The organism is Mesorhizobium sp. B2-4-13 (genome assembly GCF_006658535.1).
GTDB classification, from domain to species: domain Bacteria; phylum Pseudomonadota; class Alphaproteobacteria; order Rhizobiales; family Rhizobiaceae; genus Mesorhizobium; species Mesorhizobium australicum.
In genome coordinates, this window is sequence record NZ_VFVB01000005.1 from 280,132 (window position 1) to 334,682 (window position 54,551).

60 protein-coding genes (2 of these 60 only partly in view) are annotated in these 54,551 nt (G+C 64.0%); 12 read left to right on the forward strand and 48 right to left on the reverse strand.

Going from position 1 to position 54,551, the window contains the following annotated elements:
• The 5 genes from FJ936_RS16510 to tesB all read right to left on the reverse strand — a co-directional run.
• Positions 1-1,017: the 5' end (the start) of a DNA translocase FtsK gene (locus tag FJ936_RS16510; protein WP_140791394.1), read on the reverse strand. 1,644 nt of this gene lie to the left of the window's left edge; only the first 1,017 of its 2,661 coding nucleotides appear in the window; the start codon lies at positions 1,015-1,017; its stop codon lies off the left edge, out of view.
• A gap of 208 nt (positions 1,018-1,225) precedes the next feature.
• Positions 1,226-1,504 carry a hypothetical protein gene (locus tag FJ936_RS16515; protein WP_015315051.1) on the reverse strand — a complete coding sequence of 93 codons (279 nt, stop codon included), beginning with the start codon at positions 1,502-1,504 and terminating at the stop codon, positions 1,226-1,228.
• A 327-nt stretch (positions 1,505-1,831) separates the two neighbouring features.
• Positions 1,832-3,187 (reverse strand): ammonium transporter, encoded by a 1,356-nt coding sequence (locus FJ936_RS16520; RefSeq protein WP_015315050.1) that lies wholly within the window; start codon positions 3,185-3,187, stop codon positions 1,832-1,834.
• 31 nt (positions 3,188-3,218) lie between these two features.
• Positions 3,219-3,557 carry a P-II family nitrogen regulator gene (locus tag FJ936_RS16525; protein WP_015315049.1) on the reverse strand — a complete coding sequence of 113 codons (339 nt, stop codon included), beginning with the start codon at positions 3,555-3,557 and terminating at the stop codon, positions 3,219-3,221.
• A gap of 298 nt (positions 3,558-3,855) precedes the next feature.
• Positions 3,856-4,716, reverse strand: coding sequence for an acyl-CoA thioesterase II (gene tesB, locus FJ936_RS16530; RefSeq protein WP_140791392.1), 861 nt, complete (start codon positions 4,714-4,716; stop codon positions 3,856-3,858).
• A 98-nt stretch (positions 4,717-4,814) separates the two neighbouring features.
• Between tesB and FJ936_RS16535 the strand changes: the two genes are divergently transcribed.
• Positions 4,815-6,074 carry a ubiquinone biosynthesis hydroxylase gene (locus tag FJ936_RS16535; RefSeq protein ID WP_140618363.1) on the forward strand — a complete coding sequence of 420 codons (1,260 nt, stop codon included), beginning with the start codon at positions 4,815-4,817 and terminating at the stop codon, positions 6,072-6,074.
• 117 nt (positions 6,075-6,191) lie between these two features.
• On the opposite strand, the gene FJ936_RS16540 is transcribed toward FJ936_RS16535, so the two are convergent.
• The 3 genes from FJ936_RS16540 to FJ936_RS16550 all read right to left on the reverse strand — a co-directional run bounded on the left by FJ936_RS16540 (position 6,192) and on the right by FJ936_RS16550 (position 7,445).
• A complete protein-coding gene (locus FJ936_RS16540; protein WP_140791390.1) occupies positions 6,192-6,722 on the reverse strand; it encodes a hypothetical protein in 531 nt (176 codons plus the stop codon).
• 142 nt (positions 6,723-6,864) lie between these two features.
• Positions 6,865-7,221 (reverse strand): YciI family protein, encoded by a 357-nt coding sequence (locus tag FJ936_RS16545; RefSeq protein WP_015315045.1) that lies wholly within the window; start codon positions 7,219-7,221, stop codon positions 6,865-6,867.
• Positions 7,218-7,445, reverse strand: coding sequence for a hypothetical protein (locus FJ936_RS16550; protein WP_140791388.1), 228 nt, complete (start codon positions 7,443-7,445; stop codon positions 7,218-7,220). Before FJ936_RS16550 ends, FJ936_RS16545 begins: the two co-directional genes overlap by 4 nt.
• Before the next feature lie 213 nt (positions 7,446-7,658).
• On the opposite strand from FJ936_RS16550, the gene FJ936_RS16555 reads away from it, so the two are divergent.
• Positions 7,659-8,084, forward strand: a complete 426-nt coding sequence (locus tag FJ936_RS16555; RefSeq protein WP_023771884.1) for an OsmC family protein — start codon at positions 7,659-7,661, stop codon at positions 8,082-8,084.
• A 157-nt stretch (positions 8,085-8,241) separates the two neighbouring features.
• On the opposite strand, the gene FJ936_RS16560 is transcribed toward FJ936_RS16555, so the two are convergent.
• From FJ936_RS16560 to FJ936_RS16590, 7 genes are all read right to left on the reverse strand, one after another.
• Positions 8,242-8,871, reverse strand: coding sequence for a DUF480 domain-containing protein (locus FJ936_RS16560; protein WP_140791384.1), 630 nt, complete (start codon positions 8,869-8,871; stop codon positions 8,242-8,244).
• Between the two features lie 135 nt (positions 8,872-9,006).
• Positions 9,007-9,786 carry a succinate dehydrogenase iron-sulfur subunit gene (locus FJ936_RS16565; RefSeq protein WP_140712285.1) on the reverse strand — a complete coding sequence of 260 codons (780 nt, stop codon included), beginning with the start codon at positions 9,784-9,786 and terminating at the stop codon, positions 9,007-9,009.
• Entirely contained in the window at positions 9,786-10,220 is a 435-nt protein-coding gene (locus tag FJ936_RS16570; RefSeq protein ID WP_140791382.1) for a DUF3052 domain-containing protein, read from the reverse strand. The genes FJ936_RS16565 and FJ936_RS16570 overlap by 1 nt, the downstream gene beginning before the upstream one ends.
• A gap of 2 nt (positions 10,221-10,222) precedes the next feature.
• A complete protein-coding gene (gene sdhA, locus FJ936_RS16575; RefSeq protein WP_140791380.1) occupies positions 10,223-12,058 on the reverse strand; it encodes a succinate dehydrogenase flavoprotein subunit in 1,836 nt (611 codons plus the stop codon).
• Positions 12,059-12,062: 4 nt separating this feature from the next.
• Positions 12,063-12,458 (reverse strand): succinate dehydrogenase, hydrophobic membrane anchor protein, encoded by a 396-nt coding sequence (gene sdhD, locus FJ936_RS16580; RefSeq protein ID WP_023771889.1) that lies wholly within the window; start codon positions 12,456-12,458, stop codon positions 12,063-12,065.
• Positions 12,458-12,874, reverse strand: a complete 417-nt coding sequence (gene sdhC, locus FJ936_RS16585; RefSeq protein ID WP_140712279.1) for a succinate dehydrogenase, cytochrome b556 subunit — start codon at positions 12,872-12,874, stop codon at positions 12,458-12,460. Before sdhC ends, sdhD begins: the two co-directional genes overlap by 1 nt.
• A 256-nt stretch (positions 12,875-13,130) precedes the next feature.
• Entirely contained in the window at positions 13,131-13,556 is a 426-nt protein-coding gene (locus tag FJ936_RS16590; RefSeq protein ID WP_181763144.1) for a hypothetical protein, read from the reverse strand.
• A gap of 241 nt (positions 13,557-13,797) precedes the next feature.
• On the opposite strand from FJ936_RS16590, the gene FJ936_RS16595 reads away from it, so the two are divergent.
• Positions 13,798-14,190 (forward strand): hypothetical protein, encoded by a 393-nt coding sequence (locus FJ936_RS16595; RefSeq protein WP_140793898.1) that lies wholly within the window; start codon positions 13,798-13,800, stop codon positions 14,188-14,190.
• On the opposite strand, the gene FJ936_RS16600 is transcribed toward FJ936_RS16595, so the two are convergent.
• Positions 14,174-15,391 (reverse strand): GGDEF domain-containing protein, encoded by a 1,218-nt coding sequence (locus tag FJ936_RS16600; RefSeq protein ID WP_140793896.1) that lies wholly within the window; start codon positions 15,389-15,391, stop codon positions 14,174-14,176. The genes FJ936_RS16595 and FJ936_RS16600 overlap by 17 nt on opposite strands.
• A gap of 75 nt (positions 15,392-15,466) precedes the next feature.
• Positions 15,467-16,663: a GGDEF domain-containing protein gene (locus tag FJ936_RS16605; protein ID WP_141906774.1), complete on the reverse strand. Its 1,197-nt coding sequence runs from the start codon at positions 16,661-16,663 to the stop codon at positions 15,467-15,469.
• 149 nt (positions 16,664-16,812) lie between these two features.
• Here FJ936_RS16605 and FJ936_RS16610 point away from each other — a divergent pair, with 149 nt between their 5' ends.
• Positions 16,813-17,130, forward strand: coding sequence for a hypothetical protein (locus FJ936_RS16610; RefSeq protein WP_140793892.1), 318 nt, complete (start codon positions 16,813-16,815; stop codon positions 17,128-17,130).
• A 39-nt stretch (positions 17,131-17,169) separates the two neighbouring features.
• Here FJ936_RS16610 and leuC read toward each other — a convergent pair whose 3' ends face one another.
• From leuC to rplS, 7 genes are all read right to left on the reverse strand, one after another.
• The gene (leuC, locus tag FJ936_RS16615) at positions 17,170-18,579 is read right to left on the reverse strand and encodes a 3-isopropylmalate dehydratase large subunit (RefSeq protein ID WP_140793890.1); all 1,410 of its coding nucleotides are present in this window, start codon (positions 18,577-18,579) and stop codon (positions 17,170-17,172) included.
• Between the two features lie 512 nt (positions 18,580-19,091).
• Positions 19,092-19,727: a class I SAM-dependent methyltransferase gene (locus FJ936_RS16625; RefSeq protein WP_140793888.1), complete on the reverse strand. Its 636-nt coding sequence runs from the start codon at positions 19,725-19,727 to the stop codon at positions 19,092-19,094.
• A gap of 53 nt (positions 19,728-19,780) precedes the next feature.
• A complete protein-coding gene (locus FJ936_RS16630; RefSeq protein ID WP_140793886.1) occupies positions 19,781-20,590 on the reverse strand; it encodes an amino acid ABC transporter permease in 810 nt (269 codons plus the stop codon).
• Positions 20,591-20,677: 87 nt separating this feature from the next.
• Positions 20,678-21,475, reverse strand: a complete 798-nt coding sequence (locus FJ936_RS16635; protein ID WP_140719745.1) for a transporter substrate-binding domain-containing protein — start codon at positions 21,473-21,475, stop codon at positions 20,678-20,680.
• A gap of 170 nt (positions 21,476-21,645) precedes the next feature.
• Positions 21,646-22,146, reverse strand: coding sequence for a MarR family winged helix-turn-helix transcriptional regulator (locus FJ936_RS16640; RefSeq protein WP_140793884.1), 501 nt, complete (start codon positions 22,144-22,146; stop codon positions 21,646-21,648).
• On the reverse strand, positions 22,143-22,556 hold the full coding sequence (locus tag FJ936_RS16645; protein WP_140660458.1) for an organic hydroperoxide resistance protein: 414 nt from the start codon (positions 22,554-22,556) through the stop codon (positions 22,143-22,145). Before FJ936_RS16645 ends, FJ936_RS16640 begins: the two co-directional genes overlap by 4 nt.
• 157 nt (positions 22,557-22,713) lie before the next feature.
• Complete coding sequence (gene rplS, locus FJ936_RS16650) at positions 22,714-23,265, reverse strand: 50S ribosomal protein L19 (protein WP_013892267.1); 552 nt, start codon at positions 23,263-23,265, stop codon at positions 22,714-22,716.
• 338 nt (positions 23,266-23,603) lie between these two features.
• Here rplS and FJ936_RS16660 point away from each other — a divergent pair, with 338 nt between their 5' ends.
• Positions 23,604-24,356: a sulfite exporter TauE/SafE family protein gene (locus tag FJ936_RS16660; protein ID WP_140793882.1), complete on the forward strand. Its 753-nt coding sequence runs from the start codon at positions 23,604-23,606 to the stop codon at positions 24,354-24,356.
• Here the strand turns inward: FJ936_RS16660 and trmD are convergent.
• Together trmD and rimM are read right to left on the reverse strand one after the other, a co-directional pair.
• Entirely contained in the window at positions 24,338-25,036 is a 699-nt protein-coding gene (gene trmD, locus FJ936_RS16665) for a tRNA (guanosine(37)-N1)-methyltransferase TrmD (RefSeq protein WP_140793879.1), read from the reverse strand. The genes FJ936_RS16660 and trmD overlap by 19 nt on opposite strands.
• Positions 25,033-25,632 carry a ribosome maturation factor RimM gene (rimM, locus tag FJ936_RS16670; RefSeq protein WP_140793877.1) on the reverse strand — a complete coding sequence of 200 codons (600 nt, stop codon included), beginning with the start codon at positions 25,630-25,632 and terminating at the stop codon, positions 25,033-25,035. Before rimM ends, trmD begins: the two co-directional genes overlap by 4 nt.
• A 115-nt stretch (positions 25,633-25,747) precedes the next feature.
• Between rimM and FJ936_RS16675 the strand changes: the two genes are divergently transcribed.
• Entirely contained in the window at positions 25,748-26,686 is a 939-nt protein-coding gene (locus FJ936_RS16675; protein ID WP_141906775.1) for a tyrosine recombinase XerC, read from the forward strand.
• Positions 26,687-27,014: 328 nt separating this feature from the next.
• Positions 27,015-28,082, forward strand: coding sequence for a TraB/GumN family protein (locus FJ936_RS16680; protein ID WP_140791687.1), 1,068 nt, complete (start codon positions 27,015-27,017; stop codon positions 28,080-28,082).
• A 673-nt stretch (positions 28,083-28,755) separates the two neighbouring features.
• Here FJ936_RS16680 and lpdA read toward each other — a convergent pair.
• The 10 genes from lpdA to mdh form a co-directional block, all read right to left on the reverse strand.
• A complete protein-coding gene (gene lpdA / locus FJ936_RS16690) occupies positions 28,756-30,162 on the reverse strand; it encodes a dihydrolipoyl dehydrogenase (protein WP_140822831.1) in 1,407 nt (468 codons plus the stop codon).
• A 24-nt stretch (positions 30,163-30,186) separates the two neighbouring features.
• Positions 30,187-30,942: an SDR family oxidoreductase gene (locus FJ936_RS16695; protein ID WP_140791683.1), complete on the reverse strand. Its 756-nt coding sequence runs from the start codon at positions 30,940-30,942 to the stop codon at positions 30,187-30,189.
• Positions 30,939-31,448, reverse strand: coding sequence for a hypothetical protein (locus FJ936_RS16700; protein ID WP_141906776.1), 510 nt, complete (start codon positions 31,446-31,448; stop codon positions 30,939-30,941). Before FJ936_RS16700 ends, FJ936_RS16695 begins: the two co-directional genes overlap by 4 nt.
• Positions 31,449-31,484: 36 nt before the next feature.
• The gene (odhB, locus tag FJ936_RS16705) at positions 31,485-32,762 is read right to left on the reverse strand and encodes a 2-oxoglutarate dehydrogenase complex dihydrolipoyllysine-residue succinyltransferase (RefSeq protein WP_141906777.1); all 1,278 of its coding nucleotides are present in this window, start codon (positions 32,760-32,762) and stop codon (positions 31,485-31,487) included.
• 32 nt (positions 32,763-32,794) lie between these two features.
• Complete coding sequence (locus FJ936_RS16710; protein ID WP_140618313.1) at positions 32,795-35,779, reverse strand: 2-oxoglutarate dehydrogenase E1 component; 2,985 nt, start codon at positions 35,777-35,779, stop codon at positions 32,795-32,797.
• A 144-nt stretch (positions 35,780-35,923) separates the two neighbouring features.
• Positions 35,924-36,826, reverse strand: a complete 903-nt coding sequence (gene sucD / locus FJ936_RS16715) for a succinate--CoA ligase subunit alpha (protein ID WP_023784122.1) — start codon at positions 36,824-36,826, stop codon at positions 35,924-35,926.
• Positions 36,827-36,837: 11 nt separating this feature from the next.
• A complete protein-coding gene (locus FJ936_RS16720; RefSeq protein ID WP_141906778.1) occupies positions 36,838-37,335 on the reverse strand; it encodes a DUF1579 family protein in 498 nt (165 codons plus the stop codon).
• Between the two features lie 3 nt (positions 37,336-37,338).
• Positions 37,339-37,710, reverse strand: a complete 372-nt coding sequence (locus FJ936_RS16725) for a cupin domain-containing protein (RefSeq protein WP_015315011.1) — start codon at positions 37,708-37,710, stop codon at positions 37,339-37,341.
• A gap of 4 nt (positions 37,711-37,714) precedes the next feature.
• Positions 37,715-38,908, reverse strand: coding sequence for an ADP-forming succinate--CoA ligase subunit beta (gene sucC, locus FJ936_RS16730; RefSeq protein ID WP_141906779.1), 1,194 nt, complete (start codon positions 38,906-38,908; stop codon positions 37,715-37,717).
• Between the two features lie 46 nt (positions 38,909-38,954).
• Complete coding sequence (gene mdh, locus FJ936_RS16735; RefSeq protein WP_015315009.1) at positions 38,955-39,923, reverse strand: malate dehydrogenase; 969 nt, start codon at positions 39,921-39,923, stop codon at positions 38,955-38,957.
• Positions 39,924-40,136: 213 nt separating this feature from the next.
• Between mdh and FJ936_RS16740 the strand changes: the two genes are divergently transcribed.
• Positions 40,137-40,565: a GNAT family N-acetyltransferase gene (locus tag FJ936_RS16740; RefSeq protein ID WP_141906780.1), complete on the forward strand. Its 429-nt coding sequence runs from the start codon at positions 40,137-40,139 to the stop codon at positions 40,563-40,565.
• 72 nt (positions 40,566-40,637) lie between these two features.
• On the opposite strand, the gene FJ936_RS16745 is transcribed toward FJ936_RS16740, so the two are convergent.
• From FJ936_RS16745 to FJ936_RS16790, 9 genes are all read right to left on the reverse strand, one after another.
• The gene (locus tag FJ936_RS16745; protein WP_141906781.1) at positions 40,638-41,177 is read right to left on the reverse strand and encodes an NADPH-dependent FMN reductase; all 540 of its coding nucleotides are present in this window, start codon (positions 41,175-41,177) and stop codon (positions 40,638-40,640) included.
• A gap of 36 nt (positions 41,178-41,213) precedes the next feature.
• Positions 41,214-41,834 (reverse strand): pyridoxamine 5'-phosphate oxidase family protein, encoded by a 621-nt coding sequence (locus tag FJ936_RS16750; protein WP_140791675.1) that lies wholly within the window; start codon positions 41,832-41,834, stop codon positions 41,214-41,216.
• A gap of 19 nt (positions 41,835-41,853) precedes the next feature.
• Positions 41,854-42,528 carry a septation protein A gene (locus FJ936_RS16755; RefSeq protein ID WP_015315005.1) on the reverse strand — a complete coding sequence of 225 codons (675 nt, stop codon included), beginning with the start codon at positions 42,526-42,528 and terminating at the stop codon, positions 41,854-41,856.
• 58 nt (positions 42,529-42,586) lie between these two features.
• The gene (gene ftsY, locus FJ936_RS16760; RefSeq protein WP_141906782.1) at positions 42,587-44,476 is read right to left on the reverse strand and encodes a signal recognition particle-docking protein FtsY; all 1,890 of its coding nucleotides are present in this window, start codon (positions 44,474-44,476) and stop codon (positions 42,587-42,589) included.
• Positions 44,477-44,488: 12 nt separating this feature from the next.
• A complete protein-coding gene (gene mtaB, locus FJ936_RS16765) occupies positions 44,489-45,814 on the reverse strand; it encodes a tRNA (N(6)-L-threonylcarbamoyladenosine(37)-C(2))-methylthiotransferase MtaB (protein WP_141906783.1) in 1,326 nt (441 codons plus the stop codon).
• Entirely contained in the window at positions 45,814-46,698 is an 885-nt protein-coding gene (gene dapF / locus FJ936_RS16770; protein ID WP_140618301.1) for a diaminopimelate epimerase, read from the reverse strand. Before dapF ends, mtaB begins: the two co-directional genes overlap by 1 nt.
• A 93-nt stretch (positions 46,699-46,791) precedes the next feature.
• The gene (locus FJ936_RS16775; RefSeq protein WP_015315001.1) at positions 46,792-46,953 is read right to left on the reverse strand and encodes a DUF1328 family protein; all 162 of its coding nucleotides are present in this window, start codon (positions 46,951-46,953) and stop codon (positions 46,792-46,794) included.
• Positions 46,954-47,166: 213 nt separating this feature from the next.
• The gene (locus tag FJ936_RS16785; RefSeq protein WP_140618299.1) at positions 47,167-47,733 is read right to left on the reverse strand and encodes a hypothetical protein; all 567 of its coding nucleotides are present in this window, start codon (positions 47,731-47,733) and stop codon (positions 47,167-47,169) included.
• Between the two features lie 80 nt (positions 47,734-47,813).
• On the reverse strand, positions 47,814-48,824 hold the full coding sequence (locus FJ936_RS16790) for an MBL fold metallo-hydrolase (protein ID WP_140791671.1): 1,011 nt from the start codon (positions 48,822-48,824) through the stop codon (positions 47,814-47,816).
• A 217-nt stretch (positions 48,825-49,041) separates the two neighbouring features.
• Here FJ936_RS16790 and FJ936_RS16795 point away from each other — a divergent pair, with 217 nt between their 5' ends.
• The 3 genes from FJ936_RS16795 to zapE all read left to right on the forward strand — a co-directional run bounded on the left by FJ936_RS16795 (position 49,042) and on the right by zapE (position 51,482).
• Positions 49,042-49,485 (forward strand): hypothetical protein, encoded by a 444-nt coding sequence (locus tag FJ936_RS16795; protein WP_015314998.1) that lies wholly within the window; start codon positions 49,042-49,044, stop codon positions 49,483-49,485.
• 138 nt (positions 49,486-49,623) lie between these two features.
• On the forward strand, positions 49,624-50,163 hold the full coding sequence (locus FJ936_RS16800; RefSeq protein WP_015314997.1) for a protease inhibitor Inh/omp19 family protein: 540 nt from the start codon (positions 49,624-49,626) through the stop codon (positions 50,161-50,163).
• 92 nt (positions 50,164-50,255) lie between these two features.
• Positions 50,256-51,482 (forward strand): cell division protein ZapE, encoded by a 1,227-nt coding sequence (gene zapE, locus FJ936_RS16805; protein WP_140791669.1) that lies wholly within the window; start codon positions 50,256-50,258, stop codon positions 51,480-51,482.
• Between the two features lie 40 nt (positions 51,483-51,522).
• Here zapE and FJ936_RS16810 read toward each other — a convergent pair whose 3' ends face one another.
• Together FJ936_RS16810 and FJ936_RS16815 are read right to left on the reverse strand one after the other, a co-directional pair.
• Positions 51,523-51,732 (reverse strand): 4-oxalocrotonate tautomerase family protein, encoded by a 210-nt coding sequence (locus FJ936_RS16810; protein WP_140618294.1) that lies wholly within the window; start codon positions 51,730-51,732, stop codon positions 51,523-51,525.
• Between the two features lie 162 nt (positions 51,733-51,894).
• Positions 51,895-52,815 carry an SMP-30/gluconolactonase/LRE family protein gene (locus tag FJ936_RS16815; RefSeq protein ID WP_015314994.1) on the reverse strand — a complete coding sequence of 307 codons (921 nt, stop codon included), beginning with the start codon at positions 52,813-52,815 and terminating at the stop codon, positions 51,895-51,897.
• A gap of 282 nt (positions 52,816-53,097) precedes the next feature.
• Between FJ936_RS16815 and FJ936_RS16820 the strand changes: the two genes are divergently transcribed.
• Entirely contained in the window at positions 53,098-53,265 is a 168-nt protein-coding gene (locus tag FJ936_RS16820) for a hypothetical protein (RefSeq protein ID WP_015314993.1), read from the forward strand.
• 83 nt (positions 53,266-53,348) lie between these two features.
• Here FJ936_RS16820 and FJ936_RS16825 read toward each other — a convergent pair whose 3' ends face one another.
• Positions 53,349-54,551 carry the 3' end of an error-prone DNA polymerase gene (locus tag FJ936_RS16825; RefSeq protein WP_140791667.1) on the reverse strand. Its footprint extends 2,133 nt past the window's final position, so only the last 1,203 of its 3,336 coding nucleotides appear in the window; its start codon lies beyond the right edge, outside the window — the gene reads right to left on this strand; its stop codon occupies positions 53,349-53,351.

Consider the following 54,551-nt stretch of genomic DNA (forward strand, 5'->3'; position numbering starts at 1 on the left):
GACCTTGGCCGTGGGAGCACGCCGCTGCGCGACGGGCTCGTCATCGAAATCCATATCCGCGTCGTCGCGGCCGAAGACATCGTCGTCGTCCGGGTCGACGGAGACGCTGCGGTCGTTGACCATGGCGGCGAAGAATTCCGGTTCGACACGGGCGCGGCCGTCATGGCTCATGCGCTGCTCGGCGTACTCGGCCGACTCGACGCGTTCGGCGGCGCGGCGCCAGGCGCTGGCGCGCGGCTCCATCTCCGGTTCGAACTCGTCGCGCTCCTGCCTGCGGCGCACCGCGCGGCGATGCATCCACGCGCGGAAAGAAAGCCACCAATGGGTGATTGCGCCGAGCGCCAGTATGCCCTCGTCGCCCTCGTCCTCGTCATTGTCGAACAGAAGCTCGTCCTCGCGCGGGTCCGCGGCGGCCGGTTCTTCCATCACGGCGAAGCCGTTCTTGCGCCCGAGCAGCGCCGCGCCATGGGCGAACAGCCAGAGCGCGGGCGCAGCCAGCACTATGGCGAGCACGCTGGCCACCAGCCCGGTTGGATAGCCGCCGATGAGGACACCGGGGATCTTTAGCACCATGTCGCCGAAGACGCCGCCGAGGCCGGTGGGCAGCGGCCAGGTCTTGGGCGGAACGATGCAGCCGGCGATGGCGGCGGCGAGCAGCGCGAAACCGAACCAGAACAGCCCGCGCCTGGGCAGCCGGTCGACGCCGCGCGCCGAAAACAGGAGGTATCCCCAGATCACTGCCGGAACCAGCGCGGCGACCGCGGCAAGGCCGAAGAACTGCATGGCGAGGTCGGAGAACACCGCGCCGGCATAGCCCATGGCGTTGGTGACGATGTTGGCGGTGGCATGCGAGAAGCTTGGATCGGCGACGTTCCAGGTCGCGAGGCTGGCGACGGCGAAGGCCGTGAACGCGAACAGGCCGGTGCCGACCAGACGGCCGACCTGGCGCCGCGCGAATGCCTGGATGCCGTGCCCCGTATCGGTCAGCGCGAGCGGTGCTGAAGCCCCTGAACGCATGCTCTTCCCCGTCAGTGATTGCCTGGCCGCAGCGCATGACGCACTCCGGCAGATTCGGATGCCAGACTAGGCGTGGGAAGGTTAAGGGCGCATTAACTATAAGACCGTGGGGGCCGTCCTTTTGGCACCGACATCTACCAGTGACCGCACCATAAGAAAAATGGCGGGCGCCCTGGCCCGCCATCCATTCGTTGGGCTGGGCAGCGTGCTACTTGCTGGCGCCGCCGAGCATCTTCACATTGGCGCAGAACTCGGCGTGCGGCTTGCTCATCGCAGCGTCCTGGCATTCCTTCATCATGGCGTCCTGCTTCTCCTTCGGCATGGCCATGAAAGCTGCCTTGAATTCCTCCATTGGCTTCATGGTCTTCATGCTGGAATCGGTGAAGAACGGCGCCATGTTGTCCGGCTCGTCCAGTGCGCCGGCAAATGCAAAGCCGCTGACCATGGAAAGTGCGAGTGCCCCGAGGCAGATATTCTTGAGGTTCATGAGAAAATTCCTTCCCTGTTTCAAAATCACGAGCGTCAGAACGACGATCGCCTCCTGAGTTCGGCGACAGAGCGGTCGATGTTTCCTCGAAAAGCTTCTTCACGCGAACGTGATTGCGTGGACTCGGACGAAGCGAGAACGAATTTGCAAAAAAAAGAGGCCCGGAGCGATCCGGGCCTCAAGGCGTGACCTCCTTGCGGGAGCATCACGACGGGATGCTTTCAAAGCAATTCCAGCAGAAGGGATTCGCGGTTTTCCCTCCGGAATTGCGCGGCAAACATGGGGCCGGCGGGAGGAGGGTTCCGCCGGCCCGTTGGCAAGGATGCCTTACGGCACCACTTCGCCATGCTGGGAGATGTCGAGGCCTTCGACTTCTTCCTGGGTCGTCGGACGCAGGCCGACCAGCGCCTTGACGACGTAAAGGATGACGAAGGTGGCAACCGCCGTCCAGACAATGGTGACGGCGACACCGTAGATCTGCTTGCCGAGAGAAGCGCCCGACGAGAGGCTGTTGATCGCCGGGTCGGCAAGCACGCCGGTCAGCAGGGCGCCGACCACGCCGCCGACGCCATGCACGCCGAAGGCATCGAGCGAGTCGTCATAGCCGAACATGTGCTTCACCTTGACCGCCGAGAGGTAGCAGACGACGCCGGCGACGATCCCGACGATGAAGGCGCCGGTCGGGTTGACGAAACCGGAAGCCGGCGTCACCGCGACGAGGCCCGCGACGGCGCCCGAGATGATGCCGAGCACGGAAGGCTTCTTGGCGATGATCCATTCGGCGAACATCCAGGCCAGTGCCGCGGCGGCGGTGGCAACCTGGGTGTTGAGCATGGCGGCACCGGCAAGGCCGTCGGCCGCCAGTTCCGAACCGGCGTTGAAGCCGAACCAGCCGACCCACAGCAGCGATGCGCCGATGACCGAATAGACGAGGTTGTGCGGCGCCATGTTGGTGGTGCCATAGCCTTCGCGCTTGCCGAGAACCAGTGCACAGACGAGGCCCGCGACACCGGCATTGATGTGAACGACCGTGCCGCCGGCGAAGTCGAGCACGCCAGCCGTACCGAGGAAGCCGCCACCCCAGACCCAATGCGCGATCGGCACATAGACGATCAGCAGCCACAGTGCCATGAAGATCAGCAGTGCCGAGAACTTGAAGCGTTCGGCGAAGGCGCCGGCAATCAGCGCCGGCGTGATGATGGCGAAGGTCATCTGAAACATCGAGAAGACGAATTCAGGGATGTTGGCCACACCCGGCAGCCACAGGCTGGCGGTGGTGATGCCGTGGTGGAAGAATTTCGAGGTGCCTCCGAGATAGGCATTCATGCCGCCGCCGTCGGAAAAGGCCAGCGAATAGCCGAACATGAACCATAGCACCGTCACCAGGCAGGTGATGGCGAAGCTCTGCATGACGGTGGCGAGCACGTTCTTCTTGCGCACCATGCCGCCGTAGAACAGCGCCAGGCCCGGGATGGTCATCATCAGCACCAGCGCCGTGGAGGTCAGCATCCAGGCGGTGTTGCCGGTATCGAGCACCGGGGTGGGTGCGGCGGCAGGTGCCGCGGCAGCGGCAGCGGGTGCGGCTTCCTGCGCGAAGGCGGCGACGCTGCCCAGCGCTGCGAGAGCGAGCGTGCCCAGAAGGGCCGCCCGTCCCGTCGTCTTCAAGGTGGAAGGAATATTCATTGAACTCTCCATTGGAATACGTGTTCGCCGCTCAGAGCGCGTCGCTGTCTGTTTCGCCGGTGCGGATGCGCACCGCCTGGTCGATGCCGAAAACGAAGATCTTGCCGTCGCCGATCTGGCCGGTCTTGGCCGCGGCGGTGATGGCTTCGACGGCCTTGTCGACCATGTCGGCCGCGACCGCGACCTCGATCTTGATCTTCGGCAGGAAAGAGACCGCGTATTCCGCCCCCCGATAGATTTCCGTATGCCCCTTCTGACGCCCGTAGCCTTTGACTTCGGTGACGGTCAGGCCCTGGATGCCGACGGCGGTAAGCGCTTCGCGTACCTCGTCCAGCTTGAACGGCTTGATGATTGCCATCACGATTTTCATAGGTTCACCCTTTGCTGTTGCGGTGCCCCGCGTTTGCACGACTTCACCGATCCCAAAGAGCCGGAGAGTGCCCCCAAGGATTCAAGCTCCGTGCCAAGTGCCGAAGCAGGGCGTTAACCTATTGGAAACAAAGGGAATGGAGCGCCCGCCGCCAATTGCTGTATGCATGTGCGGCACGCCGCATGCTCAAAATTTAAGCAATTTTGTGAAATTGCCTAATTTGCCGGCTTTGAGCATGATCAGGAAAAATGGAATCGGCTTTCGCAAAGAATCTTGCTCAAACAAGACTCGCGAATGCTCAACGCTTGAGCCGGATCAACCCTTCCTGTGCCATCGAGGCGATCAGCGTGCCGTCACGGGCATAGAGCGTGCCGCGGCTGAAACCGCGCGATCCCGAACTCGAGGGGCTGTCCTGCGCATAAAGCAGCCAGCCGTCGAGCGAATGCGGCCGATGGAACCACATCGAATGGTCGAGGCTGGCGGCCTGGATGTCGGGATCGAACAGGCCGCGCCCATGGGCGAAGGTCGAGGTGTCGAGCAGCGTCATATCGGAGAGGTAGGCGAGCAGCACCGACTGCAGCCCGCGGTCGTCGGGAACCGGCCCGGCAAGGCGGATCCAGACGTTCTGCCGGGGCGGCAGCTTGTCGCGGCTTTCATAGTGCTGGAGGTTGACCGGCCGCAACTCCAGCGGCCGCTCGCGCGCCCAGAAACGGCGAACCGCCTCCGGTACCCGGTCGGCCGTTTCGAGCAGCTGGCGCTGCGTCTTCAGCCCTTCCGGCGGCGGCACGTCGTCAGGTAGCGCGAACTGGTGCTCGAGCCCCTTCTCGTCGACCTGGAACGAGGCTTCCAGCGAAAAGATCGCCTGTCCGTGCTGGATTGCCAGCACCCTCCGCGTGGTGAAGGAACCGCCGTCGCGGATGCGATCGACCTCGTAGATGATCGGCACCTTGATGTCGCCCGGGCGCATGAAATAGCCATGCAGCGAATGCACGAAACGTTCGGGCTCCACCGTTCGCTGCGCCGCCACCAGCGCCTGCGCGATGGTCTGGCCGCCGAACACGCGCTGCCACTCCACCTGGGGGCTGCGACCACGATACAGATTGTGTTCCAGCTTCTCGAGGTCGAGAATGCGCAGAAGCTCGTCGATCGCCGCCGTCATGTTTTGTGACCTCGCCGCAAAATTGCTATGGCGGTTTCCGACAGGAAGAACGAGCCGTCAAGGGCGCAAGCCCCGTAGGCGCGCAAGGAGCCAAGACAATGGAACGCAAGGCGGACGCCAAGGCCAGATCCGGGATCGATGTTCTCGTCGCGGGTGCCGGCTATGTCGGCCTGGCCGCCGCGGTCTCGCTGAAACAGGCTCGCCCGGGCCTCGCCGTGGCGCTGGTCGACGCGGCGCCCGCCGGTTCCTGGCAAAGGGATGGCCGCGCTTCCGCCATCGCCGCGGCGGCCTGCCGCATGCTCGACCAGCTCGGCGTCTGGGCCGAGATCGCGCCGAAGGCGCAGGCGATCACTGAGATGATCATCACCGATTCACGCAGCGCCGATCCGGTGCGCCCGGTCTTCCTGACCTTCGGCGGCGAGGTGGCGCCGGGTGAGCCTTTCGCGCATATGGTCGCCAACAGGGCGTTGAACGGCGCCTTGCGGGCCAAAGCCGAACAGCTCGGCATCGACATCATCGAAGGCGTGGCGGTGCAAGGTTTTGAGACCAATGGAGCCGGCATGTCAGTGCATCTGGCGGACGGCGCCACGTTGGCGGCGCGGTTGCTGGTTGCCGCCGATGGTGTCAATTCGAAACTGCGCGACATGGCCGGCATCAAGACGGTCAAGTGGGAATACGGTCAGTCCGGCATCGTCTGCACCGTGGCCCATGAACGCCCGCACAACGGCCGCGCCGAAGAGCATTTCCTGCCCGCCGGCCCGTTCGCCACGCTGCCGCTGATACCCGACGAGGACGGCACCAACCGCTCTTCGATCGTCTGGGTCGAACGGGCGGAAGATGCGAAAACGCTCGTCGAAGGCGACGATCTCGTCTTCGAACACGAACTTGAACAACGTTTTGGGCTGAAACTTGGAGAAATCCGCGTCGCCGACAAGCCGCGCGCCTGGCCGCTTGGTCTCACCATCGCGCGCGCCTTCGTGGCACCGCGCATCGCGCTTGCCGGCGATGCCGCCCACGGCATCCATCCGATCGCCGGCCAGGGGCTCAATCTCGGCTTCAAGGATGTGGCCGCCCTTGCCGAGGTGATCGTCGAGGCCGACCGGCTCGGCCAGGACATCGGCGCGCTCGACGTGCTGGAACGCTATCAGCAATGGCGCCGTTTCGACACGGTGCAGATGGGCATCACGACCGATGTGCTGAACCGGCTGTTTTCCAACGACATCACCCCGCTGCGCACCGTCCGCGACATCGGCCTCGGTCTCGTCGAGCGTATGCCGCGGCTGAAGGAGTTCTTCATCCGCCAGGCATCGGGACTATCCGCGGGCACGCCGCGCCTGCTGAAGGGCGAGGCGATCTGATCGTCTCGCTGACTTGACGTCGCGGCCTGTGGGCTGCGCCGCGTCGCTTCGCTCCTTGCTCCGCCATGGGATGAGGATGCAGCGGGAGTTTCGCGCCAGTCGCCGAGGCCGGCGATCTCAGTTCACTTCAAAACCAAGCTTCTGGCGCAGCCGCAGCATGCGCTGGTCGGGTATCTTCAGGCTCTGCTCTCCGCCCTGAGCCACCCGGTTCAGCATTTGCAAGAGATCGTCCCGTTCGTTCGGGTCGAGGCGTTCGCGCAGGAAGGGCGCCAGCTTGTCGATGACGATGGTGGTGTCGTCTATCTGCGTCGCGGCCCACTTGGCATAGACAACCGCCTCGTCGGTCTTCTTCGGCCCGGCTGCGATCTGCGAAATCACCTCGCGAATGATGGCCTCGCGCCGCGGCAGAACAGGGCCATCTTCCGAAACGATCGCGGTGATCAGCGTCGCTGCCGCCACTACCGGATCATCGATCGCCGTCAGCGGCGAAAGTGCGGCCTGCTTGCGCAGCTTCTTGCGCCGGATGTTGCCTTGAACGCGCCCGACGACTTCGGCGACCTCGCGCGCGGCGTCGTTCATCGCCTTCATCCGGTACCACCACAATGCCGCCGCTCCGAGCACGCCAAGGACAGCAATCAGGAAAGGCATGTCCAAATCCCCCAAAGTCTTGGGCGACGATAGGAGAACTCGTGGCTTGCTTCAACACGCAAGAATTGAGCCCCGGCAAGGGCAGGACCTTCGCTCAACCGAACGCCCAGGTTTATAAGGGAGCGCAACGCATGACAGGGAATTATGACCCCGGCACGTTGTAGATCGCGCGCACTTCGATCGTACCGATTTCGGCCAGCGGAATCTCGCCGGCGATGTCCAGCGCCTCGTCGAGATCCTTCGCTTCGATCATGACGAAACCGAGCAACTGCTCCTTCGTTTCCGCGAACGGGCCGTCGGTGATCAGCTGCTTGCCCTTGCGCCGCCGTACGGTCTTCGACGTCTTCACCGATTGCAGTGCCTGCGCGATGATCAGCTTGCCTTGTTGATCCAATGACCTGTCATAGGCCAGCGAGTCGGCATCGAGCTTGGCGGCACCCTCGGCGGTCATGGCATGGAGCTCTTTTTCCTCACCATAGACCAGGCAGACATATTTCATTTCGAGCTCCCTTCTTTTGAAAAACCATAGGCTGCGGCGACAGCCATGTCAGCCTTGCCCGCGGCCGTTGACGCATGGTCGAGAAGGCATGCCGCGACCGTGATGATGGCAAGCGCCGCCAGCAGCCTGCCAAGGCCGGACGCCGGCGGGTCCAGCCAGAAGTCCTCCTGTCGCCCAGGCCCGCGGCCTGGCCTCTTCCACAGCGCGAAAAACAGATTGTCCATGTCAACCTCCATCGGGCCACAAATCCCGTGGCCTCCCGCAGGACGGCCGGCCCGGATGGAAGCCGACATTTTTGCGTGGGTATTTTTTTCGGCGGAAAAGGCCGTCATCGTGCCGTGGTCCAAACAGCGCAGTGGTCTTCGGCGACGTCCGCGCTATAGTTGGCCGGACGCTGGCTCACCCAGGACAAGTTCACGACAACCCAGGAGGACTTCATGGACCGCACCGCAAACGCCGTCTGGAAAGGTAATTTGAAAGAGGGCAAGGGCACGCTCGACACGCAGAGCGGGACCCTGAAGGGTACGCCCTATTCGTTCAAGGCGCGCTTCGAGGACGAAAGCGGCAAATCCGGCACCAATCCGGAAGAACTGATCGCGGCCGCCCATGCCGGCTGCTACGCCATGCAGCTGTCGCATTTCCTCGCCGAAAACGGCACGCCGGCGCAAGAACTCGACGCCAAGGCCGTGGTCACGCTGGTTCCCGGCACCGGCATCACCGGCAGCGCCATCACCCTGGTCGGCAAGGTGCCCGGCATCGATGCGGCGAAGTTCAAGGAATTGGCCGAGAAGGCCAAGGCCGAATGCCCGGTCTCTCAGGCGCTCGGCGCGATCAAGGTTTCGCTCGACGCCAGGCTTGGCTGAAGGGCTTGGCCTGAAGTGACAAACGCCGGCTCCAGGGCCGGCGTTTCTGCATCGGAGATTGGCGAAAGCGGTCGCAGCATCCAATGTTCCCCTCGTGGGGAGATGCCCGGCAGAACAGAGGGGGGCGCCGTCCCGCCGACGTCTCGGATTGGTGGCCTCAACCCCCCAGCGTATCAAGCCGGGCGCGAAGGGCCGCGACTTCCTGCTCCAGCGCCTCCAACCTCGCTTCCAGATCGGAGGCAGGCGCGGCCGGCGCACTGCGCTGAGCCGAGAGAGCGGCAACATCCACTGGACCGGCGAGCAGATGCACGTAGCGGTCCTCGCGCTGGCCCGGCCCGCGTGGGATTTCCTGGACCAATGGCGGCCGGCGGCCGATCAGCATGTCGAGTTCGCCGCGCAGGTCTTCGATCGATGAAAACCGCGCCATGCGCTCAGCTCGCGCCAGGAGTTCATGTGCCGTCTGCGGTCCGCGCAGCAAGAGCAGACCGAGCAACGCGGTCTGCGGCGTGGTCAGTGAGAAACGCTGCGCCATCTGATGCTCGTAGCGCTCGACGCGCGAACCGAACATCTGCCGGACCAGTCCTTTCTGCTCCAGCAGCTTCAACGCCCTGTGCACCTCCGTCTGTTCCAGCGTCATGACAGGCTCGCGCGCCGTCTTCTGGTTGGCCGCGGCAAGTGCCGCGTTGAGCGTCAGCGGATAGACGTCCGGCGTCAGCTCCTTCTTCTCGATCAAGCAGCCGAGCACGCGGGCTTCGGCGGGAGAGAGGATGGGAAGGTCTTCGCTCATTGGATTGGCCATCCTTTCGAGTTTGGCGGGACAGCACCCCTCCGTGCTGCCGGATTAAGCCCTTCTCTCCACCATCATTTTCTTGATCTCGGCAACCATGTCGCCGAAGGCGCACAAAAAGAAAAACGATCGCCGTCAGACGCGCCGCTCCACCATCATCTTCTTGATCTCGGCGATCGCCTTCGCGGGATTGAGCCCCTTCGGGCAGGTCTGCGCGCAGTTCATGATGGTGTGGCAGCGATAGAGCCGGAACGGGTCTTCGAGATTGTCGAGCCGTTCCCCCTTGGCCTCGTCGCGGCTGTCGATCAGCCAGCGATAGGCCTGCAGCAGCGTCGCCGGGCCGAGATAGCGGTCGCCGTTCCACCAGTAGCTCGGGCACGAGGTCGAGCAGCAGGCGCACAATATGCACTCGTAAAGCCCGTCGAGCTTTTCGCGGTCCTCGTGGCTCTGCAGCCATTCCTTGGCCGGCGTTGGCGACACCGTCTTCAGCCATGGCTCGATGGAGGCGTGCTGGGCGTAGAAATTGGTAAGATCGGGCACCAGATCCTTGATCACGGGCATATGCGGAAGCGGATAGATCTTGATCGCGCCCGATATGTCGTCGCAGCCCTTGGTGCAGGCGAGCGTGTTCGAGCCGTCGATGTTCATGGCGCAGGAACCGCAAATGCCTTCGCGGCAGGAGCGGCGCAAGGTCAGCGTCGGGTCGATCTTGTTCTTGATCCACAGCAGCGCGTCGAGCACCATCGGCCCGCAATCGTCCATATCGACGAAGTAGGTGTCCATGCGCGGGTTCTCGTCGTCGTCCGGCGACCAGCGATAGATGCGGTATTCCCTGAGATTGGTGGCAGCCTCCGGCTTCGGCCAGGTCTTGCCCTGCTGGACCTTCGAGTTCTTTGGGAGCGTGAGTTCGACCATTACCTCAGGTCCTTTCGGATGACGAGCTTCAGCCCGGACCAGATTTCGTTCACGGCGGCGATCTTGACGTCGACAAGGTCGAGCTTGAGCGCTTCAGCACGGACAACGCCCTCGGTGACGTCGGTGGCCACTTTCGAGGCCTTCTTTGGCCAGGAGACCCAGACCATGCCGTCGCGCTTGATCGCCACCTCGAGTGCGCCGAGGCGATCCTCGATCTCGGCGCGCTGTCTGGTGAAGGCGTGGATGGCGTCGTATTTCAACACCACGCCCGAAATGTCGGACCATTCGGCCAGCCGGTCGACCTCGGCAAAATCGACGGCCTCGGCGAGGTCCGCGAGTTCCGGCGGCAGGGCGATGAAGGCGGCAATCATCCCATCCTTCAGGCCGAGCTTGACCGGAAGGGACGTACCGGAATATCCCGCCGCCGTCGCCATCCTCAGTACACCCTGGCCTTCGGCGCTATCTTGGCCAGACTGATGCCGCCGTCCTTTTCGGCCAAAAGCGGCTCGGTGTGCACCGGCCGATAGGTCAGCGTCACCGCGCCGTCCTCGCTGAGATGGGCGAGCGTATGCTTGCGCCAGTTGGCGTCGTCGCGGGCGGAAAAATCCTCCCGAGCATGCGCGCCTCGGCTCTCCTTGCGCGCCTCGGCGCCGTAGACGGTGGTGATGGCGTTGGCCATCAGGTTTTCCAGTTCCAGAGTCTCGACCAGGTCCGAGTTCCAGATCATCGAGCGGTCGAAGACTTTGACATCCTTGAGCTCGGCCCAGATTTCCGAAATGCGCTTGCAGCCGTTTTCGAGCGATTCCTGCGTGCGGAACACGGCGGCATCTTCCTGCATCGCCTTTTGCATCTTTTCACGAAGGACAGCCGTCGGCGTCGAGCCGTTGGCGTGGCGGAGCCGGTCGAAGCGATCCATGATCTTGTCGACCGAAGCCTGGTTGGGCGACGGGATCGCCGCCTTGCGGTCGATGACCTGGCCGGCGCGGATCGCCGCGGCGCGGCCGAACACCACCAGGTCGATCAGCGAGTTCGAGCCAAGCCGGTTGGCGCCGTGCACGGAAGCGCAACCGGCCTCGCCGACCGCCATCAGGCCGGGCGAGACCCGGTCGGGGTTGTCCGCGGTTGGATTGAGCACCTCGCCCCAATAATTGGTCGGCACGCCGCCCATATTGTAGTGCACCGTCGGCAGCACCGGGATCGGCTCCTTGGTCAGGTCGACGCCGGCGAAGATTTTCGCCGACTCCGAAATGCCTGGAAGCCTTTCGTGCAAGACCGCCGGATCGAGATGATCGAGGTGCAGGAAGATGTGGTCCTTGGCCTTGCCGACGCCGCGGCCCTCGCGAATTTCCAGCGTCATGCAGCGCGAGACGACATCGCGCGAGGCGAGGTCCTTGGCCGACGGTGCGTAGCGCTCCATGAAGCGTTCGCCCTCGGAGTTGACGAGATAGCCGCCCTCGCCGCGCGCGCCCTCGGTAATCAGGCAGCCGGCGCCATAGATTCCGGTCGGGTGAAACTGCACGAACTCCATATCCTGCAACGGGAACCCCGCCCGCGCCGCCATGCCGCCACCGTCGCCGGTGCAGGTGTGCGCCGAGGTCGCCGAAAAATAGGCGCGCCCATAGCCGCCGGTCGCCAGCACCACCATCTTGGCCGAGAAGCGGTGGATGGTGCCGTCGTCCAGATTCCACGCCACGACGCCGGTGCAGGTGCCGTCCGGTTCCATGATCAGATCGAGCGCGAAATACTCGATGAAGAACTGCGCGTTGTTCTTCAGCGACTGGCCGTAGAGCGTGTGCAGGATGGCATGGCCGGTGCGGTCGGCGGCCGCACAGGTGCGCTGCACCGGCGGCCCGTCGCCATAGTTCATCATGTGGCCGCCGAACGGCCGCTGGTAGATCTTGCCCTCTTCGGTGCGCGAGAACGGCACGCCGTAATGTTCGAGTTCGTAAACGGCGGCCGGGGCTTCGCGCACCAGATATTCCATGGCGTCGACATCGCCCAGCCAGTCCGAGCCCTTGACGGTGTCGTACATGTGCCACTGCCAGGAATCCGGGCCCATGTTGGACAGCGACGCGGCGATGCCGCCTTGCGCGGCAACCGTGTGCGAACGGGTGGGGAACACCTTGGTGATGCAGGCGGTGCGCAGGCCCTGTTCGGCCATGCCAAGCGTGGCGCGCAGCCCGGCGCCGCCGGCGCCGACGACGACCACGTCGAACTTGTGATCGACAAAGGTGTAGCCTGCCGCGTTGGCTGATTTCGTGTCCTGGGCCAAGACTTCAGCCTCCGAATGCCAGTTTCAGCAGGGCGAACAGCGAAGCGACGCCGACTGCTATGGTGAAGAATGTGTTGAGGGCGATCAGCGCCAGCTTCATGCCTTCGCCATGCACATAGTCCTCGATGATCACCTGCATGCCGATCCGCATATGATAGAGCGGCGAGATGAGCACCAGGGCCATCACCAGCGCCACGAACGGGTTGGCGAGCGCTGCCCGCACCTGCGCATAGCCGGCGCCGTTGAGCGCGATCAGGAACCCGGTGAAAAACAGGATCAGCGGGATGTTGGCGATCGCCGTCAATCGCTGGCGCCAGAAATGCCCGGTGCCTTCGCGGGCAGAGCCCAGGCCGCGCACCCTGGCCAGCGGGGTGCGCATGTCGGTGTTCTTCGCACTCATCACAAAGCTCCCCGCGCCATGGTGCCGGCGACCCAGATCAGCAGCGTGAGCAGAACCGAGCCGGCAAGCGTCGCCCAGGCGATCTTCGAGGCCGTGTGTTTTTCAAGCCCGGCGCCGGTGTCCCAGATCAGATGGCGGACACCGCCCAGCATGTGATGCATCAGCGCCCAGCTATAGCCGAACAGGATCAGCCGCCCGATCCAGGTGCCGAAGGCCCAGTTCACCCAATCGAAAGCCGGCTGCGAGGATGCCGCCGCCATCAGCCAGACGGCAACCAGCAGCGTGCCGAAGTAAAGCGCGCCCCCGGTGATGCGATGGATGATCGACATGGTCATGGTGATCGGCGGCCGGTACACGCTCAGGTGCGGCGAAAGCGGCCTTTCGCGTCTGGCTTGGGTGGCTGGTGATTTGCTCATGGCTGCCCCAGTTCGGCGTCTGCCGCCTCAGGTGGAAATGCGGCATTGCCGCTTCCGGTTGCGACTTCGGACAGCCGGTTTCTAATGCTCTTTTTGCACCGCGTCAAAGCCAGAAAACCGTTTCGAAAACGTAATTTAGTCTGACTAAAAGGCCGGATGCGGCTTCAATCGATTAGCGGGCGAACAGCCGAAGCCGGCTCGATATCGCTGCAGTGCAGCATGTCTGGCTAGGGGCGCGGCCGTGTCGAGATTTGGCTCACCGGGTGCAGGTCCGCGGCGTCGAGCCCCTCTTCATCACCAGCGCCTCGCGTCCGTCGATCACGATTGCGTCATGCGTGACCGCCTGATAGCGGCTGCTCTGGTTTGCCGGTGACGCCGCGAACTCCTCGGTGGCGCCTTCCTGGCCGACCACGCGCAGCGACATGCCGAGGTTCTGAATGGTGATCATGCCGCCATTGCCGCATCTGTAGGTGGCCGTGCCCGTGGTGAAGCGCGGGGCGGTGAGGTCGGTGGTGATCTTGGTCGCCGGTCGCGCGGACTGTTGCTGGACGGGAGCAGCAGGCGCCACCACGGGTGTCGCTGTGTTGGCGGCCTTGGGCGCGCCATCCTCCGGCACACAGGCGCCGGCCGCGAGAAGCAGCGGAATAGCGAACGACATCCGAAGCGTTCGGTCAAACATCATGTGCTGCCCCCTCATGGCCGGGCACGCTAGCCACGCGGCGTGCCAAGATCAAGTTCACCCCGGACTAGACCGGCCATGTCGATCCATTGGGGACATCGGCGGCCACCGTGAAATTAACCATGTTCATTAAGAAACGGCCGTCGGGCCGCTCCTCCCCTTAACAAAGGTTAAGAAAGGGTTAATTTCCGATTCGGACCAGATCGGGGCGCGATCTCTCTCGCGCCGACAAAGGGAGAGTGACATGCGTTCCAAATCAGTGCGGGCTAAATCAGCGCGGGCCAAATCAGTGGGGACGACCCTCGCGGCTCTCACGCTGGCGGCGCTTGCCGTCACGGTGGCCGCGCCGGCCGAAGCCGGCTTGCGCCATCATGACCGCGTCTACGCCGATTCGTTCGGCAATCTCGTCATCGACAGCGCAGCCGGTTACAAGCGCATCATCGTCGGCGAAGGCAAGCTGGCCAGGCAATTGTCCGACTACACCAGCGCCGGCCAGCCCAAGGTGATCTACCAGAACGAATCCGACGACATATCGGGTGAAGGCGACTGCTATCGCCCGCCGGTGTTCGTCAAGGGCCGCTCCTATATGTACAGCCTGTCCGACGGCGAAATGCCGGAGCTCAGCCCCTGCCGTTGATGCGGGCCTTGCCGATTTTGAACACGGCCAGCCCATCGGCTGGCCCGGTGGAGACACGCACGCAGTCGCGCCCGGCATTCTTTGCCAGGTAGAGCGCTTCATCCGCGCGCCGCATCAGGTCGGAAAAACCCTCGCTCACGTGGAGCTCGGCAATGCCGAAGCTCGACGTGCAGCGGTTGTCGGCCGGCAACCCGCTGATGGGCAGCGCGCCGAACGCGTGGCGGGTGCCTTCCGCGAACAGCCGGGCGGCTGCAAGGTTGGCGCCTGTGAGGATAACGGCGAACTCCTCGCCGCCGATGCGGCCAACCACGTGATGGCCCTCGGCCGCTTCTCGCAGCAAGCCGGCAAAGGCCTCGATCACCCGGTCGCCGGAGGCATGGCCGAAGCTGTCGTTGACGGACTTGAAATGATCGAGATCGGCAATGACCATCGCCACCGGCACGCCCAGGCGCGTGGCGTCGTGCACGGCCAGCTCCGCATGACGCGTGAAGCCGCCACGGTTGAGCAGGCCCGACAGCGTGTCCACCTCCGACTTCGACGTCACTTCGGCAAGCACATCGCGAACGAGAATGCCCAGCGTCAGCAGCGCCAGTGCCAAGCCAAAGACAGTACCCAGCGACTGCGACACAAGCGCGTAACTGCTTTGCAGATAGGCCTGCGGATTGGCGCCCCAGCCGCCGAGCGCATGCGCGATGAACGGCTTTGAGGCAAACTGCAGGCCGCTGGCCGCCAACACCGCCATCAAGATCAGATCGAGCCGACCGCGGCTTTGCCTAGACGCCCAGACGATGCCAAGGCCAACGAACTGCATGGCGGCGTAGGGAAGCTGGTAGGCCATGATGCGGGTGAGCGACTGGCGCGGCAGATCCTGCACGAAATAGACCGCGATGGTGGTTGCGGCCAGGAAGAACAGCATCGGCGTCCATAGCGGCGCCACGCCATATTTGCGGGCAAGTCCGCCGTTGAAGGCAATGGTGGCGCCGAGGAAAACGGCAAAGGCCGTAACCACAGGAAGCCGCGAATCGTTGAAGGCCGGAATGCTGAATTCGATCGCCGAATAGACCACGCCCAGGACATAGGCTGACGCCATCCAGCGCGCCGGCGCGCGGCCGGCATCATGGAACGAGACAGCCATGAAGGATGCCGCCAGCAGGCCGGCAACCGCCAGATTGATCAACAGGATGAAGTTGGCGCCGCTCATCTATCCTCAAACCCCCTCCGACAGCTAAACATCGACGGGCGAAAAAGACGTTAACGCGAAGCGCGGACGCGGCGGTCAGCTGGCCCTGAGCGGCTCAGGCACGAACACCGTCTCCGGTCGCTCGTAGGAGAGGCGCACGCTGTCGCGACCGTTTTTCTTGGCCTTGTAAAGCGCCTCGTCGGCCCGTCGCATCAACGGTTCCAGCGTCTCCTCGCCGCTGCGGGCCGCCACGCCGAAGCTGGCGGTGACCTTGGTGCCGGCGGGAAGGCCGTCGACGCCGCCGGCCGAATAGAGTGTGCGCACCGCCTCGGCGAACAGCCGCGCCGCGGCGAGATCGGTGAGCGGCAAAAGCACGGCGAATTCCTCGCCGCCGATACGCCCCGCGGCACCTCGTGCTCCCGTGGCCGAGCGCAGCTTCCCGGCGAAATCCGCGATCACGCGGTCGCCGGCGGCATGCCCGTGCATATCGTTGAGCGCCTTGAAATGGTCGAGGTCCGCCAGCACCAGCGCCACCGGGAATTTGGCCACGGCGCAACGCTGCAGCAGCATAGCGGCGCGCTCCTCGAAACCCCGGCGGTTGAGCAGCCCGGAAAGCGGGTCGGTGTGCGTTTCCGTCTTCAGCGCCTTCATCACGTCGAGCGCGGCGGCGGTGAAGAGGCAAAGCGCGATCAGCAGCGACAGCAACGCGTGCGACAGCAGCGCCGTCGTCCAGTAGGACGAGCCGTAGAAGCCGTCATAGCCGGCGAAGGGTCCGTGCGCGATGACGACCGCCAGGGTGCGCACGAAGAAATTGACGCTGGACAGCAGCGACAGCACGAACAGGATCTTTTCCGTCGGACCATTGTTGCGCACCGGGCGCAGTTCGGCGGCGACGAGCAGGCTGACGCCGCCGAAACCGAAATTCATCGCCAGGATGCGCCAGGTGAGATCCGGGGTGACGAACAGGAACCACGCGAATGCCGCAAGGCCGCCGCCCGCCAGCACGGCGATCCCCACGGCGGGCACCTTCCTGCCGTAACGGGCGATGATGGCGCCGGACAGGCAGCAGGCGGCGATGGTGAAGCAGATGTTCGACACCAGCTTGGTCAGCGTCACGCCGATGGGCAAGGTGAAATACTGGAACAGGAAGCCGGGCGCCGAGACGCAGTAGCTGAGCGCCAGCACCGCCAGATAGGGGCGATGGCGCTGATGGAACCACAGCATGAGGAAGGCCGCGCCGAGCGCCAGCGCGATCGTCGGATTGAGCAACGCTATGAACAGGCCGGTGTCCAAAGGACCGTGACTTCCCCTCTGCTGACGTCACGGAAGACCTTAGAGGGCAAGCCCAAACAAGCCGTTAAGCCTGGGCTGTCGGCGCCGTATGTTTGCGGGAACCCGGTGCTGTCGGAAGCGTTCCTGAATTCACAATCCAGGAGCAGGCCATGGCCGACACGATCACATTGACCGACCACGATGCAATCCGTTCATGGGCTGCCGGGCGTGCCGGCTTTCCCGCGATCGTCGACATATCGCCAGAGGCTGGGACGCAGCCCATGCTTAGACTGGTCTTCGGCCAGCACGCCTATCAGGACCAGGACCAGCCGGAACGGCCCGTCAACGCCGGCGGCTATGAGCTTGTCGAATGGGACGAGTGGTTCAAGCTCTTCGACGAAGAGCAGCTGGCGCTCGTAGTCGCGGCGGAAGAACCTGGGCGCCGCGAGGAATTCCATGAACTCATCCGGCGCGACAGGAAGGCTTGACCCGAGCCCTGCAAAGGCTCGGGTCCATTCCAGCCTGGCTTATTTCCAGTCGCGAATGTCGACGAAGTGGCCGGCAATCGCCGCCGCCGCCGCCATGGCCGGCGACACCAGATGGGTGCGGCCCTTGAAGCCCTGGCGGCCCTCGAAATTGCGGTTCGAGGTCGAGGCGCAGCGCTCATGCGGCTTCAGCCGGTCGTCGTTCATGGCCAGGCACATCGAACAGCCCGGCTCGCGCCAGTCGAACCCGGCGGCGCGGAAGATCTTGTCCAGCCCCTCGGCTTCGGCCTGCTCCTTGACCAGGCCAGAGCCCGGCACGATCATGGCATCGACATGCGGGCTGACTGTCTTGCCCTCGACCACCTTGGCGACGGCGCGCAGATCCTCGATGCGGCCGTTGGTGCAGGAGCCGATGAAGACGCGGTCGAGCGTGATGTCGGTGATCTTCGTCCCCGGCGTCAGGCCCATATAGTCGAGCGCGCGCAGCTTGGAGGTGCGCTTGTTCTCGTCGATGATGTCTTCCGGGTTCGGCACGATGCCTTGCACGGAGACGACATCCTCGGGCGAGGAGCCCCAGGAGACGATCGGCGGCAGCTTGGCCGCGTCGAGCACGATCATCTTGTCGAAATGCGCGCCTTCGTCGGTCTGCAGCGTCTTCCAGTATTCGAGCGCCGCGTCCCAGGCAGCGCCCTTCGGCGCGCGCGGCTTGTCCTTGACATAGGCGAAGGTGGTCTCGTCGGCCGCGATCAGGCCGGCGCGCGCGCCGCCCTCGATCGACATGTTGCAGATCGTCATGCGGCCTTCCATCGACAGCGCACGGATCGCCTCGCCGGCATATTCGATGACATAGCCGGTGCCGCCGGCGGTGCCGATCTCGCCGATGATGGCAAGGATGATGTCCTTGGCGGTGACCCCTTCCGGCAGCACGCCATCGACGCGCACCAGCATGTTCTTGGCCTTGCGCTGGATCAGCGTTTGCGTCGCCAGCACATGCTCGACCTCGGAGGTGCCGATGCCGTGCGCCAGCGCGCCGAACGCACCATGGGTGGAGGTGTGGCTGTCGCCGCAGACGATGGTCATGCCGGGCAAGGTAAAGCCCTGCTCGGGGCCGATGATGTGGACGATGCCCTGGCGGATATCGTTCTCCGAATAATATTCGACGCCGAAATCCCTGGCGTTCCTGGCCAGCGCTTCGACCTGGATGCGGCTTTCCTCGTTCTTGATGCCGAACTTGCGCTCGGGCGAGGTCGAGACGTTGTGGTCGACCACGGCCAGCGTCTTTTCCGGATGACGGACTTTCCGGCCGCTCATGCGCAGGCCTTCGAAGGCCTGTGGGCTGGTCACCTCATGGACGAGGTGGCGGTCGATGTAGAGCAGGCAGGTGCCGTCGTCCTGGCGGTCGACGACATGGTCGTCGAAAATCTTGTCGTAGAGGGTGCGCGGTGCGCTCATGTGCGTAAATCCGTCGATATGAGAATGGGAAAGAGCTGATGCCGCAAGCCCGCGGCCGGCCGGCAGGGATCAGCGAAGTCGGCTGGTCAGGGCGCCGGACACGCGCGCGGAAAAGCGCGACGGCAGGCGTTTTCTGTCCTGCAGCACGAACCCCTTGTAGGCCGGATCGCTGAAAAGCTTTTCCATGGCGGGCTAGATAGCAATGTTTTGGCTTTTCGGCAATTGCGGCGTGGCGGTGTGCTGTTCGTGACGGCTACTCATCTACTTCGTAGTAATTTCTTTCCTCGCGCGGGCATGTCTCTTTTAACATGGCAGCGGCACGCCGATATGAATTTGACTCCGTGCCATAGACCTCCACCTCATGCCCACAACGGCTGCAGGTCACGCATATGCCCTCGATAGGCGCGTAGTCTCCGTCCAAATCTACGTGCGATGAAGTAGTTTTAACCTTCACGCTCAATCCTCCGAAAGGACTGACCAATATAAAATATTTTTAGGCGATTCGGAAGTAATCAGAGAATCTCAAACACAAAAGTCTTCACCAGTGCGTCGGGCTCGGCGATGGCGTAACAGCGAAACCACGGGCTTGCCTCAACCGCCCGCCATTTCGCTGCCTGTTCCAATTCGTCGAACACGGCCTGAAACCCGCCGCTCTCAAACACCTGGTCGCGCACCGTGAAGATGGCGTGGCCGCCCTTTTTCGTGATGCGCACCAGTTCGTGCAGGCCGGTGGCCGGCGCGTGGCTGATGGTGAACACACCGGTGGAGAAGAAGGCGCGGAAATACCCGTCCGGCCATGGCAGCGGCCCGCCCAGCATTGCCTGCTTCAGCTCGCTGTAGGCACTGCGGCTGCCGGCGATCTTGAGCATGTCGTCCGACAGGTCGAGTCCGGCAATGTCGCTATAGCCGAGCGCCTTCAGCGACGGTCCCGACAGGCCCGTGCCGCAGCCGGCGTCGAGCAGCGGCCCTTCTCCCGCAGGCACGTGGCGGGTAACCCAGGCGGTGATCAGGAACGGCAGGAGATACCCGAGCGAGGCGGTTTCGCCATCATAGGTCGCGGCCCATGCGGCATAGGCCCGCGCCAGCGTTTCGGGCGTATCGGCCGTGTAGACCGAATCCAGCGCCGCATTGGCCTTGTCGATGTTCACTGGCAGCTCCTCCTCCGGCAAGCACCGAGCGTAACGCTGTCCCGGCCCAAAAACTATTCCGCGTGCTGGCGGCGCAAACGCCGCTCCAGCGCCCTGAGCGCCAGCGACAGGCCGACGGTGAGGATGAGATAGATATAGGCTGTTATCGAATAGGTCTCGAAGAAGCGGAACGAGCCGGCGGCATACACTTTGCCCATCTGCGTGATGTCGGCGACGCCGAGCACCGAGACCAGCGAGGAATCCTTGACCAGAGCGACGAAATCATTGCCGAGCGGCGGCAGGATGGTGCGGATCGCCTGCGGGAACACGACCAGCCGGAAGCGCTGCGCACGGCTCAGCCCCAAGGCCTTCGCTGCCTCGATCTGACCTTTCTCGACCGACTGGATGCCGGCGCGAAAAACCTCGGAGATGAAGGCCGAATAGCCGATGGTCAGCGCCATGATGGCACGCCACAGCAACGACACGTCACGCACCAGCAATTCACCGAGGACGCCGGCATTCTGCAATGGCGCGGTCAGCGCGTTCCAGGCCGCGACGAAGGCCGGCGCGCCGGCAAAGGCTATCCAGAACAGCAGCACCAGGATCGGCACGCCGCGAATGATCTCGACATAGAAGCGCGCGATCTGCCGCAGCCAGGCCGAACCCGACAGTCCCATCAAAGCGATGCCGAGGCCGATCACCGACGCCAGGACAAAGGCGATCACGGTGACGAAGACGGTGATGCCGATGCCCTTGGCGACAGTGGCGAAGACCTGCGCATAGAGATCGCTGGCGGCGATGGCGAGCGCGGCAGCCAGCGCAAGGACACCGGCAACGGCGAGCCACCAGGGAAAGTCGGGTTTGGAAATAGTGGGGGCTGTCATTAGCAGAGGTCGGCGACGCAAGAACTGCGAGAGGGACGCCCCAACGCAAATCCCTGCCCATCAGACCGGGCCCTCAACAAGATTGGCTCACTGCCCCATCTTGTAATCAAGGAACCACTTCTTGTTCAGCGCATCGAAGGTGCCATCCGCCTTCAGCGCTGCGATCGCCGCGTTGACCGGCTTCACGAGGTCGGAGCCCTTGGGGAAGATGAAGCCGAAATCCTCGGTGCCGAGCGGGCCACCGATCAGCTTCAGCTTGCCATCCGAAGCATCGACATAACCCTTGCCGGCGGTGCCGTCGGTCAGCACGACATCGACGTCGCCGGACTTCAGTGCCTGGACGGTGGCGCCAAACGTCTCGAACAGTTTGATGCGCGGGTTCTGCTCATTGCCGTCGAGCACACTGTAGACGGCGGTGTAGAAAGGCGTGGTGCCGGCCTGTGCGCCGATCAGTCCGTCCTTGAAGGCGCCGAAGGTCTTGGCGTCGGTGAAGCGGCTTTCATCGCCGCGCACCAGCATGAACTGTTCCGAGCGCATATAGGGGTCGGAGAAATCCACCTTCTGCTTGCGGTCGTCCTTGATGGTGATGCCGGTCATGCCGATGTTGTACTGGTTGTCGGAGACCGCCTGGATCATCGCATCCCAGGATGTGTTCTGGTATTCGACCTTGAAATTGAGCCGCTTGGCGATCTCGTTCATCGCGTCATATTCCCAGCCGATCTGTTTTCCCGTCTTGGCATCGATGAACTGCAGCGGCGGATAGGCGTTTTCAGTCACCACCACCACTTGTCTGCCGCCGAGATCGGGCAGCGCCTGCGCGAAGGCGGCAACGGGCGCCAGGACCAGCGCCAACAGGCCGGCCAACAGCAATTTCGATTTGGTCATGACACACTCCCCGAAATGATTGGCCGCGCGATGCTTGCGCGGCAGAGAAATCCGGCGCCGACTTTAGCTTTCCGCAAGCGCCTTGCAAGACGGGTCCACCGCGACCTTGCGCGTTGACGTGGATTCCAGTGCTTCCGGGAGGCGGTTTTTGAGGACGATCCTTGCCGCGATCAATCTTGCTCGGTCGCGGCTTCGCGCAATCCCGCGACAAGGCGGGTGAGCGTGCCGTGAAGGGTTTTGAGCTCGTCCCGCTCCAGCGGCATGCCGCAATCGAGCGCCGCCTGCACATCCTTCATGTTCGCGCGCAGCGCCTGGCCCTTGGCCGTCGGCTCGACCAGGACCCGGCGCTCGTCGTCGGCATCGCGTCGGCGGGTGACGAGGCCGCCCGCTTCCATTCGCTTGAGCAGCGGGGTCAGCGTCGCTGAATCCAGGCCGAGCGCTTCGCCAAGGTCGCCCACCGTGCTCGGCGCGCGTTCCCACAGCGCCAGCATCACCAGATATTGCGGATAGGTCAGGCCGAGCGGATCGAGCAACGGCCGGTAAAGCTTGGTCATCAATCCGCTCGCCGAATAGAGCGCGAAACAGAGCTGTTGGTCGAGCCGTGGCACCGGGTACGCCCCGGCGGCCTCCGCCGGGGCTTCTCTGGCTTTCGTTTCGACTTTTGTCGTCATGCCACCTTTACCGAAAGCGCCACCTCGACATTGCCCCTGATGGCATTCGAATAGGGGCAAATCTGATGCGCCGCCGATACAAGCGCTTCCGCCGCCGCCTGATCAAGGCCTTTCGTCTCCGCTGCCAACGCGACGCCGAGCTTGAAGCCTTCGCCATTGGGAAGCAGGCTGACGGTGGCCGCTACCGCTGCATCCTCGAGCGGCAGCTTCTGCTTGCGCGCCACGAAGCGGATCGCGCTTTCGAAGCAGGCGGCATAGCCGATGGCGAAAAGCTGTTCGGGATTGGTCGCGCCACCCGGTCCGCCGAGCTCCTTGGGCATCGCCAGATCGACCTTGAGCAGGCCGTCGCTGGTTTCGCCATGGCCGGCGCGACCGCCCGTCACGTGGGCCTGTGTGGTGTAGAGTGCCATCTTCCATTCTCCAATTAGATTGTGCACGATTAGTTAGTGCACGAAACGATTGGACGTCAATTGCCGATCCCGATCTCCGAGGCTGAACCCGTTCACAGTTCGGTGAAACGAAAAAAGGCGGCCGAAGCCGCCTTTTTCAAATTCCTTCGTCGAACTCTTATTCGGCCGGGGTCGCTTCGGCGGCAGCCTTGGCTGCTGCTTCAGCCTCGGCGGCTGCCTTCTTCTCGGCGGCTTCCTTGGCGGCCGTCTCGGCGGCCAGCGCCTGGGCGGCTGCGACCTTCTCGGCCTCGATGCGCGCCTTCTCGGCGTTCAGCGCGTCGCGCTCCTCATCATTGAGCTTGCGGGCGCGCACGCCGGTGTTTTCCGAGATACGGGCCGACTTGCCGCGACGATCGCGCAGGTAATAGAGCTTGGCGCGACGCACCTTGCCGCGGCGCACGATCTCGACGCCTTCGACCATCGGCGAGTAGACGGGGAACACGCGCTCGACGCCTTCGCCGTAGGAGATCTTGCGGACGGTGAAATTTTCCTGGAAGCCGGAACCGGCGCGGGCGATGACGACGCCCTCATAAGCCTGGACGCGGGTGCGGGTGCCTTCGGTCACGCGGACCTGGACGCGCACGGTGTCGCCGGGCTGGAATTCGGGAAGCTTGCGCTTGGCTTCGATCTTGGCGGCCTGTTCGGCCTCGAGCTGACGGATGAGATCCATCTAAAAATCCACTTCTTGTTCTTCCGACAGTCAGAGCGCCCTACGCTCGCCTTGCAGTTCCATTGACCGCTCGGCTATGTCCTTTGTCTCCAAGACATTTGTCTCCCAGACATCGGGCAGGGGCGACTACACCGTCATTGTTGACGGGTCCGGCAGATTTGTTCTTGCCGGTACGGGCGGGCACATACAGCTATTTCGGCGCTTTGTCACGCCTTGCCCGTGCATTTTTTGCCGGCATGGCTCCCAGCATGGCACCATCTTAATCCTGCCGTGCCGGGTTGCGTCTGTCCACCAAGCTTCCTAAGCCAGAATAGCACACTTCTTCACGGCGGCCATCCATGTCTGTTTTCGACGTCATCCTGCTCTTCCTGGCGGGCTTTCTGTCAGGCGCCGCCAACGCGGTTGCCGGCGGCGGCACCTTCATCACCTTCGGCGCCATGACACTGGTCGGCGTCCCCCCGATCGTGGCCAACGCCACCTCGTCGGTGACGCAGTTCCCCGGCTACATCACCTCGACCCTCGCTTACTGGGCCGACATCAGGCACTTCTGGCGCGGCGCGCTGCTGCTCTGCCTGATCTCGGCCGTCGGCGCGCTAGCCGGCGCCCTGATCCTGCTGGCGCTCGACAATCCGTCCTTTCGCGTCCTGGTGCCGTGGCTGCTTTTGGGCGCGACGGCACTGTTTGCCGCCGGGCCCTGGCTGAAGCCGGCGCCGAAACCCGGACACGAAGCGGCCGTCGGCTCGCTCGCCGGCTCGCTGGCACAATTCGTCACCGCCATCTATGGCGGCTTCTTCGGCGCCGGCATGGGCGTGATGATGCTGGCCACCCTCGGCCTGACCCAGGCCGGCGACTACCACCGCCTGAACGCGCTGAAGAACATGCTGGCCGTAGTCATCGCGGCTGTCGCCATCGTCGTCTTCGTCTCGGGCGGCGTCGTCGCCTGGCCTGAGGCGATCGTCATGATCCCGGGCGGCGCGCTCGGCGGCTATGCCGGCGTCTGGATCGCCAAGCGCGTACCGCAGAACGTGGTGCGCGGCTTCGTCATCGCCGTCGGCCTGTTTCTGGCTTTTTACTACTTCAGCAAAGGCTGATCGCCGAACAGATCGGGTCGCCGCTCTTTCGTCAGCGTCTCCGACTGCGCGCGGCGCCAGGCGGCGATCTTCTTGTGATTGCCGGAGATCAGCACTTCGGGAATCTCCCGGCCCTCGAATTCCTGCGGTCGCGTATAGTGCGGATGTTCGAGCAGGCCGTTTTCGAAACTCTCTTCTTCCCCGGAGACCGCATTGCCCATCACCCCGGGCAACAGCCGCACCACGGCGTCGAGCAGCACTAGGGCCGCCGGCTCGCCGCCGGACAGGATGAAATCGCCGATCGAGACTTCCTCCAGTCCCCGTGCATCGATCACCCGCTGGTCGACGCCTTCGAAGCGGCCGCACAGGATGACGGCACCCGGCCCGGCGGCGAGTTCGCGCACGCGAGCCTGCGTCAGTGGTTTGCCGCGCGGGCTCATCAGCAGGCGCGGACGCAAATCGCCCTCCGGCGAGGCATGGTCGATCGCCTTCGCCAGGACATCGGCGCGCATCACCATGCCGGCGCCGCCGCCGGCCGGCGTGTCGTCGACGGTGCGGTGCTTGTCGGTGGCGAAGTCGCGGATCTGGATCGCATCCAGAGACCATGTCCCCGCCTCCAGTGCCCGCCCGGCCAGCGACAAGCCAAGCGCGCCCGGGAACATCTCGGGATAGAGCGTCAGCACCGACGCGGCAAAACTCACCGGTTGCCCCCGGCGTCGCGCGGTCCGCGTGGCCGGCCCTTCGGGTCGAAATCCTCCTCGCGCGGCGCCTCGCCGTCCTCGTCCTCGACCAGTCCAGCCGCCACGGGATCGACGCGGACAAAGCCCTCGGCGATCGACACGGCAGGCACGGCGGCCTGCGTGAACGGGATCAGCACACCCTTGCGCCCGGCGAGCGTCACATCGAGGATGTCGCCGCCGCCGAAATTGTGCACCGCGACCACCTTGCCGATGGCGGCACCGGTATCATCCCGGATCTCCAGCCCGATCAGGTCGGCATGGTAGAATTCGTCCTCCTCGCCATCGTCGGGCAGCATCGAACGGTCGACGAACAGCTCCGTGCCGGCGAGCGTCTCGGCCGCATTGCGGTCGCTGACGCCCTTGAAGCGCACCACGACAACGGTGTTGGCAGGCCGTATGTCGGTTATCTGAAAGGCTCGTCCATCCCTGGCGTAGAGCGGCCCATAATCCGCCAGCGCCATTGGCTCGCCGGTGAAGGTTTTCACCCTGAGTTCGCCCTTGATGCCGTGCGCGGCGCCGATTACGGCCATCTGGACTGGGTTCTGCGGCTTGCTCATGGGCGAAAATCCTTTGTCCCTGCTCTAGCGCTGCCTCGCTGTCATTTCAACAACGGGCTCTTCACCGCTTCCTAACCCGGCTGCCGGAAAATGACGGCGAACCGGAACAGACCCGATGCAGGAATTCCTCATACCGGCAAAAGCCGATCTCCAGGCCGCGCGCGAAAGCTGGCTGAAGATGCTCGCGCGTGAACGTCGCCTGTCACCCGAGACAGTGGAAGCCTATGAGCGCGATTCGCGCCAGCTCCTGCACTTCCTCACCGGCCATCTCGGCGGACCGCCTGGCATTTCCGATATCGCCGACCTGCGCCCAGCCGATTTGCGCGGCTTCCTCGCCGCCCGCCGCAATGCCGGCGCCGGCGCCCGCACGCTTAGCCGTGGCTTGGCCGGCATCCGCTCGCTGCTGCGGTTCCTCGAGCGGCGCGGTCTCGCCAATGCGGCAGGTGCGGCGGCCTTGCGCGCGCCGCGACAACCCAAATCCCTGCCCAAACCTTTGACGGCGAGCGATGCCAAACATGTCGTATCGGTGGAAGGCCAACTGGCGGAAGAACCCTGGATCGCCGCCCGCAACGCCGCCGTGCTGACGCTGCTCTACGGCTCGGGCCTGCGCATTTCGGAAGCGCTTGGCCTCAATGCCGCTGATCTGGCGTCGGAAGCCGACACCGTGCTGCGCGTCACCGGCAAGGGCGGCAAGACACGGCTGGTACCGGTGTTGCCGGTGGCGCTCAGGGCGATCGCCGAATACCGCCGGCTCTGCCCCTATCACCTCGATCCGAAGGGTCTGCTGTTTCGCGGCGCGCGCGGTGGCCCGCTCAACCCGGCGATTATCCAGCGTGACATGGCGAAGCTGCGTTCGGCGCTCAACCTGCCGGACACGGCGACTCCACATGCCTTGCGCCATTCCTTCGCCACCCATCTGCTCGGCCGAGGCGGCGATCTGCGCACCATCCAGGAACTCCTGGGCCACGCCAGCCTGTCGACGACGCAGATCTACACCGGCGTCGACACCGCAAGGCTGCTCGAAATCTACGAATCGGCCCATCCCAGGGCATGAACGTCGGTAAAGCCATGCAGTATCGGTGGCCCATTATAAACATTCGCGATTGGCCGAAGCCTTCCCAACTTCGTCATCCTAGGGCGAAGCAGGAGCGAAGCTCCGTCGCGGAGACCCTGGGATCCATGCCGTGACATCAGCCGTGGAATTCAGCGGAGCTGAATTCTGCACCGTGGGCGGTGCTCTGAAGTCGCGGCATGGATCCCAGGGTCTCCGCGACGGAGCTTCGCTCCTTGCTCCGCCCGTGGATGACGAAGAATGGGCGGTTAGGACAATTTCATAACCCCGATTAACGGTTTTGCCGCTTTTCAGTCCTAGGAATGGGACCATGAAACGTGTCATTGCCATCGCCGACCGTGCGGCTTCCGTCTCGCTGAAACTGCTTGTCGCGCTCAACGTGCTGTTTTTCCTATCCTTCCTTGCTGTCCTGCTGTTCGCCGCCGGCAGGGCGCACGCGGAAATCCCGACTTGTACCGGCGCCGACATGCTGTCGGCCTTGCAGAAGAACAATCCCGCCACCTACGGCAAAATCGAGGCCGAGGCGGCTACCACGCTGAACGGCAAGGGACTGCTGTGGAAGCTGGAAAAATCAGGCGAACAGCCATCCTACCTGTTCGGCACCATGCACATGACCGATCCGCGCGTCACCACGCTGCCGGCCTATGCGCAGAAGGCCTTCGATGCTGCCGGCACCCTCATCATCGAGACCACCGACGTGCTCGACAAGCAGAAGATGATGGCGGCGATGCTGAAGGAGCCGGACCTGATGATGTTCACCGACTCCACGACGCTTTCGTCACTGCTGTCGCCGGACGAAGCGGCGGCCATGAACGCCGCGCTCGATGCGCGCGGCATCCCGCCGGCGACGGTCGCAAAAATGAAGCCGTGGATGCTGTCGGCCATGATGGCGCTTCCGGCTTGCGAACTCGCCCGCCAGTCCGGCGGCGCGCCGGTGCTCGACGTCAAGCTGGCCGAGAGCGCCAAGGCGGCCGGCAAGCCGGTGGAAGGATTGGAAACGGCCGAGAGCCAGCTGCGCGCCATGGCCTCGCTGCCGCTCGCCTTTCACATGAAGGGTCTGGTCGACACGCTGAAGCTGGGCGACAAGGTCAACGACATTAACGAAACCATGATCGTGCTCTACCAGCGTGGCGACACCGGGATGTTCTGGCCGCTGTTCCGCGCCGCCATGCCCGAGGAGCAGGACGACCCCGCGGGCTACGCCGCCTTCGAGGAAACCATGATCACCAGCCGCAACAAGGTGATGGTCGATCATGCAGGACCGATCCTGGCCAAGGGCAACGCCTTCATGGCGGTCGGCGCGCTGCATCTGCCCGGTCCAGAGGGACTGGTCGAGGATTTCCGCAAAGCCGGCTATACTGTCACCGCCGTCAATTGAGTCGGACGGCAGCGGAGGCACGCAAACGCCGCGTTTCCGGCGTTTTCCTCCGCTAGCGTGAAACCCATTCAACGGTTGCGCGTTGATGGATGTTGATTGACCTTTTTCATTTTCCCGGAGGACACATTTATGGCGAACACACCAAACCCAAACGACCCGTACAATTCGACCACCAATGCCCCTCGGCCGAGCGGCGGTGGCGGCAGCCCCTGGCTGATTGCACTGGTCGTCGTTATCCTGGCGATTGTCGCGTATTATGTTTTCGGAAGAAGTGGTGGCGAGCACCCGGCACCCGCCGAGCCGCCAGCGGCCAGCACACCGGCTCCGGCGCCCGCACCGGCTGAACCGATGAAGCCCGCCGAACCGGCCAAGCCAGCCGAACCAGCTCCTGCACCCGCCCCGGCTCCTGCACCAGCGCCGGCTCCCGCACCAGCGCCGGCCCCGGCACCAGCGCCGGCCCAGTAAGGGGCTCGATATCAAAGACGAACGGCCTGCTGAAAGGCGGGCCGTTTTGTTTTGGGTGATGACCGTTGGGGGGCCTTGGCGCCAAGCCACTCCGCCCGTTCGTCATCCTCGGGCTTTGACCCGAGGATCCATGCCGCGACCTCGGCCGGTCTACGCCGCGTCGCTTCGCTCCTTGCTCCGCCATAGGACGACGAAGCGTTGGGCACCCTTAGATGTGGATCGGCTTGAAGAAGGTGGCCAGCGCCGCTTCCTTCACCGCTTCCGACATCGTCGGATGGGCGTGGCAGGTGCGGGCCAGATCTTCCGACGAGCCGCCGAACTCCATCAGCACCGCCGCCTCATGGATCATCTCGCCGGCGCCGAAGCCGACGATATGGACGCCGAGCACGCGGTCGCTCTGCTTGTCGGCCAGGATCTTCACGAAACCGTCGGTATGCAGCATGGCGCGCGCGCGGCCGTTGGCGGTGAAGGGGAATTTGCCAACCTTGTAGTCGATGCCGGCCTTCTTCAGCTCTTCCTCGGTCCTACCGACCGACGCGATCTCCGGACTGGTGTAGACGACGCTCGGAATGACGTCATAGTTCACATGGCCGGCCTGGCCGGCGATGGTCTCGGCCACCGCCACGCCCTCGTCCTCGGCCTTGTGGGCCAGCATCGGCCCGGCGATGACGTCGCCGATGGCGTAGATCCCGGGAACATTGGTCCTGAGATGCCCGTCGGTCTTGACCCGGCCGCGCTCGTCGACCTCGACGCCGGCTTCCTTCAGCCCGAGGCTGTCCGAAAAGGCGCGGCGTCCCGTCGAGATCAGCACGGCATCGGCCTCAATGGTTTCGGCAGCACCCCCCTTGACCGGCTCGAAGGTAACGGTCGCGCCCTTCTTGGCCGTGGCGACGCCGGTCACCTTGGCGCCGAGCTTGAATTCGAAGCCCTGCTTGGAGAGCAGCCGCTGGAACTGTTTCGACACCTCGCCGTCCATGCCGCCCAAAATGGTGTCGAGGAACTCGACCACAGTGACCTTGGCGCCAAGCCGTGCCCAGACCGAGCCGAGTTCGAGGCCGATGACACCGCCGCCCACCACCACCAAATGGCCAGGCACCTTCTCCAGCGACAGCGCGCCGGTCGAGGACACGATGATCTTTTCGTCGAAGTCGACCTTGACGCCGGGAATGCCGGCGACGTCGGACCCGGTGGCGATGACGATGTTCTTGGTCTCGATCTCGTCGACCTTGCCATCCTCGCCGGTCACCGAGACCTTGCCTGCGGCAACCACCTTGCCGGTGCCGCGGAAGGCATCGATCTTGTTCTTCTTGAACAGGAAGGCGACGCCATTGACGTTGGACGACACCGTCGCGTCCTTGTGCGCCATCATTTTCTTCAGGTTCAGCCTGGGTGCCGGAATTTCGACGCCGAGCGTGTCGAAGGAATGGCCGGCCTCGGCGAACATTTCCGAGGCATAAAGCAGCGCCTTGGACGGGATGCAGCCGATGTTGAGGCAGGTGCCGCCGAAGGTCGCGTTCTTCTCGACCACCGCGACCTTCAGCCCAAGCTGTGCCGCCTTGATGGCGCAGACATAGCCGCCGGGTCCCGAGCCGATGATAACCACGTCATAAGCCATGTTTGTTTCCCTTTTGCTTGGGGTTCAGCGGCCGCCGCTGACATTCAGGATCGCGCCCGTCGTATAGGACGCGGCATCGGATAAAAGATAGAGGACCGCACCGGCGACTTCATCCGCCGTGCCCGCCCTTTTCATCGGCAGCAGATCGCGGAACCGTTCTATCCGGTCCGGCTGGCCTCCGGAGGCGTGGATGTCGGTGTCGATGATGCCCGGCCGCACCGCATTGACACGGATGCCTTCCAGCGCCACCTCGCGGGCAAGCCCGATGGTGAAGGTGTCGATGGCGCCCTTGGAGGCGGCATAGTCGACATATTCGCCCGGCGAGCCCAGCGTCGCCGCCGCCGACGAGATGTTGACGATCGCACCGCCCGACCCGCCATGCCGCGTCGACATGCGCTTCACCGCCTCGCGGGCGCACAGGAACGAGCCGACGACATTGATGCGCATCATGCGTTCCAGCCGCGCGACATCCATCTCGTCGACGCGCGCCTTGACGTCGACGATGCCGGCATTGTTGACGAAGGCGTCGAGCCGGCCAAAGGCGCGGTCGACGGCGCCGAACATGGCCACGATATCGGTTTCCTTGCCGACATCGCCCCTGACGGCAACGGCTTCGCCGCCGCCGTCCTTGATTTCGGCGACCAGCGCATCGGCGGCGGCCTTGTTGGAGGCGTAATTGACCGCGACGCGATAGCCCCCCTCCGACCCCAGTCGGCAGATGGCGGCGCCGATGCCGCGGCTGCCGCCGGTGACCAGCAGCACTTTTTGCGTCGCGCTCATTCCTGGCATCCCTTCATAGCGAACACATCGGACGGCACTTTCGAAAATCCGCCGCCGCCACGCGCCCGGGACTGCCTAAGCACCGGCCCGAGTTCGGGCAGGATCAGCGTCTTCGGCGCCTCCACTCCCTCGGCCGGCAAAAGCCCGACAGTGCCCTTGTCGTCGGACGTGTAGATGACGCCGTTCCACAGCGTGCAGGCGGCAAGCTCCTCGCCGGTCACGTCGCCTTCCGGGCACTTGTACATCAGCGCGCCGTTCGGCCGCGCAACATCCGTGGTCCACATGACGATGCCGTTCAGCACCACATCGTTGTCGAGGATCAGCCGGAAACTGTTGGTGACAACAGCCGATGTGCCGGTCGGGGTAAAATCGATCTCGCTGCCGCTCTGGCTATCCCCATAGACGGCGAGTTCGATCGGGCAGGCGGCTTGGGCGGCTGCGGTAGCCATCATGATACCGATCATCAGCACAACCGGTTTGGTGGCTCCAAGCAAACGCGCCATCATTGGCCGCTCTTTGCCGCAAGCCGCCATCCGACCGCCTCACAGATCGAGCACCAGCCGTTCCGGATCCTCCAGGCTTTCCTTGACCCGCACCAGGAAGGTCACAGCTTCCTTGCCGTCGACGATGCGGTGATCGTAGCTGAGCGCCAGATACATCATCGGCCGGATCACGATCTGGCCGCCGACCACGACCGGCCGGTCCTGGATCTTGTGCATGCCCAGAATGCCCGACTGCGGCGCATTGAGGATCGGCGTCGACATCAGCGACCCGTAGACGCCACCATTGGAGATGGTGAAGGTGCCGCCCTGCATGTCGGCGACCGACAGCTTGCCGTCGCGCGCGGCGATGCCCAGCCGGCCGATGTCCTTCTCGATCTCGGCGATCGACATCTGGTCGGCATCGCGCACGACCGGAACCACGAGGCCCTTTTCGGTGCCGACCGCGACACCAATATGGGCATAGTTCTTGAAGATGATGTCGGTGCCGTCGATCTCGGCATTGACCGAGGGGATTTCCTTCAGCGCGTGGGTGACGGCCTTGGTGAAGAAGCCCATGAAGCCGAGCTTCACGCCGTGCTTCTTCTCGAAAACGTCCTTGTACTTGGTCCTGAGCGCCATCACCGCCGACATGTCGACTTCGTTGAAGGTGGTCAGCATGGCGGCGGTCGACTGCGCCTCCTTCAGGCGGCGCGCGATGGTCTGGCGCAGCTTGGTCATGCGCACGCGCTCCTCGCGCGATGCATCCTCGCCAGACGACGGCGCCCGAACCGCGATCGGTGCCGGCGCTGCCTTTGGCGTCTCGGCCGGCTGCGACGGCGCACCTTTGGAGATGGCATCCAGCACGTCGCCCTTCAGCACCTGGCCGCGCTTGCCCGAGCCGGAGAGCTGGTCGACCGACAGATTGTTCTCGGCGATCAATTTTGCCGCCGCCGGCGCCGGCGGCATGGTGCGCGGCTCGACCGGTCCGGCATCGCCGGCAACCTTGGCGGTCTCGGCCGCGGCCTGCTTGGTGGTGGATGCCGCGTCGGGGCTGGACGCCTGCGCGACCGCTTGCGGCTTGGTCGCGGGAGCAGCCGCGCCACCGGCCGAAATCGACCCGAGCAGGGCGCCGACGCCGACCGTCTCGCCTTCCCCAACCGTGATTTCACCGAGCGTCCCGGCGGCGGCGGCGGGCACCTCTACCGTCACCTTGTCAGTCTCGAGCTCGACCAGCGGCTCGTCGGCGGCAATGGCATCGCCGACCTTCTTGAACCATTTGCCAACGGTCGCTTCGGTGACGGATTCGCCGAGTGTGGGAACGCGGATTTCGGTAGCCATTGTGCCTGTCCGTTCTTTCGGTTCTGTTCTGCTTATTCGCCGAGCGCGTCTTCGAGCAAGGCGGCGAGCTGGGCGAGGTGCTTCGACATCAGCCCGGTCGCCGGCGACGCGGCCGCCGGACGGCCGGTGTAGCGCACCCGCTGATGCTTGGCGTCGATATGCGCCAGCACCCATTCCAGATACGGATCGATGAACGACCAGGCACCCATGTTCTTGGGCTCCTCCTGGCACCACACCATCTCGGCGTTGCGGAAGCGTGACAGCTCGGTGATCAGCGCCTTGGCCGGGAACGGATAGAGCTGTTCGACGCGCAGCAGATAGATGTCGTTGATGCCGCGCTTCTCGCGCTCTTCATAGAGGTCGTAATAGACCTTGCCCGAGCACAGCACGACGCGGCGGATCTTGGAATCCTTGGTCAGCTTGATCGCCTGGTTGGGCAACAGCTGGGCATCATCCCACAGCAGCCGGTGGAACGAGCTTTCGCCCGAGATTTCCGGCAGCGTCGACACCGCCCGCTTGTGGCGCAGCAGCGACTTCGGCGTCATCAGGATCAGCGGCTTGCGGAAGTCGCGCTTCAGCTGCCGGCGCAAGATGTGGAAGTAGTTGGCCGGCGTCGTGCAGTTGGCGACCTGCATATTGTCTTCGGCGCAAAGCTGCAGGAAGCGCTCCAGCCGGGCGGAAGAATGTTCGGGGCCCTGGCCTTCATAGCCATGCGGCAGCAGGCAGACGAGGCCCGACATTCTGAGCCACTTGCGTTCGCCCGACGAGATGAACTGGTCGAATACCACCTGGGCGCCGTTGGCGAAGTCGCCGAACTGCGCCTCCCACAGCGTCAGCGCCTTCGGCTCGGCCAGGCTGTAGCCATATTCGAAGCCCAGCACCGCTTCTTCCGACAGCATCGAGTTGATGACTTCGTAACCGGCCTGCGCCGCCGACAGATTGTTGAGCGGGATGTAGCGGGTCTCGTCGCGCTGGTCGTAAAGCACGGAATGGCGCTGCGAGAAGGTGCCGCGCTCGGAATCCTGTCCGGACAGCCGGATCGGATTGCCGTCGAGCAGGATCGCGCCGAAGGCCAGCGCCTCGGCCGTCGACCAGTCGATGCCTTCGCCGGACTCGATCGCCTGACGCCGGTTTTCGAGGAAGCGGATGATCGTCTTGTGCGCTTCGAAGCCCTTCGGCACCTCGGTCAGCTTCTTGCCGATTTCCTTCAGCGTCTTGACCGGTACCGCGGTCTTGCCGCGCCTTGTCTCGTCCTGGTTGTCGGCCGTGCGCAGGCCTGACCAGGCGCCGTCGAGCCAGTCGGCCTTGTTGGGCTTGTAGTGCTGGCCGACTTCCCATTCGGCTTCCAGATGCGCGCGCCAGTCGGCCTTCATCTGATCGAGCTCGGCCTGGGTGATGTGCCCTTCCGCGATCAGGCGATCGCCATAGATTTGCACCGTCGTCTTGTGGGCGCGGATGTTGCTGTACATGAGCGGCTGCGTGAAGGCCGGTTCGTCGCCCTCATTGTGGCCGAAGCGGCGGTAGCAGAACATGTCCACGACCACCGGCTTATGGAACTTCATGCGGAATTCGATCGCCACCTTGGTGGCGTGCACCACAGCCTCCGGATCGTCGCCATTGACGTGAAAGATCGGTGCCTCGATCATCTTGGCGACATCGGACGGATAGGGCGATGAGCGCGAGAAGCGCGGATTGGTGGTGAAGCCGATCTGGTTGTTGATGATGAAGTGCAGCGTGCCGGCGACGCGGTGGCCACGCAGGCCCGATAGGCCGAGGATCTCGGCGATCACGCCCTGGCCGGCGAAGGCGGCGTCGCCATGCAGCAAGAGCGGCAGCACCTTGGCCCGCTCTTCCAGCGGCACGATCTCCTCGCGGCCGCGGCCGAACAGGGAATCCTGCTTGGCGCGCGCCTTGCCCATCACCACGGGATCGACGATCTCCAGATGCGAAGGGTTCGCCGTCAGCGACAGGTGAACCTTGTTGCCGTCGAACTCGCGGTCCGACGAGGCACCGAGATGGTACTTCACGTCGCCCGAGCCCTCGACCTCGTCGGGGGCCGCCGAGCCGCCCTTGAATTCGTGGAAGATGGCGCGGTGCGGCTTGGCCATCACCTGGGAAAGCACATTGAGGCGGCCGCGATGGGCCATGCCGAGCACGATCTCCTTCATGCCGAGCTGGCCGCCGCGCTTGACGATCTGCTCCAGCGCCGGGATCAGCGATTCACCGCCGTCGAGACCGAAGCGCTTGGTGCCCTTGTACTTGACGTCGATGAACTGCTCGAAGCCTTCCGCCTCGACCAGCTTCTGCAGGATCGCCTTCTTGCCGGTGGCGGTGAACGAGATCTCCTTGTCGGCGCCCTCGATGCGCGCCTGGATCCAGGCCTTTTCCTCGGGATCGGAAATATGCATGAACTCGACGCCGAGCGTCGAACAATAGGTGCGGGTGAGGATCTCCAGCATCTGCCGGATGCTGCCGAATTCGAGCCCCAGCACATTGTCGAGGAAGATCGGCCGGTCGTAGTCGGCTTCGGTGAAGCCGTAATTTTCCGGCGACAGTTCGTTGTAATCCTCGAGCGTGTTGATGCCGAGCGGATCGAGATTGGCGTGCAGATGGCCGCGCATGCGGAAGGCTCGGATCATCATGATGGCGCGCACGGAATCGCGTGTCGCCTGGTGCACATCGGCGTCGGACAGCACGACACCGTTGGTGACGGCCTTGTCCTTGACCTTCTTTTCCAGGTGCTTTTCGACGATGCCCCAATTGCCGTCCAGCGCCGACACCAGCTCGCCATTGGCCTGCAGCGGCCAGGAAGGTTTCGCCCATGAAGCGCCCTTGGCGTTCCTGCGTACATCGCCGGCATCGTCCTTCAGCCCGGCGAAGAACTCCTGCCACTCGGGATTGACCGAGGCGGGATCGTCCTCATACGCCGCGTAGAGCGCGTCGATGTAATCGGCATTGCCGCCATAGAGGAAAGAGGTGAGCGAAAATTGGTCGTTGGCCTGATCTTGTCTTGCCATGTCGTTTCAGCGGAGCCTGGCTCCGTCTCCTTTCGAGGGAACAGTGAGTAGCCGGTAGTGAGTGGAAAATGGAATTTTCGGCTCAGCTGCTACTCACCCGTTCTTCCCTTCTTCACTACTGACTACCTGCTACTCACTACTGGCTTAACCCTTGATCGCCTCGACCAGCGTCGTGCCCAGCCGCGCCGGCGACGGCGAAACTTTTATCCCGGCCGATTCCATCGCCGCGATCTTGTCTTCCGCCCCGCCCTTGCCGCCGGAGATGACCGCGCCCGCATGGCCCATGGTGCGTCCGGCCGGCGCCGTGCGCCCGGCGATGAAGCCGGCCATCGGCTTCTTGCGACCACGCTTGGCTTCGTCCTTGAGAAACTGCGCGGCGTCTTCCTCGGCCGAACCGCCGATCTCGCCGATCATGATGATCGACTTGGTCTCATCATCGGCCAGGAACATCTCGAGCATGTCGATGAACTCGGTGCCCTTGACGGGGTCGCCGCCGATGCCGACGGCGGTGGTCTGGCCGAGGCCGACATTGGTGGTCTGGAACACAGCCTCATAGGTAAGTGTTCCCGAGCGCGAAACAACGCCGACCGAGCCCTTGCGGAAGATGTTCCCGGGCATGATGCCGATCTTGCATTCGTCGGGGGTAAGCACGCCCGGGCAGTTCGGTCCGATCAGCCGCGAGGCCGAGCGATCGAGCCGCGCCTTGACCTTGATCATGTCCATCACCGGAATGCCTTCCGTGATGCAGACGATCAGCGGGATCTCCGCCTCGATCGCCTCGATGATGGCTTCCGCGGCGCCCGCCGGCGGCACGTAGATGACGGAGGCGTTGGCGCCTGTCTTTTCCTTGCCTTCGGCGACAGTGGCGAAGATCGGCAGGCTCTCGCCTTTCGAGCCCGTCCAGGTCTCGCCGCCCTTCTTGGGATGGATGCCGCCGACCATCTTTGTCCCGTGATAGGCCAGCGCCTGCTCGGTATGGAACGTACCGGTCTTGCCGGTCAGGCCCTGCACCAGCACCTTGGTATTCTTGTCGACGAGAATGGACATGGCCGCCCTTTTTAAAAACCGTTGATCGAGGAAGGCGAGACGCGCCGGTAGACGCCGCTCACCATGTCTTGCCAGTCATCGCTGCCGGCAAGTTTGAAATGCAATCGCATGCGGTAGGTGTCGGCATCGTCGAAAACATACGTCACCCTCGCAAAGCCGCGCGGCGACGATCGCTCCAGTACCAATTCGCTGCCGTTCCATGTGCCCGTGGCGGGCGAGGACGGCACAAAGCCCATCGAATCGAACTGGTGCATGGTGACGACGCTGTTCTGCTGGTCGAAGCCGAATACATTGTGCGCGCCGAAGGAGACCGTGCCATCGCGGCGCTGCTTATAGCGCTGCACCACGAACAGACCGCCGAACTGCGCTTCCGCTGTCACTTCGCTCGTCGCCATGCCGCCATCGGCCCACTGCGTATCCGCGACCTCCTCCTCGCCGCGCCAAGCACCGACCAAAGCCTGCAGGAGCTGGTGATCGGCCGAGAGCGAAGAGAAGGGCGAGGCGTTCATCGGTCAGAGCCGCTTCAGATCGGCGACCGTCAGATCGCTCTTGGCATTGCCGGTGTTGAGTGTCGTCGCCGGTTCGAACATCAGCACCACCGGCTCTGATGTCAGCGAACGCGGCCGATGCTCGACGCCGCGCGGTACGACGATGAAGTCGCCCTCGCCGAGCTCGATCGGCCCGTCGCGAAAATCAATGGCGATCCTGCCGCGCAGCACGAGGAAGGCTTCGTCTTCATTGTCATGCGCATGCCAGTCGAAGACCTCGCCGAACTTGGCGACCTTGGCCTGGCTGTCATTCACGTCGCCGGCGATATGCGGATCGAAGACCTCAGTGATGGTCCGATCCGCCGCCTCGACCAGGTTTATCTTGCGTGGAGGCACCGGCTCAGCCCTTCACCGCCGCCACGACCTTCTTGGCCGCGTCGTCGAGATCGTCGGCCGAGACGACGTTCAGGCCGCTGTCGTTGATGATCTTCTTGCCAAGCTCGGCATTGGTGCCTTCCAGGCGCACGACCAGCGGCACCTTGAGCCCGACTTCCTTGACCGCGGCAATCACACCCTCGGCGATGATGTCGCACTTCATGATGCCGCCGAAGATATTGATCAGGATGCCCTTGACCGCCGGATCCCTGGTGATGATCTTGAACGCCGCCGTCACCTTCTCCTTGGAAGCGCCGCCGCCGACATCGAGGAAGTTGGCGGGTTCGGCGCCATAGAGCTTGATGATGTCCATCGTCGCCATGGCAAGGCCGGCGCCGTTGACCATGCAGCCGATATTGCCATCGAGCGCGACATAGGCGAGGTCGTATTTCGACGCCTCGATCTCCTTCTCGTCCTCTTCTGACGTGTCGCGCAGTTCGAGCACATCTGGGTGGCGAAACAGCGCGTTGTTGTCGAACGACACCTTCGCGTCGAGCACGCGCAGATGCCCATCCTTCATGACGATCAGCGGGTTGACCTCGAGCAGGCTCATGTCCTTCTCGACGAAGGCCTTGTAGAGGATCGGGAACAGCGTGCCGCCGTCCCTGGCCGCGTCGCCGTCGAGCTTCAGCGCATCGTTGAGCGCCTTGACGTCCTCAGCCGTAACGCCCTTTTCCGGATCGATGGCGACGGTGATGATCTTTTCCGGCGTGTCGTGCGCGACGCCCTCGATGTCCATGCCGCCCTCGGTCGAGACGACAAAGGCGATGCGGCCGACCGAGCGGTCGACCAGAATGGAGAGATAGAGTTCGCGCTCGATGTCGGCGCCGTCCTCGATATAGAGGCGGTTGACCTGCTTGCCGGCCGGGCCGGTCTGCTTGGTCACCAGCGTGTGGCCGAGCATCTCGTTGGCGTTGGCGACCACCTCGGCGACGGACTTCGCCAGCCGCACACCGCCCTTGGCGTCGGCGCCGAGTTCCTTGAATTTGCCTTTGCCGCGGCCGCCGGCATGGATCTGGCTCTTCACCACATAGAGTGGGCCGGGCAGCGCCTGTGCAGCGGCTTCCGCCTCGCTTGCCTTGAAAACCGGCACGCCTTCGGCCACCGGCGCGCCAAAGCTCTTCAGCAGCGCCTTGCCTTGATATTCATGGATGTTCATCGGGAACTATCTCCAGGTCGTTTTGCCGGGGTGACGTTTGGGCGGGTTATTTCGAGGCGAGCTGCGGCGCGATCTTGACGCAGGCCTCGGTCAGGCCCTGCACGGTCGCCACCGATGCCTCGAACATCTTCTGCTCGGCCTTGTTAAGGTCGATCTCGATGACGCGCTCGACACCGCCGGCGCCGATCACCACGGGCACGCCGACATAGGTACCCTTGACGCCATACTGGCCGGAGAGGTGTGCCGCGCAAGGCAGCACGCGCTTCTTGTCCTTGAGATAGGATTCGGCCATCTGGATCGCCGAGGCCGCCGGCGCGTAATAGGCCGAGCCGGTCTTCAGGAGGCCGACGATCTCGGCGCCGCCGTCACGGGTGCGCTGCACGATCTGGTCGAGCTTTTCCTTGGAGGTCCAGCCCATCTTGATCAGGTCGGGAAGCGGAATGCCCGACACCGTGGAATAGCGGATCATCGGCACCATGGAATCGCCGTGGCCGCCGAGCACGAAGGCGGTGACGTCCTCGACCGAAACCTTGAATTCCTCGGCCAGGAAGTAGCGGAAGCGCGCGCTGTCGAGCACGCCGGCCATGCCGACGACATGGGTCTTGGGCAAGCCCGAAAACTTCTGCAGCGCCCACACCATGGCGTCGAGCGGATTGGTAATGCAGATGACGAAGGCCTTCGGCGCGTACTTCTTCAGCCCTGCGCCGACCTGCTCCATGACCTTCAGGTTGATGCCCAGCAGGTCGTCGCGGCTCATGCCCGGTTTGCGCGGCACGCCGGCGGTGACGATGCAGACATCGGCGCCCTCGATGCCGGCATAGTCGTTGACGCCGGTCAGCCGGGAATCGAAACCATCGACCGGCGACGACTGCGCGATATCGAGCCCCTTGCCTTGCGGGATACCCTCGGCGATATCGAACAGGACCACGTCGCCGAGATCCTTGAGGCCGATCATGTGGGCGAGCGTGCCGCCGATCATGCCAGAGCCGATAAGCGCTATCTTGTTGCGTGCCATGTGAGGATGATTTCCCTTTGTCTGTGACGCGCCAACACGGCGTCGAGGAAGAGGCCGGACTGCTGCGGGGAACCGCGAATTTCCCGCACCCAATAACTCTGGTGCGGAATAAATTCAAACGATTATTTCGACCCCTGCATTTTCAATCGGTTAGTGTCTTCGGGATTTACGTAAACGTCAAAATTTGTAAGCCGACTTGGGAGAATTTACACAATGCCGATTGAGATCAGAAGGCTTTATCCCGGAGATGACGCCCTTGTGATGCGGATTGCCGACGACGTGTTCGACGAGCCGGTGCGGCCCGATCGCCTGGCAAGCTATCTCGCGCAATCGGGCCATTTCATGATCGTGGCCCTGGCTGAGGACGTTGTCGTCGGCCAATGCGCGGCGGTCATGCACCGCCATCCGGACAAGGCGCCGGAACTCTACGTCGACGAGGTCGGCGTCTCGCCAGCCTTCCAGCAGCAGGGCATCGCGCGCGGAATGCTCGACGCCATGTTCGCGCTCGGCCGCGAGCATGGCTGCGAAGAGGCCTGGGTCGGCACCGAGCCGGACAATCTGCCCGCCCGCGCACTTTATGAGGGGCGCAAGGAGGCGCATGGCGAGGCGGAGACCTTTGTGATGTACGTCTATCGGCTGTAGCGATTGGCCGACGCCTCCGGTCCTTCCAGGACGACGACACGATGTCGACCGCTCAATTTGGCGCGAGTCCGCTCAAATTTGGCGCGAGCGGATGAAGGCCGCGAAGGCTGACAGGCCATCGCGAATTGCCCGCACGTTTGCCGGCTCTCGCAGGATACTTTCAACCTCCGCCGGCTTCTTGCCGAGGAGCGAAACCTCGAGCATGGCTTCTTCGCAAAGCGCGAACGACATGGTGCGCATGATCTCCGCCAGCGCCGTGCGGGCGTAGAGCGAGCGTGGCGAGGCGTGCGCCAGCATCGCCGGCTTGCCGACGGCGGCGTCACGCGAGACCAGCCAGTCGAGCGCGTTCTTAAGGCCGCCAGGCACGCCATGGGCATATTCGGGACAGGAGACGACGACACCGTCCGCGCCGGTGACGGCCTCGATCAGATCGGAGGCCTCGCGCGGCGTCCGCTCGCCCTCGTCGTCGGGATTGAAGATCGGCAGCCGGCCAAGCCCGTCATAGACGGTGACGCGACAGCCCGCTGGCGTGTTCAGCGCCAGTGCCGCGACCAGGGCCGAATTGGTGGAGGCCGCCCGCAGGCTGCCGGATATCGCAATGAGGTTGAGCAAGGCGGACCAGTCCAGACGAATCGGGGGCCGACAACCCTACCACATCGTCTGTTTGTACTCGCCGTCGAGCCAGCGGTCCGTCGCCTCGGCCGAATCGGCCAGTGCCAACTGGTCGCGCAGGATCTGGCCGAGCGTCGGCAGCGTGGCGCGATCATGCCAGCTGTCGGGCTTCCACAAATCGGAGCGCATGAAAGCCTTGGCGCAATGCATGTAAGCGGCCTTGACTACGATCACGATAACGCTTTGCGGCTCCTTGCCGTCGACCGCAAGGCGCTCGCGCAAGGTGGCATCGACGGTGATGCGGGCATCGCCATTGACGCGCAGCGTCTCGTTCATGCCTGGTATGAGGAAGAGCAGCCCGACCGAGGGATTGCGGATGATGTTTTCCAGCGTATCCAGCCGGTTGTTGCCGGGCCGGTCGGGGATGGCGATGGTGTTCTCGTCGAGAATGGCGGCGAAGCCGGGCTTGTCGCCTTTCGGGGTCACGTCGGCATTGCCTTCGCCATCGGACGAGCCGATCAGCACGAATGGGCTCTTGCCGATGAAGGAGCGGCAATGGGCGTCCAGCGCCTTCAATTCCTTGCGGATCGAGCCATCGGTCGGGCGCGGCGTCTTGTAGATCGTCCGCAGATCCTCCTGGGTGGTGACGAATTCCATGGCTCTCCCCTTTACAGCCCTATTTGCCGACTTTCTCTTCGCCGCCGGCCTTGTCGTCCAGCGAGTGGCGCAGGATCAGCGGCATCTGGCTGAAGGTGAAAAGAAGCGTGATCGGCATGATGCCCCAGACCTTGAACGTAACCCAGGCGTCGGTGGAAAAATTCCGCCAGACGACTTCGTTGACGAGGGCCAGGAACAGGAAGAACAGGCCCCACCGGAAGGTGAGCTTGCGCCAGCCTTCGGCATCGAGCTTGAATGCGGACTCGAAGACATAGCCGAGCAGCGAGCGGCCGAAATACAGGCCGCCAAGCAGCACGCCGCCGAACAGCGTGTTGACGATGGTCGGCTTCATCTTGATGAAGATATCGTCCTGCAGATAAAGCGTCAGCGCGCCGAAGATGAAAACGACGACCCCCGACACCATCGGCATGATCGGCAAGGTGCGGGTGAGCAGCCATGAGGCGATCAGCGCGATGGCGGTCGCGGCCATGAACAGGCCTGTGGCGACGAAGATCGGGCCGCCGAATTCAGCCAGCACGGGCAATTTCTGCGTCAGCCACTCGCCGCGCGCATTGGCGAAGAAGAAGACGAGCAGCGGCCCGAGCTCCAGCGCCAGCTTGAGCACGGGATTGATGCCTTCCTTCTTCTCTTTCTGCGGGTCGGACGGATCGCGTTCGAGAATGGGTGGGTTCATGGTTTCCTTCTAACGCACGATCCAATCCGGAAGCCTCACTTCCGGCATCGTGCCTTGTTCAAGCCACTCCAGCGATCGCCCTGGCGAATTCGCTTGCGGAAAACGGTTCGAGGTCGTCGACCTGTTCGCCGACGCCGATGAAATAGACCGGCAATTTATGCTTTGCCGCGATCGCCACCAGAATACCGCCCCGCGCCGTGCCGTCCAGCTTGGTCATCACCAGGCCGTTGACGCCGGCGATATTGCGGAAGATCTCGACCTGGTTGAGCGCGTTCTGGCCGGTCGTGGCGTCGACCGTCTGCAGCACGGTGTGCGGCGCTTCGGGATCGAGCTTGCCCAGCACGCGGACGATCTTTTCCAACTCCGCCATCAGTTCGGTCTTGTTCTGCAGCCGGCCGGCGGTGTCGATGATCAGCACGTCGGAGCCGGCTTCTTTGGCCCGCTCGAAGGCATCGTAGGCGAGACCGGCGGCGTCGGCGCCGAGCTTCGAGGCAATGACGGGCGATTTCGTTCGTTCGCCCCAGATCTTCAGCTGTTCGATCGCGGCGGCGCGGAACGTATCGCCGGCGGCCAGCATCACCGACAGGCCGCCATCGGTCAGCTTGGCGGCGAGCTTGCCGATGGTCGTGGTCTTGCCGGTGCCGTTGACGCCGACCACCAGGATGACATGCGGCTTGTGCGAGAGGTCGAGCTCGAGTGGTTTCGCGACCGGCGCGAGCACCTTCTCCACCTCGGCCGCCATGACGGCGCGCACTTCGGTATCGGAAACATCCTTGCCGTAGCGGCTGGAGGCCAGTGAATCGGTGACGCGCAGCGCCGTTTCGACGCCGAGATCGGCGCGGATCAGCACGTCCTCCAGGTCCTGCAGCGTCTCCTCGTCCAGCTTGCGCTTGGTGAAGACGCCGGCAATGTTGCCGGTCAGTTCGCGCGAGGACCGGGCTAGCCCGTCCCGCATGCGCTGGAACCAGGATTGCCTCGGCGCCGGTTCCGGCGCCTTCTGTGGCTCGGCCTTCTGCTCGACCTTCCTGGCGACCGTCACCTTGCCGGGAACGGGTCTTGGCTCCGGGGTGGGCCGCGGGACCGATTGAGGCTCGGGCGCGACCTCGGCAACGACCGGCTGCGTCTCGACCGGTGCAGGTTGGCGAATGGGAGGGGCGATTTCAGCTGGTGGCGCTTCGAGCGCCGCTTCGACGGCAGGTCCGCGCTTTCCTTCATGCTCTCCCCGCAAACCGGGCAAGGACGGTGCTGAAGCCCCTTCCTTCGCCCCGTCCCTATACGGGGAGGTGCCGGCAGGCGGATGAGGGGCAGCGCCGGCCCTTGAAGGCTGCTCGACGGCGGCCGCCGACGGAGGCACTTCAGCCGGCGACGCCGACGGCACCTCGACCGGTGCGGGTATCTCGGCCGGCACTTCGACTGGCGGCGTCGGCACTTCGACGGGCGCGGGTTCCGGTCGCCTCTCCGGACGCGAGGGAACGATCTCCGGCTCCGATGGCGCCGGCGGGATCTCCTGCGGCTGGGGTTCGGGCGTGGGCTCGGGAGCAACCGGCGGCGGCGGGACCTCTTCCGGCGCGGGCGGTTCAGGCGTTTCGGGCGCGGGTGCCGGTTTCTCTTCCGGCGCAGGCTCCGGCTGCCGCTCCGGTTCTGACGGAACAGTCGGCTCCGGCGCGGGCGGAATGGTCGGCGCAGGCTCGGGTGTGGGTTCCTCGGGTGTGGGTTCCTCGGGCTGCGGCCCGGGCGCGGCCTCGACCGGAGCAGGCACGGTCGCCGGCGCGGCTTCCGCCACAGGCTCCTCGCGCTTCAAAAACTCCGGCACGGCCTGCTCGGCCGCCGGCTTCAGCGCGTCGAGCTGGTCCCATTTGATCGGCGGCAGCGGGGCGGTCTCGTCGATGCGCTCCTCGACCACCTCCTTCTTGCCGAACGAAAATATCTTCTTGAAAAAACCAGCCATGCTTTTGTGTTCTCAGGCGGCGCGGGCGGCAAGGGGAGTGGCTATCAGCCTGATCCCGTCGTGGCCGGTTATATCAGCCTCGACGATCTCTCCCGGCGCGCCGGTGCCGAGTGCGGCAAGCGTGAACCCTTCGGTGCGGCCAAGGCCGTCGCGCTCGATCAGGACCGACTGACGGCTGCCGGCGAGCGAGGACAGATGGCGCTGGTAGGCCGCTTCGCCGGCGGCGCGCAACCGGGCGGCACGCTGCTTGACCAGCTCTCGACGCAGCTGCGGCATGCGCGCGGCGGGTGTGCCCTCGCGCGGTGAAAACGGGAAGACGTGGAGATGGGTCAGGCCGCACTCGTCGACGATCTCCAGCGAATTCTCGAACATGGCGTCGGTCTCGGTCGGGAAACCCGCGATAATGTCGGCGCCGAAGACAATGCCGGGCCGCAGCTTGCGCACATCCTCGCAAAAGCGGATCGACTGATCGCGCAGATGCCGGCGCTTCATGCGCTTCAGGATCATGTCGTCGCCCGACTGCAGCGACAGATGCAGATGCGGCATCAGCCTGGGTTCCGTGGCGAGCGCATCGAGCAGGTCGTCGTCGGCCTCGATCGAATCGATGGAGGACAGCCTGAGCCGCTTTACGTCGGACACCTGCCTGAGAATGGTCTTCACCAGCTTGCCGAGCTTCGGCGCGCCTGGCAGGTCGGCGCCGAAAGACGTCATGTCGACGCCGGTCAGCACGATCTCGGCATAGCCGTTGCCCGCCAGCCGCTTGACCTGCTCGACCACGGCGCCCATCGGCACCGAGCGCGAATTGCCGCGGCCATAGGGGATGATGCAGAAGGTGCAGCGATGGTCGCAGCCATTCTGGACCTGCACGAACGCACGGGCCCGGCCCTCGATGGCGTCGACCATGTGGCCGGCGGTCTCACGCACCGAAAAGATGTCGTTGACGCGCGCCTTCTCGGTGTCGTTGACGCCGAAATCCGGCAACGCGCGATAGGAATTGGCCTTCAGCTTCTCTTCGTTGCCAAGCACGAGATCGACCTCGTCCATGGCGGCGAATTTTTCGGGCTCGGTCTGCGCGGCGCAGCCGGTGACGATGATGCGCGCGGCCGGGTTGTCGCGGCGCGCCTTGCGGATTGCCTGCCTGGCCTGGCGCACCGCTTCGCCGGTGACGGCGCAGGTGTTGAAGATGACGGCGCCGCCATCCAGCGCGCCGAGGCCGGCATTTTCGGCCTCGCGCCGCATCACTTCGGACTCATAGGTGTTGAGACGGCAGCCGAAAGTCACCACGTCGATGCGGCCGGTCTCCTTCGCCACGTCGACGTCCTTGGCAAGGGCGGACATCACGCCGCGCTTTCGGTGTCGCGGGCCCATTGTCCGGTCGACGGATCGAAGCTGCCGGAAAATTCCCACTCGGCCGCGCCGGTCAGGATGACGTGGTCGTCCTCGCGCCACTCGACATGCAGCGTACCGCCGCCGGGGGTCAAAAGGTTGACACTGCGGCCCGTGCGCCTGGTGCGCGCGGCGGCAACGACAGCCGCGCACGAGGCGGAGCCGCAGGCCTTGGTCAGGCCGGCGCCACGCTCCCAGGTGCGGATGATCATCGAGTCGGGCGAGGTCACCTGCGCGATGGTTATGTTGGCGCGCTCGGGAAAGATCGGATGGTTTTCGAGCAGCGGGCCGAAACGATCGAGTTCATAAGTCCAGACATCGGCGTCGACCCAGAAGATGGCGTGCGGGTTGCCCATCGAGACGGCCGAAGGCGAATGCAGCACCGGCGCGTCGATGGGGCCGACCTGCAATTCGATCATGCGGGTGTCACGGAACTCCTCGGCCAGCGGGATGTCGCGCCAGCCGAAGCGCGGCGTGCCCATGTCGACCGAGATCGAGCCGTCCGCGTGTTCGCGGGCGTTCAAGATCCCGGCCACGGTTTCGAAGGTGAAGGTCTTCTCGCCGGTCTCGGCGGCCAGCGCCTGGACGACACAGCGCATACCGTTGCCGCAGGCCTGCGCGCCCGACCCGTCGGAATTCAGGATGTCGACGAAATAGGCGGTGCCCGGCGTCCTGGCGTCGTGGATCGCCATGATCTGGTCGAACCGCGTCGAGGCATCGGCGTTGAGCGCGATGGCAGCCGCGGCCGTCACCCGATCCGCACGGCCACGCATGTCGGCAACGATGATCTCGTTGCCGATGCCGTTCATCTTGGCGAAAGGGGCCGTGCCTGCCATTGCTCCGAAATTTCCATGTCCGTTCGGCGCTATATGGCGGAAACGGGCAGGAATTACCAGTGCGCAGCCGCTTTCACGGCGAAGGTGCGGGACTTACGTCACCGCAAAGACCCCAAGCAAGATCAACAGGAAGATGATGAGCACGATGCCGATGAGAATGCGCGCGCCAGTGGCGGCCGCGCCCGCCAGCGCCGGCATGCCGAGCAGGCTCGCCGCGGCGGCGATGATCAGGAGAATGATGATCCATTTGAGCATGGGAACGCCTCGCAAGCCGGACACATTGAAACCGGTTGAAAAACGCGGCTGTCGTGCTTGGGTTCCCGAGGCCGGGAGATAGCGTCGGCGATGTCGAGGCAGCCGAGGTCGTAGAAAGTGCAGTTCTGATTGATGAAGACATTGCGCCCGACGCGGATTTCGTCCCCGCCGGTGCCGTCTCCATCGGACATCGGTGGTTTTCCCGGCATCGCCTCAGCCGGCGATCTCGATATCCGTGCTGAAGGGGGCCGTCTTGCTCGAATTCTCGTCATGCATGACGAAGTTGCACCGGTATTTGCCGGCCGGCAGGCCGTCGAGGGAGAGGTCGAGTTTGAAGAACAGTTCGCGATTGTGCGAGCGAGAGGCGATCTGAACACGGCCGACCTTCTCCATTGTGCCGAGCGTTTCGCCGGCTGCCGACACGACGGTGATGTCGACAGAGAGCGCGATCATGCTGTTGCCGAGGCCGTCCTTGCCGTAGCCATAGCCGACCGGCTCCATGTACAGCACGATTTTCTCGCCGGGCTTGTAGATGTGGTTGGCGCGCTCGCTGTAGATACCGAAGCCGGAGGCCGTGTCGACTTGCTTGACGTTCAGGACGCCAAGCGGCATCGCTTGCCAGAGCGCTTCCTGGGCGCTGCTGAATTTCTCCAGCGCACCGGCGCCATCACCCGACTGGAGCAGCTTCTCGGCCTCGGCCGCCCGATCGCTGATCTCGCCCGCGAAAGCCGCCGGCACAGAGACCGCCAGCGCCAAAAGACCTGCCATGATTGACTTCATCTGATTCCCCTATCCTGTCCGCGGATGACCATCAGCGAAAACCATGGCAGCGTAAACGGTCATTCCAGCCATCGAGGCGATCATATCCGGGGCACTTCCCAGATCTCGCCGGGCCGCAAGGCGCGAAAGCGCTCCTGTGGGATGCCTCGGCCGTCCAGCGCCTCGGCCAGCTTCCGCACCGGTTCGTCGAACGGCTCGTCGGTGAGCTGGAACGTGCCCCAATGGCAGCCGGCGGCGAAGGCTGCGTTGCACAACGACATGCCCTGGACCGCTTCCTCGGGGTTCTGGTGCTGCGGCGCCATGAACCAGCGCGGCTCGTAGGCGCCGATCGGCAGGATGGCGAAGCGGAAGCCGCCATGCCTCTCCGCCATCAGCCGGTAGTTGATGCCGCCGTGGAAGCCGGTATCACCGGCGAAATAGATTTTTCCGCCCGGCGTCTCGATGACGAAGCCGGCCCACAGCGCCATGCGCCGGTCGCGCGCCCCGCGCGCCGACCAGTGATGCGCGGGCTCGACGTGGATAGCGGTGCCGTCGGAGACATCGACCCTGTCGCCCCAGTCATGCGCGGAAAGCCGCGTCCCGGGCACCGCGGCGGCGATGATGGCATCGTTGCCGAGCGGCGTCACCACCAGCGGATCGTGCTTCTCCTGCAACTGCCTCAGCGTGGCAAGGTCGAGATGGTCATAGTGGTTGTGGCTGACCAGCACGAGGTCGATCGCCGGCAGATCGCCAAGGGCGATACCCGGCGGATTGACGCGCCTGGGTCCGGCAAAGGAGAACGGCGATGTGCGCTCCGACCAGACCGGATCGGTAAGGATGTTCAGCCCGGCTGTCTGGATCAGCAAGGTCGAATGGCCGACCATGGTCACGACCAGATCGGCGCCTTCGACCGCCTCCGCCGGCTTTGCCTGCGCAAAGGGGCTCGGGCTGGCAGCCGGCCATTTCGAGCGCTGGCCGCTGAACTGCCATTTCAGCAAATCCTTGAAGGGGCCGGGCATCCGGCCGCCGGGATTGAAGAACAGGCTGCCGTCGAAATGGTCGCTGGGCGGGCCGCTGTAGTAGCGGTTGGCGGCTTTCTTTCTGGCGGCCAAGGTCTGCGCTCCGGCGGGTTTCGGTGAACTCTTTGTTTTCACTCAATTCCCAGGGGGGGAAAGTGCTGCGTGTTTTCCCGGGAAAAGCGCCACACACCTTTCCTGGAATTGGCCATAGACATAAGCCCTGACGCGGCTGGCGCAAGCGTTTGCCGGCCGAAGGCCAAGGGCGGCAAGGCGGTCTCGGCTAGGATCGCGGCATCAGGAGGAAGACGCCATGGCGATGAAGCGGACCAAGACACCCTGGATGAAGGCCGAGGATTTCGGCCGCTCGCTGCCGCGCGGCATCGGCGTCAATCTCCTGGTATCGGACATGGCGGCGATGGAAGCCTTCTGCGGTGACGTGCTTGGCGCCCGCATCGTCTATGCCGACGAGGATTTCGCCGCGCTCGAGCTTCTGGGATCGGTGTTCATGCTGCATGCGGACCATTCTTATCTCGACAATCCCATGACGGGCTCCATCGCGGGTACGGAGACGCGCGGTGCCGGCATCGAACTGCGTCTCTATGGCGCGGAGCCCGACGCGATCGAGGCGGCGGCGCTGGAGCATGGCCACATCGTGCTGGCCGGCGCGATCGACAAGCCGCATGGTCTGCGCGAGTGCTATATCGTCGGACCGGACGGATATGTGTTCGTGCCGAGTGCGCCGCTCGCCGGGTGAGTGCGATAAATTTGCAACAATTCATACCACAAACCCTATTTTAACCATATCGGGTTGAAATTTCGCCACCTTCTCCATCTTGGTGGAGGTGAGATTGCGCGGACGGTTTCCCCCCAGCCGGATCCGACGGAGGTTGTAATGAATTTTTCGAAAGGCGGCCTGGTGGCCGTATCCCTGGCGGCACTCGTTGCGAGCGGCTGCTCAACCTCACGCTTCTCGTCGATGGACGACCAGCAACCGGCGCCGCTGCAGCCAGCCCCCGCTGGCCAGGTGAGTTCCAACCAGCTGCCGCCGCCGGCCTCACCCGGCACCACCGACCCGTCGCGGTTCCCGACCGCGCCGGCTAACACGCAAGTTGCTTCGCTGCCGCCGGACGGCGCGGCGCCCGCGGGTGCCGCCGATCTCAGCGCGGCGGCCGTCGCCGGTGTCTGGAACGTCAGCGTCTCCGGCCAGAGCTGCAAGGTGGCGACGCCGCAGACCAAGTTCGGCGCCGGTTTCCGCGCCGGGCCGCTGCATTGCCCGGCGCCGATCGACGGCATCAAGTCGTGGAACGTCGCCGGCAAGCAGCTGACGCTTTATGACGAGAATGGCGGTTCGCTGGCGCGGCTCTATTCGTCGGGCGGCTCGAAATTCGACGGCCAGACTTCCAACGGGCAACCGATCTCGCTTACGAGGTAGGAGATGCCGACATTCAGGTGATGCCGGCGGCGTGACCTCAATCTCGGCGCACCCTTTCTCTGGGCATCCTGCTCTGAACAATGACGTGATCGATGCATCTGCGTGACGGCCTTCAGACCCATCCGACCGTCCGGCAGCGCTACGACCATCTGGTGGTATCAGGCGCGATCGAGCGCGATGCTGCGCAGGAAGCGATCGCCGCCGCGCTCGACCGGCTGACCGTCGAGATCTCGGCCAAGCGGCTGGCGCACAAGTCCAGTGCACTGGGCTGGCTGTTTGCGCGCAAGCGCGAGACGCATGAAGCGGTCAAGGGCCTCTACATCCATGGCGGCGTCGGCCGCGGCAAGACCATGCTGATGGACATGTTCTTCGAGCTCCTGCCGGTCAGGCGCAAGCGCCGTGTGCATTTCAACGACTTCATGGCCGATGTGCAGGACCGTATCCAGAAACACCGGCAGGCGCGCAAGGAAGGCACGGTCAGGGAAGACGATCCGATCCCACCGGTGGCCAAGGCGCTCGCCGAGCAGGCCTGGGTGCTGTGTTTCGACGAGTTCTCGGTCACCGACATCGCCGACGCCATGATCCTGTCCAGGCTGTTCTCGGCACTGTTTGCCAACGGGGTCGTGCTGGTCGCCACCTCGAACGTGGCGCCGCAAGATCTTTACCGTGACGGGTTGAACCGCCAGCTTTTCCTACCGTTCATCGCCATATTGGAACGCCACGCGCAGGTGCTGTCGCTGGACAGCGACAAGGATTACCGGCTGGAAAAGCTCGCCCGTACGCCGGTCTATGTCACACCGGCCGATGCGGCGGCCGACCAGGCGCTCGACGAGGCCTGGCAGTCGATGACGCGCGGTGCGCCGACGGCCGAGACCTCGCTGACGCTGAAGGGACGCAAGGTGGTGGTGCCGGCCGCCGCTGGTGACGCTGCGCGTTTCACCTTCGCCGACCTCTGCGAAAAGCCGCTCGGCGCGCGCGATTACCTGGCGATCACCGGGCGGTTTTCGACTGTTTTCATCGACCGTGTGCCGGTGTTGGGCGAAGGCAAGCGCAACGAGGCCAAACGCTTCATCCTGTTGATCGACACGCTTTACGACCATCATACGCGGCTGGTGGTGAGCGCCGAGGCGCCACCGCACGCGCTTTATGTGGCCAAGCGCGGCGTCGAGGTGTTCGAATTCGAGCGAACCGCATCGCGGCTGATCGAGATGCAAAGCCGCGACTGGCTGGAGAGCTGGGCGAAGCGCCGGCCGGGTGAAGGTACGGTCGGCGGACGCACGGCCGGCGCGGACACGGCCGCCGCACCTTCACCTTCCTGAGCAGAGCCCAGGATTTGCGGCGCTCATCGCGCCTTTGGGATTATTTCTTGCCTCTCAACGTCTCCACGTCGGTCTTGCCGACATACCAGTCGCGGGCGTTGACCTCCTCGAAGACCACCCAGACATCGTCATTGCCAAGCCCGGTGGCGTCCATGATGGCCGCCGTGACTTTCCTGGCGATGTCAGCCTTCTTGCCGGCCGGATCGGCGGCGATCACTTCCTTGACGATGCGGATGTTGACGAATGGCATGACGCCCTCCCCTTGAATTGTGTCTGATACCGCCGACATGCGGCTTCGAACTCCGCTCCGGCGAACCGCAGGATGGTGGCTCCGGAAGCCGCGGCGAAGCGGGCGCTGTGGCTACCCGCAAAACGGCCAATAAGGGGCGCCAGAGAAGCGTTTCCAGCAGGCTCAATAGGTCTTGGCCCCATTCACCATCAGCCGCACCGAATAAAGCGAGGTGGTGCCGGCGATGTAGAGACAGTTCAGCTTGGCGCCGCCGAAAACGCAATTGGCGGTCACCTCCGGCACCTTGACCTTGCCGATCAGCGTGCCGTCGGGATCGTAGCAATGGATGCCGTCGGCGGCACTCGTCCAGATACGCCCATCGGCGTCGAGCCGGAAGCCGTCGAACAGTCCGGCCGTGCAGTCGGCGAACACCTTGCCTCCGGAAACCTTCTTGCCGTGCTTGCCGACATTGAACACCCGCATATGCGCCGGGTTCTCGGCGCCATGCGTGCGGCCGGTGTCGACGACATAGAGCAGGCTTTCGTCGAGCGAGAAGGCAAGGCCGTTCGGCCTGACCATGTCGGTGATGACAGCCTCGATATCGCCCGTGTCGGGATCGACCCGGTAGACATGGCAGGCGCCGATTTCACTCTCGGCTTTGTCGCCCTCATAGTCGGTGTCGATGCCGTAGGTCGGATCGGTGAACCAGATCGAGCCGTCGGACTTCACCACCGCGTCGTTGGGCGAGTTCAGCGGCTTGCCCTTCCATTTGGCGGCGATGGTGGTGATCGAGCCGTCATGCTCGGTGCGGCTGACGCGCCGGCCCGAATGCTCGCAGGTGACCAGCCGGCCTTGCCGGTCGACGGTGTTGCCGTTGGAATTGCCGGACGGCTGACGGAAGACACTGACGCTGCCGTCCGTCTCGTCGTAGCGCATCATGCGGTTGTTCGGAATGTCCGACCAGACGACATAGCGGCCGGCGGCGAACCAGGCCGGCCCTTCCGCCCACCGGCAGCCGGTGAACAGCTTCTCCACCTGCGCGTTGCCGTTGAACAGGCGCCCGAAACGCGGATCGAGAACTTCATAATAATCTGCGGCCGCCATGTTTCCTCCAGGCATCAGGTGACATTGGATCAAGCCAGCCCGCAATCGATCTGGCAAGACGGGGTAACGCTAATTTGTAAGACAAAATGGGAGGCGGCTCGCCTGCCGGCCCGGGCCGCGCGTCGTGCGGGAGCTTAGGAAGCCATTAACCGGCTATGCGCTGGCTGCAATGGTGCATTGCAACATCTTCTTTTTGCAACGCACCATTCCTATGTCATGATCCGTACCGATCAAGGGAGGAAGAAACGGCCGCGCCGAATGCGGCACAGAAGGAACCTTGCTATGATCTTCAACGACCTCGTGACCCGCGCTCGCACCAGCATCGCCAAGCGCAAGCACTACAATCGCCTCATCGCCGAAATCGACAGCTTCTCCAGCCGCGATCTGGCCGACATGCGCGCCGACCGTTCGGAAATGCTTTACCAGATCCACAAGCAGATCTACGGCTGAGCAACCCATCACGTTTGTCGTCCTCGGGTCGCCGCGACGGAGCTTCGCTCCTGCTCGCCCGTGGATGACGAAGGTGGGGCGGCCTACTGGAAATTACGCCCTTTGGGCATGACCCTCTCCGCCTCTTCCGACAGCGTTGCGAGATCCCGTCCGTCTTTCAGCATCGCGGGCCGAATTGCGGGTTGGCCGGAGCGGTCCGAAGGATCGGCGGCCGGCAGTGCGGCCGCACCGACCTTCTCCAGCAGCACGGTCAGCCAGGGCGTCAGGTCCTCGATCTTCTCGGCGACGATATGGACGACACCTGATTCCGACTGCAGTTTTCCGGTGACCTTCACAAACCGGGCACCCATGACGATGGGCCGGAAACGGGTGAAGGTCCTTTCCCAGAAGATGACGTTGGCGACGGCCTTGTCGTCTTCCAGCGTGAGAAAGATCGCGTTGCCCTTGCCGGGGCGCTGGCGCACCAGCACCAGCCCGGCAACGGAGACCCGCCTGCCGTCGCGCACGGAAGGCAGGCTGGCATTGGGAGTGATGCCGGCGCGGTCGAGCCGCTCGCGCAGGAAGGCGACCGGATGCGCCTTCAGCGACAGGCCGAGCGAGCGGTAGTCATGGATGACATGCTCGCCGAGCGGCATTTTCGGCAGCTTCGTTTCGGGCTCCAGCTCGCGCAGGCTGAGCGCCGGCTGGTCGAACAGCGGCAGCTTCTCGGCGGCACTCTTGCCGTCGAGCGCGCGGACCTCCCATAGTGCCGCGCGGCGGTCGAGGCCGATGGAACGAAAGGCGTCGGCTTGCGCTAATTTCTCGATCTCGTCGACATTGAGGCCGGAGCGCAGCCAGACATCCCGGACCGTCGAGTAGCCGGCGCCGCGCCGCTCGACGAAAACCTCCATGCGTTCCTTGGAAAGTCCCTTGATCTGCCGGAAGCCGAGCCGCACCGCATGCTGAGTCTCGATGACACCGCGCATTTCGGCATGGCGCGGCAGGATGCGGGCCGGGTCGAAAAGCGCCTTTTCCAAAGTGCAGTCCCAGACGGAGAAATTGACGTCGACCTCGCGGATGTCGACGCCATGGTCGCGGGCGTCGCGCACCAGCTGCGCCGGCTGATAGAAGCCCATCGGCTGCGAATTCAGGATCGCGGCGCAGAACACGTCCGGGTAGAAGGTCTTGAACCAGCAGGAGGCATAGACGAGCAGGGCGAAGGAGGCGGCGTGGCTTTCGGGAAAGCCATACTCGCCAAAGCCCTCGATCTGCTTGAAACAGCGCTCGGCGAAGTCCTTTTCGTAGCC

Bases quoted from the DNA above. Each gene is read 5' to 3' on its own strand.
- FJ936_RS16570 (WP_140791382.1), bottom strand. From the start codon at position 10,220: ATGGCGACGGCGGCGGGATATTCCGGTACGTCCCTTCCGGTCAAGCTC.
- FJ936_RS16755 (WP_015315005.1), bottom strand. From the start codon at position 42,528: ATGAACCCACCCATTCTCGAACGCGATCCGTCCGACCCGCAGAAAGAG.
- FJ936_RS16785 (WP_140618299.1), bottom strand. From the start codon at position 47,733: ATGAAGTCAATCATGGCAGGTCTTTTGGCGCTGGCGGTCTCTGTGCCG.
- FJ936_RS16525 (WP_015315049.1), bottom strand. From the start codon at position 3,557: ATGAAAATCGTGATGGCAATCATCAAGCCGTTCAAGCTGGACGAGGTA.
- FJ936_RS16535 (WP_140618363.1), top strand. From the start codon at position 4,815: ATGGAACGCAAGGCGGACGCCAAGGCCAGATCCGGGATCGATGTTCTC.
- dapF (WP_140618301.1), bottom strand. From the start codon at position 46,698: ATGGCAGGCACGGCCCCTTTCGCCAAGATGAACGGCATCGGCAACGAG.
- FJ936_RS16565 (WP_140712285.1), bottom strand. From the start codon at position 9,786: ATGGTCGAACTCACGCTCCCAAAGAACTCGAAGGTCCAGCAGGGCAAG.
- FJ936_RS16515 (WP_015315051.1), bottom strand. From the start codon at position 1,504: ATGAACCTCAAGAATATCTGCCTCGGGGCACTCGCACTTTCCATGGTC.
- FJ936_RS16800 (WP_015314997.1), top strand. From the start codon at position 49,624: ATGAATTTTTCGAAAGGCGGCCTGGTGGCCGTATCCCTGGCGGCACTC.
- FJ936_RS16645 (WP_140660458.1), bottom strand. From the start codon at position 22,556: ATGGCACTCTACACCACACAGGCCCACGTGACGGGCGGTCGCGCCGGC.
- FJ936_RS16520 (WP_015315050.1), bottom strand. From the start codon at position 3,187: ATGAATATTCCTTCCACCTTGAAGACGACGGGACGGGCGGCCCTTCTG.
- FJ936_RS16560 (WP_140791384.1), bottom strand. From the start codon at position 8,871: ATGAGCGAAGACCTTCCCATCCTCTCTCCCGCCGAAGCCCGCGTGCTC.
- FJ936_RS16610 (WP_140793892.1), top strand. From the start codon at position 16,813: ATGGCCGACACGATCACATTGACCGACCACGATGCAATCCGTTCATGG.
- FJ936_RS16695 (WP_140791683.1), bottom strand. From the start codon at position 30,942: ATGAGCGCGACGCAAAAAGTGCTGCTGGTCACCGGCGGCAGCCGCGGC.
- ftsY (WP_141906782.1), bottom strand. From the start codon at position 44,476: ATGGCTGGTTTTTTCAAGAAGATATTTTCGTTCGGCAAGAAGGAGGTG.
- FJ936_RS16820 (WP_015314993.1), top strand. From the start codon at position 53,098: ATGATCTTCAACGACCTCGTGACCCGCGCTCGCACCAGCATCGCCAAG.
- FJ936_RS16590 (WP_181763144.1), bottom strand. From the start codon at position 13,556: ATGATGTTTGACCGAACGCTTCGGATGTCGTTCGCTATTCCGCTGCTT.
- FJ936_RS16710 (WP_140618313.1), bottom strand. From the start codon at position 35,779: ATGGCAAGACAAGATCAGGCCAACGACCAATTTTCGCTCACCTCTTTC.
- mdh (WP_015315009.1), bottom strand. From the start codon at position 39,923: ATGGCACGCAACAAGATAGCGCTTATCGGCTCTGGCATGATCGGCGGC.
- zapE (WP_140791669.1), top strand. From the start codon at position 50,256: ATGCATCTGCGTGACGGCCTTCAGACCCATCCGACCGTCCGGCAGCGC.
- FJ936_RS16775 (WP_015315001.1), bottom strand. From the start codon at position 46,953: ATGCTCAAATGGATCATCATTCTCCTGATCATCGCCGCCGCGGCGAGC.
- rplS (WP_013892267.1), bottom strand. From the start codon at position 23,265: ATGGATCTCATCCGTCAGCTCGAGGCCGAACAGGCCGCCAAGATCGAA.
- tesB (WP_140791392.1), bottom strand. From the start codon at position 4,716: ATGACGGCGGCGATCGACGAGCTTCTGCGCATTCTCGACCTCGAGAAG.
- FJ936_RS16595 (WP_140793898.1), top strand. From the start codon at position 13,798: ATGCGTTCCAAATCAGTGCGGGCTAAATCAGCGCGGGCCAAATCAGTG.
- lpdA (WP_140822831.1), bottom strand. From the start codon at position 30,162: ATGGCTTATGACGTGGTTATCATCGGCTCGGGACCCGGCGGCTATGTC.
- FJ936_RS16810 (WP_140618294.1), bottom strand. From the start codon at position 51,732: ATGCCATTCGTCAACATCCGCATCGTCAAGGAAGTGATCGCCGCCGAT.
- FJ936_RS16640 (WP_140793884.1), bottom strand. From the start codon at position 22,146: ATGACGACAAAAGTCGAAACGAAAGCCAGAGAAGCCCCGGCGGAGGCC.
- FJ936_RS16660 (WP_140793882.1), top strand. From the start codon at position 23,604: ATGTCTGTTTTCGACGTCATCCTGCTCTTCCTGGCGGGCTTTCTGTCA.
- sucC (WP_141906779.1), bottom strand. From the start codon at position 38,908: ATGAACATCCATGAATATCAAGGCAAGGCGCTGCTGAAGAGCTTTGGC.
- FJ936_RS16545 (WP_015315045.1), bottom strand. From the start codon at position 7,221: ATGAAATATGTCTGCCTGGTCTATGGTGAGGAAAAAGAGCTCCATGCC.
- FJ936_RS16740 (WP_141906780.1), top strand. From the start codon at position 40,137: ATGCCGATTGAGATCAGAAGGCTTTATCCCGGAGATGACGCCCTTGTG.
- FJ936_RS16680 (WP_140791687.1), top strand. From the start codon at position 27,015: ATGAAACGTGTCATTGCCATCGCCGACCGTGCGGCTTCCGTCTCGCTG.
- FJ936_RS16555 (WP_023771884.1), top strand. From the start codon at position 7,659: ATGGACCGCACCGCAAACGCCGTCTGGAAAGGTAATTTGAAAGAGGGC.
- leuC (WP_140793890.1), bottom strand. From the start codon at position 18,579: ATGAGCGCACCGCGCACCCTCTACGACAAGATTTTCGACGACCATGTC.
- FJ936_RS16675 (WP_141906775.1), top strand. From the start codon at position 25,748: ATGCAGGAATTCCTCATACCGGCAAAAGCCGATCTCCAGGCCGCGCGC.
- odhB (WP_141906777.1), bottom strand. From the start codon at position 32,762: ATGGCTACCGAAATCCGCGTTCCCACACTCGGCGAATCCGTCACCGAA.
- FJ936_RS16540 (WP_140791390.1), bottom strand. From the start codon at position 6,722: ATGCCTTTCCTGATTGCTGTCCTTGGCGTGCTCGGAGCGGCGGCATTG.
- sucD (WP_023784122.1), bottom strand. From the start codon at position 36,826: ATGTCCATTCTCGTCGACAAGAATACCAAGGTGCTGGTGCAGGGCCTG.
- mtaB (WP_141906783.1), bottom strand. From the start codon at position 45,814: ATGTCCGCCCTTGCCAAGGACGTCGACGTGGCGAAGGAGACCGGCCGC.
- FJ936_RS16720 (WP_141906778.1), bottom strand. From the start codon at position 37,335: ATGAACGCCTCGCCCTTCTCTTCGCTCTCGGCCGATCACCAGCTCCTG.
- FJ936_RS16550 (WP_140791388.1), bottom strand. From the start codon at position 7,445: ATGGACAATCTGTTTTTCGCGCTGTGGAAGAGGCCAGGCCGCGGGCCT.
- FJ936_RS16815 (WP_015314994.1), bottom strand. From the start codon at position 52,815: ATGGCGGCCGCAGATTATTATGAAGTTCTCGATCCGCGTTTCGGGCGC.
- FJ936_RS16700 (WP_141906776.1), bottom strand. From the start codon at position 31,448: ATGATGGCGCGTTTGCTTGGAGCCACCAAACCGGTTGTGCTGATGATC.
- FJ936_RS16750 (WP_140791675.1), bottom strand. From the start codon at position 41,834: ATGGAATTCGTCACCACCCAGGAGGATCTGCGGACGATCTACAAGACG.
- FJ936_RS16600 (WP_140793896.1), bottom strand. From the start codon at position 15,391: ATGAGCGGCGCCAACTTCATCCTGTTGATCAATCTGGCGGTTGCCGGC.
- rimM (WP_140793877.1), bottom strand. From the start codon at position 25,632: ATGAGCAAGCCGCAGAACCCAGTCCAGATGGCCGTAATCGGCGCCGCG.
- sdhC (WP_140712279.1), bottom strand. From the start codon at position 12,874: ATGAGCAAATCACCAGCCACCCAAGCCAGACGCGAAAGGCCGCTTTCG.
- FJ936_RS16630 (WP_140793886.1), bottom strand. From the start codon at position 20,590: ATGACAGCCCCCACTATTTCCAAACCCGACTTTCCCTGGTGGCTCGCC.
- FJ936_RS16795 (WP_015314998.1), top strand. From the start codon at position 49,042: ATGGCGATGAAGCGGACCAAGACACCCTGGATGAAGGCCGAGGATTTC.
- FJ936_RS16635 (WP_140719745.1), bottom strand. From the start codon at position 21,475: ATGACCAAATCGAAATTGCTGTTGGCCGGCCTGTTGGCGCTGGTCCTG.
- sdhD (WP_023771889.1), bottom strand. From the start codon at position 12,458: ATGAGTGCGAAGAACACCGACATGCGCACCCCGCTGGCCAGGGTGCGC.